The organism is Pseudomonas sp. P129 (assembly GCF_020312195.1).
GTDB lineage: Bacteria > Pseudomonadota > Gammaproteobacteria > Pseudomonadales > Pseudomonadaceae > Aquipseudomonas > Aquipseudomonas fragariae.
The window spans coordinates 1-53477 of sequence record NZ_JAGPYS010000013.1; the positions used below are offsets into that span (position 1 = coordinate 1).

The 53477-nt window shown below is 58.7% G+C and carries 64 protein-coding genes and 2 pseudogenes (1 of these 66 running past the window's edge); 28 read left to right on the top strand and 38 right to left on the bottom strand.

Annotated features, from left to right (window positions below; translation table 11 throughout):
* Window positions 1–69 precede the first annotated feature (69 nt).
* The 3 genes from KBY02_RS26645 (at window position 70) to xopG (ending at window position 2106) form a co-directional block, all read left to right on the top strand.
* Window positions 70–468, top strand: a complete 399-nt coding sequence (locus tag KBY02_RS26645) for a M91 family zinc metallopeptidase (RefSeq protein ID WP_225650780.1) — start codon at window positions 70–72, stop codon at window positions 466–468.
* Between the two features lie 172 nt (window positions 469–640).
* A complete protein-coding gene (locus KBY02_RS26190; RefSeq protein WP_129398593.1) occupies window positions 641–928 on the top strand; it encodes a recombinase family protein in 288 nt (95 codons plus the stop codon).
* Window positions 929–1449: 521 nt separating this feature from the next.
* Window positions 1450–2106, top strand: a complete 657-nt coding sequence (gene xopG, locus KBY02_RS22460) for a XopG/HopH/AvrPtoH family type III secretion system effector (protein WP_225650768.1) — start codon at window positions 1450–1452, stop codon at window positions 2104–2106.
* Window positions 2107–2128: 22 nt separating this feature from the next.
* Here xopG and KBY02_RS26295 read toward each other — a convergent pair.
* The 5 genes and pseudogenes from KBY02_RS26295 to KBY02_RS22480 all read right to left on the bottom strand — a co-directional run.
* Window positions 2129–3042, bottom strand: a pseudogene (locus KBY02_RS26295) (tyrosine-type recombinase/integrase); the annotation flags it as partial.
* Window positions 3043–3476: 434 nt separating this feature from the next.
* On the bottom strand, window positions 3477–4964 hold the full coding sequence (locus KBY02_RS22470; RefSeq protein WP_096103741.1) for a M10 family metallopeptidase C-terminal domain-containing protein: 1488 nt from the start codon (window positions 4962–4964) through the stop codon (window positions 3477–3479).
* Between the two features lie 151 nt (window positions 4965–5115).
* Window positions 5116–5253: pseudogene (locus KBY02_RS26650) on the bottom strand (hypothetical protein); the annotation flags it as partial.
* 76 nt (window positions 5254–5329) lie between these two features.
* Window positions 5330–5488 carry a LexA family protein gene (locus tag KBY02_RS22475; RefSeq protein WP_225650781.1) on the bottom strand — a complete coding sequence of 53 codons (159 nt, stop codon included), beginning with the start codon at window positions 5486–5488 and terminating at the stop codon, window positions 5330–5332.
* A 598-nt stretch (window positions 5489–6086) separates the two neighbouring features.
* Entirely contained in the window at window positions 6087–6344 is a 258-nt protein-coding gene (locus tag KBY02_RS22480) for a DUF1652 domain-containing protein (RefSeq protein WP_011267297.1), read from the bottom strand.
* Between the two features lie 215 nt (window positions 6345–6559).
* Here KBY02_RS22480 and KBY02_RS22485 point away from each other — a divergent pair, with 215 nt between their 5' ends.
* From KBY02_RS22485 to KBY02_RS22495, 3 genes are all read left to right on the top strand, one after another.
* Window positions 6560–7063 (top strand): cupin domain-containing protein, encoded by a 504-nt coding sequence (locus KBY02_RS22485; RefSeq protein WP_225650770.1) that lies wholly within the window; start codon window positions 6560–6562, stop codon window positions 7061–7063.
* A gap of 261 nt (window positions 7064–7324) precedes the next feature.
* Window positions 7325–7855 carry a hypothetical protein gene (locus KBY02_RS22490; protein ID WP_096103742.1) on the top strand — a complete coding sequence of 177 codons (531 nt, stop codon included), beginning with the start codon at window positions 7325–7327 and terminating at the stop codon, window positions 7853–7855.
* Between the two features lie 66 nt (window positions 7856–7921).
* Window positions 7922–8290: a c-type cytochrome gene (locus KBY02_RS22495; protein WP_003405739.1), complete on the top strand. Its 369-nt coding sequence runs from the start codon at window positions 7922–7924 to the stop codon at window positions 8288–8290.
* Between the two features lie 65 nt (window positions 8291–8355).
* Here the strand turns inward: KBY02_RS22495 and KBY02_RS22500 are convergent, their stop codons facing one another.
* A complete protein-coding gene (locus KBY02_RS22500) occupies window positions 8356–8526 on the bottom strand; it encodes a DUF6021 family protein (RefSeq protein WP_003405741.1) in 171 nt (56 codons plus the stop codon).
* A gap of 150 nt (window positions 8527–8676) precedes the next feature.
* On the opposite strand from KBY02_RS22500, the gene KBY02_RS22505 reads away from it, so the two are divergent.
* The gene (locus KBY02_RS22505) at window positions 8677–9096 is read left to right on the top strand and encodes a hypothetical protein (RefSeq protein ID WP_003405745.1); all 420 of its coding nucleotides are present in this window, start codon (window positions 8677–8679) and stop codon (window positions 9094–9096) included.
* A 1-nt stretch (window position 9097) separates the two neighbouring features.
* Here the strand turns inward: KBY02_RS22505 and KBY02_RS22510 are convergent, their stop codons facing one another.
* The gene (locus tag KBY02_RS22510) at window positions 9098–9427 is read right to left on the bottom strand and encodes an EthD family reductase (RefSeq protein WP_024651624.1); all 330 of its coding nucleotides are present in this window, start codon (window positions 9425–9427) and stop codon (window positions 9098–9100) included.
* Window positions 9428–9579: 152 nt separating this feature from the next.
* On the opposite strand from KBY02_RS22510, the gene KBY02_RS22515 reads away from it, so the two are divergent.
* From KBY02_RS22515 to KBY02_RS22525, 3 genes are all read left to right on the top strand, one after another.
* Entirely contained in the window at window positions 9580–9873 is a 294-nt protein-coding gene (locus tag KBY02_RS22515) for a DUF6388 family protein (RefSeq protein ID WP_003396701.1), read from the top strand.
* A 125-nt stretch (window positions 9874–9998) separates the two neighbouring features.
* Window positions 9999–10688: a crotonase/enoyl-CoA hydratase family protein gene (locus KBY02_RS22520; protein ID WP_010427065.1), complete on the top strand. Its 690-nt coding sequence runs from the start codon at window positions 9999–10001 to the stop codon at window positions 10686–10688.
* A gap of 123 nt (window positions 10689–10811) precedes the next feature.
* The gene (locus KBY02_RS22525) at window positions 10812–11783 is read left to right on the top strand and encodes a magnesium and cobalt transport protein CorA (RefSeq protein ID WP_003405754.1); all 972 of its coding nucleotides are present in this window, start codon (window positions 10812–10814) and stop codon (window positions 11781–11783) included.
* Between the two features lie 63 nt (window positions 11784–11846).
* On the opposite strand, the gene KBY02_RS22530 is transcribed toward KBY02_RS22525, so the two are convergent.
* Entirely contained in the window at window positions 11847–12575 is a 729-nt protein-coding gene (locus tag KBY02_RS22530; protein ID WP_011267292.1) for an amidotransferase, read from the bottom strand.
* 609 nt (window positions 12576–13184) lie between these two features.
* Here KBY02_RS22530 and KBY02_RS22535 point away from each other — a divergent pair.
* A complete protein-coding gene (locus KBY02_RS22535) occupies window positions 13185–13556 on the top strand; it encodes a rhodanese-like domain-containing protein (protein ID WP_011267291.1) in 372 nt (123 codons plus the stop codon).
* A 55-nt stretch (window positions 13557–13611) separates the two neighbouring features.
* Here KBY02_RS22535 and KBY02_RS22540 read toward each other — a convergent pair whose 3' ends face one another.
* From KBY02_RS22540 to KBY02_RS22580, 9 genes are all read right to left on the bottom strand, one after another.
* Window positions 13612–14442, bottom strand: coding sequence for a transglutaminase family protein (locus tag KBY02_RS22540; RefSeq protein WP_003371560.1), 831 nt, complete (start codon window positions 14440–14442; stop codon window positions 13612–13614).
* Entirely contained in the window at window positions 14439–15398 is a 960-nt protein-coding gene (locus KBY02_RS22545; protein ID WP_003405759.1) for an alpha-E domain-containing protein, read from the bottom strand. The genes KBY02_RS22540 and KBY02_RS22545 overlap by 4 nt, the downstream gene beginning before the upstream one ends.
* 12 nt (window positions 15399–15410) lie before the next feature.
* A complete protein-coding gene (locus tag KBY02_RS22550) occupies window positions 15411–16820 on the bottom strand; it encodes a circularly permuted type 2 ATP-grasp protein (protein WP_003371557.1) in 1410 nt (469 codons plus the stop codon).
* A 165-nt stretch (window positions 16821–16985) separates the two neighbouring features.
* Window positions 16986–17198 carry a hypothetical protein gene (locus KBY02_RS22555; RefSeq protein ID WP_162488885.1) on the bottom strand — a complete coding sequence of 71 codons (213 nt, stop codon included), beginning with the start codon at window positions 17196–17198 and terminating at the stop codon, window positions 16986–16988.
* 83 nt (window positions 17199–17281) lie between these two features.
* A complete protein-coding gene (locus KBY02_RS22560) occupies window positions 17282–17623 on the bottom strand; it encodes a ribonuclease E inhibitor RraB (protein ID WP_003371555.1) in 342 nt (113 codons plus the stop codon).
* Window positions 17624–17870: 247 nt separating this feature from the next.
* Window positions 17871–18107: a hypothetical protein gene (locus KBY02_RS22565; RefSeq protein WP_003405762.1), complete on the bottom strand. Its 237-nt coding sequence runs from the start codon at window positions 18105–18107 to the stop codon at window positions 17871–17873.
* Window positions 18108–18297: 190 nt separating this feature from the next.
* Entirely contained in the window at window positions 18298–20385 is a 2088-nt protein-coding gene (locus KBY02_RS22570) for an LTA synthase family protein (protein WP_032655254.1), read from the bottom strand.
* A 263-nt stretch (window positions 20386–20648) separates the two neighbouring features.
* Window positions 20649–21509: a polyamine aminopropyltransferase gene (gene speE, locus KBY02_RS22575; RefSeq protein ID WP_003371548.1), complete on the bottom strand. Its 861-nt coding sequence runs from the start codon at window positions 21507–21509 to the stop codon at window positions 20649–20651.
* Window positions 21510–21709: 200 nt separating this feature from the next.
* The gene (locus tag KBY02_RS22580; RefSeq protein WP_003315122.1) at window positions 21710–21901 is read right to left on the bottom strand and encodes a PLDc N-terminal domain-containing protein; all 192 of its coding nucleotides are present in this window, start codon (window positions 21899–21901) and stop codon (window positions 21710–21712) included.
* 154 nt (window positions 21902–22055) lie between these two features.
* On the opposite strand from KBY02_RS22580, the gene KBY02_RS22585 reads away from it, so the two are divergent.
* A complete protein-coding gene (locus KBY02_RS22585) occupies window positions 22056–22982 on the top strand; it encodes a ZIP family metal transporter (RefSeq protein ID WP_225650771.1) in 927 nt (308 codons plus the stop codon).
* Here KBY02_RS22585 and KBY02_RS22590 read toward each other — a convergent pair.
* Window positions 22979–23497 (bottom strand): hypothetical protein, encoded by a 519-nt coding sequence (locus tag KBY02_RS22590; protein WP_003405772.1) that lies wholly within the window; start codon window positions 23495–23497, stop codon window positions 22979–22981. The genes KBY02_RS22585 and KBY02_RS22590 overlap by 4 nt on opposite strands.
* A gap of 100 nt (window positions 23498–23597) precedes the next feature.
* Window positions 23598–24143, bottom strand: coding sequence for an ankyrin repeat domain-containing protein (locus KBY02_RS22595; RefSeq protein ID WP_225650772.1), 546 nt, complete (start codon window positions 24141–24143; stop codon window positions 23598–23600).
* Window positions 24144–24489: 346 nt separating this feature from the next.
* Here KBY02_RS22595 and KBY02_RS22600 point away from each other — a divergent pair, with 346 nt between their 5' ends.
* Window positions 24490–24768, top strand: coding sequence for a DUF3509 domain-containing protein (locus KBY02_RS22600; protein ID WP_003315128.1), 279 nt, complete (start codon window positions 24490–24492; stop codon window positions 24766–24768).
* 109 nt (window positions 24769–24877) lie between these two features.
* On the opposite strand, the gene KBY02_RS22605 is transcribed toward KBY02_RS22600, so the two are convergent.
* The 6 genes from KBY02_RS22605 to aroC all read right to left on the bottom strand — a co-directional run bounded on the left by KBY02_RS22605 (window position 24878) and on the right by aroC (window position 30077).
* A complete protein-coding gene (locus KBY02_RS22605) occupies window positions 24878–25600 on the bottom strand; it encodes a helix-turn-helix transcriptional regulator (RefSeq protein ID WP_054092445.1) in 723 nt (240 codons plus the stop codon).
* A 254-nt stretch (window positions 25601–25854) separates the two neighbouring features.
* Entirely contained in the window at window positions 25855–26538 is a 684-nt protein-coding gene (mtnC, locus tag KBY02_RS22610; protein WP_058399270.1) for an acireductone synthase, read from the bottom strand.
* Between the two features lie 16 nt (window positions 26539–26554).
* On the bottom strand, window positions 26555–27100 hold the full coding sequence (locus tag KBY02_RS22615) for a 1,2-dihydroxy-3-keto-5-methylthiopentene dioxygenase (protein ID WP_011267284.1): 546 nt from the start codon (window positions 27098–27100) through the stop codon (window positions 26555–26557).
* An 80-nt stretch (window positions 27101–27180) separates the two neighbouring features.
* On the bottom strand, window positions 27181–27795 hold the full coding sequence (locus tag KBY02_RS22620; RefSeq protein WP_003405783.1) for a methylthioribulose 1-phosphate dehydratase: 615 nt from the start codon (window positions 27793–27795) through the stop codon (window positions 27181–27183).
* Entirely contained in the window at window positions 27792–28955 is a 1164-nt protein-coding gene (locus KBY02_RS22625) for an MFS transporter (RefSeq protein WP_011267283.1), read from the bottom strand. Before KBY02_RS22625 ends, KBY02_RS22620 begins: the two co-directional genes overlap by 4 nt.
* 30 nt (window positions 28956–28985) lie before the next feature.
* Window positions 28986–30077, bottom strand: a complete 1092-nt coding sequence (aroC, locus tag KBY02_RS22630) for a chorismate synthase (protein WP_003405788.1) — start codon at window positions 30075–30077, stop codon at window positions 28986–28988.
* Window positions 30078–30218: 141 nt separating this feature from the next.
* Here aroC and KBY02_RS22635 point away from each other — a divergent pair, with 141 nt between their 5' ends.
* Window positions 30219–31250 (top strand): alpha/beta hydrolase, encoded by a 1032-nt coding sequence (locus KBY02_RS22635; protein WP_011267282.1) that lies wholly within the window; start codon window positions 30219–30221, stop codon window positions 31248–31250.
* 143 nt (window positions 31251–31393) lie between these two features.
* Window positions 31394–32197 carry a hypothetical protein gene (locus KBY02_RS22640; RefSeq protein WP_024642073.1) on the top strand — a complete coding sequence of 268 codons (804 nt, stop codon included), beginning with the start codon at window positions 31394–31396 and terminating at the stop codon, window positions 32195–32197.
* An 89-nt stretch (window positions 32198–32286) separates the two neighbouring features.
* On the opposite strand, the gene prmB is transcribed toward KBY02_RS22640, so the two are convergent.
* Window positions 32287–33195 (bottom strand): 50S ribosomal protein L3 N(5)-glutamine methyltransferase, encoded by a 909-nt coding sequence (gene prmB, locus KBY02_RS22645; RefSeq protein ID WP_003405794.1) that lies wholly within the window; start codon window positions 33193–33195, stop codon window positions 32287–32289.
* A 261-nt stretch (window positions 33196–33456) separates the two neighbouring features.
* Here prmB and KBY02_RS22650 point away from each other — a divergent pair, with 261 nt between their 5' ends.
* The 3 genes from KBY02_RS22650 (at window position 33457) to KBY02_RS22660 (ending at window position 35116) form a co-directional block, all read left to right on the top strand.
* On the top strand, window positions 33457–34047 hold the full coding sequence (locus KBY02_RS22650; RefSeq protein WP_003315142.1) for a cysteine hydrolase family protein: 591 nt from the start codon (window positions 33457–33459) through the stop codon (window positions 34045–34047).
* Between the two features lie 148 nt (window positions 34048–34195).
* Entirely contained in the window at window positions 34196–34513 is a 318-nt protein-coding gene (locus KBY02_RS22655; protein WP_011267280.1) for a hypothetical protein, read from the top strand.
* Window positions 34514–34558: 45 nt separating this feature from the next.
* Window positions 34559–35116, top strand: coding sequence for a Smr/MutS family protein (locus KBY02_RS22660; RefSeq protein WP_003405798.1), 558 nt, complete (start codon window positions 34559–34561; stop codon window positions 35114–35116).
* Window positions 35117–35839: 723 nt separating this feature from the next.
* On the opposite strand, the gene KBY02_RS22665 is transcribed toward KBY02_RS22660, so the two are convergent.
* Complete coding sequence (locus KBY02_RS22665) at window positions 35840–36049, bottom strand: hypothetical protein (protein WP_003343114.1); 210 nt, start codon at window positions 36047–36049, stop codon at window positions 35840–35842.
* Between the two features lie 488 nt (window positions 36050–36537).
* On the opposite strand from KBY02_RS22665, the gene folE reads away from it, so the two are divergent.
* On the top strand, window positions 36538–37083 hold the full coding sequence (folE, locus tag KBY02_RS22670; RefSeq protein WP_003343112.1) for a GTP cyclohydrolase I FolE: 546 nt from the start codon (window positions 36538–36540) through the stop codon (window positions 37081–37083).
* Between the two features lie 73 nt (window positions 37084–37156).
* A complete protein-coding gene (locus tag KBY02_RS22675; RefSeq protein ID WP_003405811.1) occupies window positions 37157–37534 on the top strand; it encodes a glutaredoxin family protein in 378 nt (125 codons plus the stop codon).
* Between the two features lie 21 nt (window positions 37535–37555).
* Here KBY02_RS22675 and KBY02_RS22680 read toward each other — a convergent pair whose 3' ends face one another.
* The 3 genes from KBY02_RS22680 to KBY02_RS22690 are packed head-to-tail and all read right to left on the bottom strand — an operon-like array spanning window position 37556 to window position 39781.
* On the bottom strand, window positions 37556–37942 hold the full coding sequence (locus KBY02_RS22680) for a lysozyme inhibitor LprI family protein (RefSeq protein WP_011267277.1): 387 nt from the start codon (window positions 37940–37942) through the stop codon (window positions 37556–37558).
* A 30-nt stretch (window positions 37943–37972) separates the two neighbouring features.
* Window positions 37973–38575 carry a glutathione S-transferase family protein gene (locus tag KBY02_RS22685; protein ID WP_003343108.1) on the bottom strand — a complete coding sequence of 201 codons (603 nt, stop codon included), beginning with the start codon at window positions 38573–38575 and terminating at the stop codon, window positions 37973–37975.
* Between the two features lie 39 nt (window positions 38576–38614).
* A complete protein-coding gene (locus tag KBY02_RS22690) occupies window positions 38615–39781 on the bottom strand; it encodes a PLP-dependent aminotransferase family protein (RefSeq protein ID WP_096136052.1) in 1167 nt (388 codons plus the stop codon).
* 82 nt (window positions 39782–39863) lie between these two features.
* Here KBY02_RS22690 and KBY02_RS22695 point away from each other — a divergent pair, with 82 nt between their 5' ends.
* Together KBY02_RS22695 and KBY02_RS22700 are read left to right on the top strand one after the other, a co-directional pair.
* Window positions 39864–40334 carry a MarR family transcriptional regulator gene (locus tag KBY02_RS22695; protein WP_003405819.1) on the top strand — a complete coding sequence of 157 codons (471 nt, stop codon included), beginning with the start codon at window positions 39864–39866 and terminating at the stop codon, window positions 40332–40334.
* Between the two features lie 116 nt (window positions 40335–40450).
* On the top strand, window positions 40451–41644 hold the full coding sequence (locus KBY02_RS22700; RefSeq protein ID WP_225650773.1) for a benzoate/H(+) symporter BenE family transporter: 1194 nt from the start codon (window positions 40451–40453) through the stop codon (window positions 41642–41644).
* Between the two features lie 28 nt (window positions 41645–41672).
* Here KBY02_RS22700 and KBY02_RS22705 read toward each other — a convergent pair whose 3' ends face one another.
* Window positions 41673–42608, bottom strand: coding sequence for a S66 peptidase family protein (locus tag KBY02_RS22705; RefSeq protein ID WP_225650774.1), 936 nt, complete (start codon window positions 42606–42608; stop codon window positions 41673–41675).
* A gap of 231 nt (window positions 42609–42839) precedes the next feature.
* On the opposite strand from KBY02_RS22705, the gene KBY02_RS22710 reads away from it, so the two are divergent.
* Window positions 42840–43847: an NADP-dependent oxidoreductase gene (locus KBY02_RS22710; protein WP_011267273.1), complete on the top strand. Its 1008-nt coding sequence runs from the start codon at window positions 42840–42842 to the stop codon at window positions 43845–43847.
* 75 nt (window positions 43848–43922) lie between these two features.
* Here the strand turns inward: KBY02_RS22710 and pyrF are convergent, their stop codons facing one another.
* On the bottom strand, window positions 43923–44621 hold the full coding sequence (gene pyrF, locus KBY02_RS22715) for an orotidine-5'-phosphate decarboxylase (RefSeq protein ID WP_003415842.1): 699 nt from the start codon (window positions 44619–44621) through the stop codon (window positions 43923–43925).
* A gap of 291 nt (window positions 44622–44912) precedes the next feature.
* On the opposite strand from pyrF, the gene eat reads away from it, so the two are divergent.
* Both eat and KBY02_RS22725 read left to right on the top strand, forming a co-directional pair.
* Window positions 44913–46277 carry an ethanolamine permease gene (eat, locus tag KBY02_RS22720; RefSeq protein ID WP_024643168.1) on the top strand — a complete coding sequence of 455 codons (1365 nt, stop codon included), beginning with the start codon at window positions 44913–44915 and terminating at the stop codon, window positions 46275–46277.
* Window positions 46278–46395: 118 nt separating this feature from the next.
* On the top strand, window positions 46396–46563 hold the full coding sequence (locus KBY02_RS22725; RefSeq protein WP_003405831.1) for a DUF2897 family protein: 168 nt from the start codon (window positions 46396–46398) through the stop codon (window positions 46561–46563).
* Window positions 46564–46600: 37 nt separating this feature from the next.
* Here the strand turns inward: KBY02_RS22725 and KBY02_RS22730 are convergent, their stop codons facing one another.
* Entirely contained in the window at window positions 46601–47440 is an 840-nt protein-coding gene (locus KBY02_RS22730; protein ID WP_082333900.1) for a substrate-binding periplasmic protein, read from the bottom strand.
* Between the two features lie 252 nt (window positions 47441–47692).
* On the opposite strand from KBY02_RS22730, the gene KBY02_RS22735 reads away from it, so the two are divergent.
* Both KBY02_RS22735 and KBY02_RS22740 read left to right on the top strand, forming a co-directional pair.
* Window positions 47693–48235 (top strand): exonuclease domain-containing protein, encoded by a 543-nt coding sequence (locus KBY02_RS22735; protein ID WP_003405835.1) that lies wholly within the window; start codon window positions 47693–47695, stop codon window positions 48233–48235.
* A gap of 112 nt (window positions 48236–48347) precedes the next feature.
* Window positions 48348–48629 carry a pyrimidine/purine nucleoside phosphorylase gene (locus KBY02_RS22740; RefSeq protein ID WP_032655276.1) on the top strand — a complete coding sequence of 94 codons (282 nt, stop codon included), beginning with the start codon at window positions 48348–48350 and terminating at the stop codon, window positions 48627–48629.
* Window positions 48630–48688: 59 nt separating this feature from the next.
* On the opposite strand, the gene KBY02_RS22745 is transcribed toward KBY02_RS22740, so the two are convergent.
* Window positions 48689–50458 (bottom strand): ABC transporter transmembrane domain-containing protein, encoded by a 1770-nt coding sequence (locus KBY02_RS22745; protein ID WP_032655278.1) that lies wholly within the window; start codon window positions 50456–50458, stop codon window positions 48689–48691.
* Window positions 50459–50745: 287 nt separating this feature from the next.
* Between KBY02_RS22745 and KBY02_RS22750 the strand changes: the two genes are divergently transcribed.
* Entirely contained in the window at window positions 50746–50916 is a 171-nt protein-coding gene (locus KBY02_RS22750) for a PA1571 family protein (protein WP_003315168.1), read from the top strand.
* A 74-nt stretch (window positions 50917–50990) separates the two neighbouring features.
* On the opposite strand, the gene pdxB is transcribed toward KBY02_RS22750, so the two are convergent.
* The 4 genes from pdxB to dnaX all read right to left on the bottom strand — a co-directional run.
* Complete coding sequence (gene pdxB / locus KBY02_RS22755) at window positions 50991–52133, bottom strand: 4-phosphoerythronate dehydrogenase PdxB (RefSeq protein ID WP_032655280.1); 1143 nt, start codon at window positions 52131–52133, stop codon at window positions 50991–50993.
* A gap of 89 nt (window positions 52134–52222) precedes the next feature.
* Window positions 52223–52477, bottom strand: coding sequence for a sulfurtransferase TusA (tusA, locus tag KBY02_RS22760; RefSeq protein WP_032655282.1), 255 nt, complete (start codon window positions 52475–52477; stop codon window positions 52223–52225).
* Window positions 52478–52614: 137 nt separating this feature from the next.
* On the bottom strand, window positions 52615–52941 hold the full coding sequence (locus tag KBY02_RS22765) for a YbaB/EbfC family nucleoid-associated protein (protein ID WP_002552818.1): 327 nt from the start codon (window positions 52939–52941) through the stop codon (window positions 52615–52617).
* 61 nt (window positions 52942–53002) lie between these two features.
* Window positions 53003–53477, bottom strand: partial view of a DNA polymerase III subunit gamma/tau gene (gene dnaX / locus KBY02_RS22770; RefSeq protein WP_225650775.1) — the final stretch only. It continues 1736 nt past the right edge of the window; the window shows 475 of its 2211 coding nt (coding positions 1737–2211); its start codon lies beyond the right edge, outside the window; the stop codon is at window positions 53003–53005.

Consider the following 53477-nt stretch of genomic DNA (forward strand, 5'->3'; position numbering starts at 1 on the left):
AAGAAAATTGAGCAAATTTCGACATGCATCGTTTTTTGAAAAGTGCTGAGGACTCGGTAGCCGGAAAACATCCGGCTACTTCAGACCTTCCCTAGGTTTGGTAGACGGTTCGATGACCAGTCTGTCAATGGGCAACCTGACCCAAGCCTTGCTTACGTCTTTCTTGGTCATGAACTTATTCATGCATCCAGAACGTTACAAGGTACTCAATACCGAGTGAGTCGAGGCCGACCGGATGTCGACGAAGATAGCGGAGCGGCGGAGGAAGAACTCCGAACGGTTGGCATCGGGCAGTACGAAGACGAATATCCGTCAGAAAACGCAATACGTCGCGAGCATGGATTGGCGCCTCGCACAAGTTACTCAGGGAATACAGGAACAAATCTTCGTGAGCCGCCTGAACGGAACTCGCAATATACGGAGGCACGGCTCAGATCGCTCAACGCCAGACGCTGGTCAGATATGTAATCCAGCTGATGGAGTACCGGGCGGCTTTGTAGCTGGCGTTGATGGGTATGGGGAGCCATGGAACATCGTGCGCATAGGTGCCGTAGGCTTAGCGCACGATGTTCCCGAATTCTGTGGGCGCTCCCCTCTTCTCTTTGCTACGTGGCGGTTCTGGCTGTCGCCAGGCAGCTTCATGGTCGGCAGCAATTGCCCGCGCACCATCCACGGATCAGCACAAGCAGCATCAGCCCTTGCGCCGTATTCTTACCTCTCGTCCCCGCATGGTCGGATGCTGGCGACGTTTCTCTCCGGCATTGCGGAGTTCGAACGTTATCTGATCTGCGAGCGAATCAAATCGGGTCTCGCGGCTGCTCGTGCTCGAGGACGTAAACTAGGGAGCCAAGCGGGAGTACGTCCAAAATCCGACAAGCTTGACCCAAAAGTCATGGACGCAATTGAAGCATGCCGCAGCTACAGGTGAATCGCCTGAGATCCTGATATCAACAAAAGCACCTTCACTGAAATTGCGCGCAGGCATCGCGAAGCGGCTTAGGGTGTCATTTCGCTCCCAGCCGCACCCCCCCCCCCTATTTTGTCCGTTTTATCTCTCACCCCCAAGTATCTGAGGACCTGAGGGGGGGAAGTGCGCCTGACATTAACGAAACACGTCGTAAAGTCGCATAGGACCCGTTTTTAGAGGCCGATGAGGCGTGAAAAAAGCGTTTCCCCAACATCAATGCCACCTTAGCATCACGCAGAGGATGCCTTTTTCGACTGATTGCACACTACGTTACCTTTGTATGGAACCGAACCCATCTCAAGGGCCACTCAAGCAGCGCAACATATCTACGACATAGATGTATGCACACGGGAGTGTAATTTTCAGGTAATCCTGGATGGTCCATTGGACTCCCTGCCAAACCATGTCAGCAACAATTGGGGTAGCGCCAATAGTTGCAATTTCAAGCGATCATATAGCTCAATTAACTTCTTAGGATAGTCATGATCACTCCGTCTCGATACCCAGGCATCTATATCGCCCCCCTCAGTAGCGAACCGACAGCAGCTCACACATTCAAAGAACAGGCAGAGGAAGCGCTTGACCGTATCAGCGCCGGCCCCTCTGGCGATAAGCTATTGCGAAAAATATCCACTCTTGCCAGTCAAAAAGATAGAAAAGTCACACTAAAAGAGATTGAAATAAATAACCAGTGTTATACCGAAGCTGTTCTGAGCGGGAGGCAACTGGAAAAGCACGAACCAGAAAACTTTAACGAGAATCGACACATTGCATCACAGCTATCACGAAAGGGGACCTTTACCAAAGGTGAAGGAAGCAATGCGATTATTGGCTGGTCACCAGACAAAGCAAGCATACGCTTAAATCAGAATGGCTCACCGTTACACCTTGGAATGGATAACGACGACAAAATCACGACCTTGGCTCATGAGCTCGTTCATGCTCGACACGTGTTAAGTGGGAGTTCCTTAGCGGATGGCGGAGATCGCTATAATCCACGTACGGGATCTGGCAAAGAGGAACTTAGGGCCGTTGGATTAGACAAGTACCGCTATTCACTTACAAAAAAACCGTCAGAGAACTCCATCCGTGCTGAACACGGTCTGCCTCTGCGCATGAAGTACAGGCCACATCAATAGGACAACCTACTGTAAGTAAATTCAAAGTGGTCTTCGGATCCCGGTGACCTGCATAGGCTGTCAATTCATGCAGTTTCCACCCCGCACGGGCCAAATGGGGTGAGTCGCAGATGACGAAAAGTGTGTGTGCTAAGGCAGGACAGATTTGAGTCTGTGGCCCATCTTTCTACCGTTTTACTCCACGTCCACCGCGTGAGTGCCAAACCACGATTGCGATCAGACTCGGATCGAAACAGGGCTCCTTTTGACCAACCGGCCAGACGAAGCGCATGAAGATGCGTTCCAAGCATCGGCGCAATGTCCGGGCTGTAGCACACGACGCGGCTGCGTCGGCCTTTGGTCGTCTCTGCGCGCACTGAAATGAGTCGATGGGCGAGATCCAGGTCTTCGATTCTCAGGGCCACCAGTTCGGCACGACGGAGCGCACCGCAGTACGCCAACGAGAGCATAAGCCGATCACGAATAGACGACCTGGCCGCGATACTCAGAAAGTATCGCCACTGCTCATCCGTGGGGATGTCGGGCAGCTTTATCAAGCGAGATACCAGCCCTCTCACAAAGCCTGAATGTCCAGGGACCTGACACAAGCGGCCGTGCTGGCCGCGAGGTACCGGATTCTGTGCGCAACGCCCCTGAAAGACCAGGTAGTCGTACCACAGGCGGATCGCGGTGAGGCGCTGGTGCAAGGTCGAATTCGCCACCGCGTTTTCTTGCCCGGGCAGTAGCCGACGGATGTAGAGCGTTACTTGCTCAAATGTGACGGATTCAGCCTCCAGACCGGAGGCTTCGCAGTGGAGCAAGTAAATGCGCCAATCCCCTGCCGTACGCATCCAAAGTAGCCGGCGCTCTTCCCAGGTTATCGAGCAGTGTCAGCCATTCCTGAACGCTTGGGTAGCGGTGAAGCACGTGCTCATAAGAGGCAGTTGTAGAGGCCATGGCGATCCCCCAGAACGTCGACAGAATCAGGGTAGCTCAGAAGCATTCCACCTGACTTACTAGAGGGCATAGTTACTGCTGAACGCCAGGATGCCCTTGCGCTTCAACAAATCCTTGACCTGATAATAAAGCGCGCCCATCTTGACGTGATCTTTCGCATCATAGCTGCGGGCGATCACACAGCCGTCGTTATATATGAATGATACTAACTGCTAGCAGCTCACAACCTACTGATATTCAAGTTAAATTATTCATTAATAGATATTCCGGTTAGATCATGCAGGTCTGATCCAGACAGCCCGGTGGTCCATGAAGGCTACCGGGCTCTTTGTAATTGGCCGAGAAGCCACGTATCAGTGCCTGTCCAAGAGACACTGGCTGAGCTCGCCGCGATTCAATAACATCTCGACGATCAGCCAGTGTGGATTATTGCACTATCCCACCAGATGGTTATCTGCTGGCGCAACGCCTACCAATTCAACGGTAGCGTGCTCGGCTGTTGAAACGGTGCCTGCAACGATCAGGTTGTCTGCTGTGAAGGTCTTAGTGAAGGTACCGACCAAACCGATCTCAAAGCGTTGACCGTCGGCGTTCAAGTCGTAATCCTTGAGGTAGGTGTGGTGGAGTTCCTTGTCGTAGACCAGCTTCAAGGTGCCGTTGGTGCCGTCACCGAGGCCCGTGTAGCCGAGGGCGGCCACGTCAATCTTGTCGTGGGCTACATCGAAGTTTTTGATCAGGTCGGCAGCGCCATGGACGCTGTCGCTGCTGTCCAGATAGCGGAAGGTATCTACTCCTGAACCGCCTGTCAGCGCATCGCCCGCGCCGCCACCAATCAGAACACCGCCCGCGTCTGGCGTGTGCAGCGAATCCCAACCCGGCTTCCCGGTCAGGGTCTGGTCTGCATCGTCATGGCTGTTGTCACCGGCGAAGATAAAACCATCGGCATCTTGGTAAGCAATGCTACCGTGGCGGTTGGACTGGTCGATATACACTTCGAAGCGGTTGCCCTGGGCATCGGCTTCAAAAGACTGCACCACGATATGCCCAAGGGTCTTGTCATAGGTGTAATTCAGCGTGCCGTCATAGCCATCGCCCAGGCCAGTGAAACCTAGCGCGGAAACGTCCAATACATCCCCACGGAACAGGTTGAAATCGCTGATAAGGTCAACGCTGGCCACACCCGAGGCGTCATTGACGAAACTGTCGCTGATCTGGTGATAGAGGAAGGTTTCGGCGTTGGTATTGCCGATCAGGTGATCAGCACCGGCGCCACCGTCCAGTACACTGCCGGTTTTCCCGGCATACAGCGTATCGTCGCCGTCCAGGCCATTGAGCACGTATTGCTTGGTGCTGAGGCTATGGAGCGTGTCGTTGCCGGCCGTGCCGTCATTACGCAGTACAAAGTTGGACGTGCTTAGCTTGCCTTGATAATCACCCGCCAGGCGTACCTCGAAGAAATTACCGCTGGCGTCTTTGTCCAGCGAGCGCAGGTAGGTCATATCCGAGGCCGCGTCATAGCTTACGGCCAGGTCGCCATTATGGCCGTTACCGATCCGCTCCAGGTGCAGGGCGGTCAGGTCCAATACGTCGTATTCGCTGAAGCTGGTAATCAGGTCCGAGTGGGAGCCTTGGGCGTTGGCGTAACTATCGGTAAGCGACGTGAACACGAATTTCACCCCGTATCCGTAGGCTTCTCCGCCGGTGAGGGTATCTACCCCAGCGCCGCCTATCAATGTGTCGCTGCCACTATGCCCATCCAGGGTGTCATCCCCGGCACCGCCGAGCAGGTGATCGTCCCAATACGTACCGGCAAGTGCGTCGTCGCCTGACGTACCCGTGTAGGTATTGAAAGAAGGCCGTTTATGAAACGTAATTTGTTCATCTAGTTCTGATGACAGAGCAGATTGTAAGACGGTAGACATGATAGTTCGCCTGAACAGGACGGAAATTTCCCATGGATGGACTGCTCGGCCCTGCCTGAATGCAAGGGCTCACATCGATGAGCGCACTCATTACAGCATCATACAGACCGTGATTGTGGCTCAAGATTTCCTAACAATCGGTATCGCTCAGATTGTTGTTCCTCAGCACTACGATCGGGACCTTTGCCAGATCAGGGCGAAATACGCGCTCGCAACTGGCGTAAAAGCTGTTGCAATCAATCAGAGCGAAGACCTGGTCAGGAGGTGAGGTCGAAGGTACGCACGCCATGCTTGCCGCCCCAAAAAAATTACCAATTCCTCCCCTTCCAGAATGTAGCGCGGCACATAGCCAGGATTCTCCGAGATCAAACGACGCTCTGCCCTTGTATGGTCAACCGTTTACACAACGGTTCGCCGTTCACAGAGGCGATGACAATGCTGCCATGCACTGCAGTCAAGGAGCGGTCGACGACAATCAAGTCACCATCAAATATCCCTCCACCTGCGGAGCCGTGAGGCGTCATAGAACGTGTGGCCAGTTGCAAGCCCTACGTACAGGCAGTGCCATTTGTACTTTCCTTTCGATACTCGCAAATTCGAACACATTTCGTCGTTGAGAGCGATGGTGCATTCGTCTCTGGGATCTATACGCAGCCTAATGGCCGAGTCGCCCCGAAGCTTGGCTTTCAACGTGATGAGCGCTTTGCTAGACATCTCGTCCAGTTCGGAAAGGTATTCGGCGTGCTATGGGACATCTGGGTTTAGGTGATGATGTAGCCATGACAAAGTTTTGTGTCGTGTCTAGGGCTGGAGCTTTACGACCTTAGCAAACTCGGTGATCACATTTTCGCCCAAGAACTGAACGATTCGCTTAATGGTAGCGGCTCGACCAGCACGCCATTGACGACTACTTGAGACCCCCTCCTTCACCGCCATATCGATACAACATCGATACAACGCAAAGCCCCTGAATTCTGAAAGAAATTCAGGGGCTTTGCGGTTTCTGACGCTTCAAAAATCGGCTGTACGACGCTGCATGGGCGAATGCCCGCTATTAGCCAGGAAACGATAGGCCTTCGTGAATGCAATCAAATAACCGCAATCAAATTACGACCCCAGTCCTTACGCCATCCGCCTCAGGGACAAATTCATCTGCCCCATCAGGTCTCTCTGTTCTCTCAGGGAGAGCACCAGCCGTGCGATGGATCGGCTGCTGTCTACCTCGGACAAGGACAGCCCCGTTACGTAGAGCTGGATATCACCTGACTCGGGGTGGAGAAGCTTCACCGAGAAGGTTTCATTTGGCGCTACGACGCACTCGCACTTTGAAGGCAGAAAAGCTGTTTCAAGAACTCGCTGAATATCGGGTTTTGAAAACATGGTGCGTCCTCTGGAAGGGGCCAAATCGTGATGTGAAGTGTAGACGAGTTTCAGGCGAATAGGTTTCCGACCCGCGCAACGGACGCACGCGGCGCGGGGGGCTTTTTGTGGCGGCTGCCTGGGGCTGTTTTTGCCTGATCGAGGTAACTGCCTGCAACACCTCACGCTCTCTGGTCTAAAGTACCCTCTCCTGAACTCCCCGAGCCTCGACCGATATGAATGAACGCGCACGTGAGCTGGCGTCTCGTCTGATTCGCAATTTCAACGAAGCTCCCCTCGAACATGAAGTTCGTGAACCGCTCTATGAAAGCTCTGCAGCTCGCCTGGGCACAGGCACGGCAGCGCAAAAGCTGGGGGCGTCGATTGACGTGGTGGCGCCGGGCAAACGCTCCTGCCCTTATCACTTTCATCATGTGCAGGAAGAGATGTTCGTGATCATCGAGGGCGAAGGCAGTTTGCGTGTTGCGGGTGAGATGCTGCCGATCAAGGCGGGGGACGTCTTGTTTATCCCCGCGGGTGCCGATTACCCGCACCAGATAATCAATACCTCGCAGGCGCCGCTGAAATACCTGTCGATCAGCACCCGGGAAACACCGGAAGTGTGTGAGTACCCGGACTCGGGCAAGTACCAGGCCATGGTGTCCGTTCAAGGGACCCGAGTGTTCACCGCCAACCAGCGGACCACGAAAAACCTCGATTACTGGGACGGCGAGCCCTGATTTGAATTGTTTGTAAATTGTATCCGGCAGTTCACGCTTTTTTCACGTTCGCGGGTTTATTGTTAACTCAATTCCCAGCAAGACCTTAAGCCCGCTACCCCCCATCGCGGGCTTTTCTTTGTCTGCGATTTGAGCATGCAACGTCTGGCATGGGTCAAGAGACATAAGGGACACGACTGCTCAAGCAAGCGTCGGGCAGACAGGGAACATCATGCAGAAAACGATTTCCAAGCCCTACCTCCCGGATGAAACCCGTCAATCATGAAAAACACCCTGAAAAAACTGCTTCTCGCTGTTGCGTGTCTGGCGACGGCTCCTGCGTTCGCTGCGTGTCAGATGACGCCGGTGGAGTACGACATGCCTTCGCAACGTCTGGACGAGGCCTTGCAGCAGTTGGCCCATCGATCCGGCTGCCCGGTGACGGTCGACCTGGGCGCGGACAGCAGCAGAAAGGTCAAGAAATTCAAGGGTAGGTTCACCCCTGATCAGGCGTTGTGGCTGGTTTTGAAAAAAACCGGGCTGGAAGGCTATGTCGAAAATGACGGGCTCACGGTTGACCGTCGCGGCCAGGATTTTGTAAACCAGCGGGCAACAGAGCTACGCACGGCTATCGATGCGGCAGGTACACGGATGGAGGCCAGAAAGAAGAAGCGCTTCCTTCATCAACTGGACACTATCGAGTCCGGAGCTAAGAAAGTGGTCCTTGAACAGAGCTTTGTCAGCGCAGCCGAGATGGCGAGTTACAAGCGCGACTTCGACGAACTGTCGAGCCAGATACCGGCCAGCAAGTGATCCGCCGATAATTGCGCTAAAATCTGCCACTTTTGAGCGCAAGGCAGAACGCGCTGTGGATTATCGATGAAAAAAACCACGTTACTCCTATTGGCACTGACCCTGCCTGCGCTTGCCAAGGGCGCGGGCGATGCGGAGGCCGGGAAAGCTGTGTTCACCCGCCTCTGCTCGGGTTGCCACAAGATCGGCCCCTCTGCACGCAGCGCATTTGGCCCGCCCCTCAACGGCATCATTGGTCGTCAGGCGGGGCAACAGGAAGGCTACGTTTACACCGACGCGATGAAGAATTCGGGGCTGGTCTGGACGCGTGAAGCGTTGCGCACCTATATCAAGGACCCGAGCGCCGTTGTACCTGGCACCCGCATGAAGCTGTGGTGGATGGGTAACGATGAGCGAATGGAGGATCTTCTGGAATACCTTGACGCCAACAAGTAGTACGCGGGGTAAAGCGAGGTTCGGATATGAATCGCCCCCGGTACTCACCGAGGGCAATCTGTCAGTTACTTGTCCGGCGTGTAAGGCGGGTAATCGTCCTTGCTGCCTTTATCGGTGGCAGGAGTCTTCGCAGGCTCGGTAGGGTCGATCTGCGGGTCTTCGGTATTCGGTGACTTCTCGTCAAAACCCGGATCATTCTTGTTTCCGTTGCTGCTGCCTGGCTGGGTGCCGGTCATATGCGCCTCCGTTTGTTGAATTCAGGACCTGATATTCAGAGAGCCCCTCAACACAGCCGTGCGATGTGTCTGACGAACGGAACATTGCAAAGAGGCATCTGGCGGCAGTCAAGGGCAAATGGTAGCCTTGCGCCATGTAAGGAGAGAATCATGAAAAGGCTTTCAATTACACTGGCAATGACCGCTTTGCTGGGCAGCGGCGCAGCGTACGGCGAGATCTTCAAATGCACATCACCGCAAGGCAAGGTGAGTTATGCATCGATCCCGTGCGATGAAAACGCGCAAAGCGCATTGCAACGCCAGGGGCCGTCATACATGCGATGGGAAGACGAGCCGCTGGACTACGTTCACAAGACCAACCTCAAGGCTACCGAATACCTGAAGGTCGGCGGTCGCACTCGAGTGCAGGTGATCGAGACCGAGCGCTACAAGGCCTTCCAGAGAAACCGCCCGCCTCCGCCGAACATTCCTTCGCAGTGCCAAAGCCCGCATTACGACAGTCAGTGTTTCGATCCATCGGGTGGAATGTCCTCAAAAAAACAGGCGGCCTCTCGGGATACCGCTCGATAACTTACAGAGCGGTTTTCACATCGGCGCGCACTTCGCTGATCTGAATTTCAGGGATCAGGTCGGTGTAGTTGATGATATCGGCATTGATCTGCTTTGAATGCGGGCCCATGCCGGCTTCAAAGTCTTCAATGGAATCACAGTAAATGTGGCACATGCCTATATACACGGGGGCCGAGCCTGGCGTTGCTCCGCCTATACCCCGGTCCACGCTGTAACCCTTGCAGTACTTGCCCATCAGTTCCTGTACCAGCGGCATGTGTTTATCACGATAGTAATCGTGGTCGAAACGGGCACCCTCTTCATACGCATACAGCACGCTGACTTTGATCATAACGACAGGCTCCTGTTCAAGTGGTCAATAAATTCGTGTGGACAGCGGCTTGCAAGTGCTGACACCAAAGGCCTCCTCCCTCACAATCACGCCGTCTTGCCAGACTATTTCAACAGACAGCCTGGCTATCGAAACGTTTGAGGAAAAACCGCATGAATACACTTGAGTGGAACGAGGCCGCGCTGGCGAAATATCTCGCGACCCATCCGACCCTGAAGGATGAAATCAGCGCCTTGAGCCCCAAGGAGCAACAGCAGCAAGTGCAGTGGGCGTTCGAAGACGAAGCCGAGAGCCAGGGTATCGAGACCTGGGAGCTGGCGCTGGAACTGATTGCCGAGTCGCCCGAACAGTTGCAGAGCATGCGCCTTGAAGCCCATCGCCAGGTCGCCGAAGCGCTGGGGATGGACTGGGAAGAGTATTGCGGATTCAACGATATCCAGCCATGACGCGGAGCGCAGTCGGCGCTGAATCAGCCATTGATCGGCACACTGTTCAGTGACCCGGCAGTCAGCGCTTTACCTGTTCCTTATGGATGAGTAACGTCTGCTCACTTCAATAAAGGAATCACGCCATGAGTGATCTGGTCTCGTACCATCTGGACGACGGTGTCGCCACGCTGACCCTGAACAACGGCAAGGTCAATGCCATTTCCCCGGACGTGATCGTTGCGTTCAACGCCGCACTGGATCAGGCCGAAAAGGATCGGGCCATCGTTATTCTCACCGGCCAGCCGGGCATTCTGTCGGGCGGCTACGACCTCAAGGTCATGACCTCCAGCGCCGAGGCCGCGATCGAGCTGGTCGCACAGGGCTCGACGCTGGCACGGCGCATGCTGTCGCACCCCTTCCCGATCATCGTCGCCTGCCCCGGCCACGCGGTTGCCAAGGGCGCCTTTCTGCTGCTGTCCGCCGATTATCGAATCGGTGTCGCCGGGCCGTTCAGTATCGGCCTGAACGAAGTGCAGATCGGCATGACCATGCACCACGCCGGTATCGAACTGGCGCGCGACCGCCTGCGCAAGTCGGCTTTCAATCGCTCGGTAATCAACGCCGAGATGTTCGACCCTGAAGCAGCGATGGCCGCCGGTTTCCTCGACCGGGTGGTCAGCATCGAAGAGCTGCAAAGCACCGCGCTGGCCGTCGCCGGGCAGTTGAAGAAGATCAATATGAGCGCGCACAAGAAGACCAAACTCAAGGTCAGAAAGGCTTTGCTCGACACGCTGGAGGCCGCGATCGAACAGGATCGACAGCACATGCTGTGATCCCCAACCGAAGCCCGTGCAAACGGGCTTTCGTTTATCGGCGAACTCATACGCATTTGATCAATCTGATCAGCGACCGCGCATGTTTTTGCGCCACTGACAAATTGAAGAAGCGATAGCGCCATGGGCCGAGTTGTTGCAGCAGCGGTGTACAGCAAGGGCAAAAAAGTCCGTGATATCACCCTTGATGAGGGCGCCGCCTGGGCGGCCAAGCCCGATCATTTCGTCTGGATAGGACTGGAGCAGCCCACCAACGCGGAGCTGACCAGCCTCAAGGATCAGTTCAATCTGCATGAGCTGGCCCTTGAAGACGCGCTGGAGGTGCATAGCCGTCCGAAGCTGGAAACCTTCGGTGATGCGCTGTTCATCGTGACTTACGCCCCCGTACGCGACAACGGCAAGCTGCTGTTCATCGAAACCCATATCTTCGCCGGCAAGGGCTATATCATCACCTCGCGCAACGGCCACTCCAAGTCCTACGGACTGGTGCGTCAGCGCTGCGAGGCCAGACCACTGCTGCTGGAGCACGGCGAAGACTTCGTGCTCTACGCGCTTCTGGACTTCGTGACCGAGAACTATCAGCCGGTGACCGAAGCCATCCACGCCGAGCTCGAGCAACTGGAGCAGAGCGTCATTGGTGGTTCGTTGCGCGAGTCCGACATCCAGCACATTCATGCCCTGCGCCGCGACCTGTTACGCATGCGCCGCTACGTGGCACCCATGGTGGAAGTGGGCGAAGAATTGCAGAGACTCAGTTTTCCGTTCATCGACAAGAACATGCGCCCCTACTTTCGCGATGTCGAAATTCACGTCAAGCGGCAGATGGAAGACCTCGGCAACCTGTGTGACATCGCCAGCCAGACGATCGAAATCGGCCTGCTGCTGGAGTCTTCGCGACAAAGCATCGTGCAGCGCAAGTTTGCCGGCTGGGCGGCGATTCTGGCGTTCCCGACGGCCATTGCCGGCATCTACGGCATGAATTTCGAGAACATGCCTGAACTCAAGTGGGAACACGGCTACTTCATCGTGCTGGGTGTCATTCTGGGCGGGTGTACGGCGCTGTTCGCCAGCTTCAAGCGCTCCGGCTGGCTATAACCCCGCCACCGCATTCCCATCCAGACAGTCCGGCCAGCGCATGACGATGCGCCATGCGCCGGGTCAGACGGACTGTTTTTCCGGTTTATGCGCCACGAAGCGCATCATCCACTCCGCCACTGTCGCGCCATGATGGTCGTGATCCAGGCTGGCGACACCCTGCTTGTAAATCTGCTCGCCCAGCGCTTCCTGACGAAGGTCAAGCAAGGTGCGGGAAAAGTCATGGATGAACTCGGGATGCCCCTGGAAACACAGCACCTGATCATTGATATGGTAGGCCGCAAACGGGCAGAACTCGCTGGACGCAAGCACCGTCGCGTTTTCGGGCAGCGCAGTCACCTGATCCTGATGGCTGATCAGCAGCGTGAGCTTGTCCATCGCCGGCGTCATCCACGGCCTGGCGGGGGCCAGTTGATAATGGTGAATGCCGACGCCCCACCCTTGCACCGCACGCTCGGTCCTGCCGCCCAGCAGCAACGCCAGCAACTGATGACCGAAACAGATACCCAGCAGTTTTTCGCCGCGCTGATACAGTTCCAGCAGATAGACCTTCAAGGTTTGAATCCAGGGGTCGGTACCAAATGAGTCGGCCTTGCTGCCGGTCACCAGGTAAGCATCGAACTGCTCGTCTGCAGGTGGATAGTCCCCTTGCACCACGTTGTAAACCGTCAGCTCTGCGGCGATGGGCTGGCGAGCGAAGAGTAATTCGAACATCCGCCCATACCCATGATACTGCTCGACCAGTTCAGGTCGCAGATTGTCGGTTTCCAGAATACAGATGCGTAAAGACATAAGAGAGACCCTGAAGCAGTAATGAGGCAGTAGCGCACCGGCAGAGCCTGCCTTGAAGACCTCGGCAAATCAAGCAGCACCCCGGCCGGTTTCAGACGTTTATTCCATGTAGGAAAATTCTGTCCCGGACGAACGGTGCAAAACTGCAGGCCACCGACGAAGCGTCTAGAAAAGGCCTGAGCATTCAGCGCCCCACTCGGTAATAGCTTTCGATTCTAGATAAACACGTTTAGATTCCCAACAGTTCTAAACCATAAGGCACCTCGGCTCTATGGTTATATCTGTAACAGGAGGCGCGCAAAATCCTTTCAGCGCTCGGGCCAGCGGTCGAATGACCGGACCCACCTGTTCAATGCACAACCTTGCCAGCAGTCGATTATCTGTTTTGCAGATCGGGCCTGCTTTTGTCGCTCAGGAATAACAACAAAAGGCGGTCAGCCATGTTCAAGTTCAAACACTCCAAAGTACGTCAGGCGGGATTGATCCTCTTCACCACTGCGCTGTTATTGATCGTGCCTAACCTGAATCGATTGTTTGGTTGATCCACGCGCTTTCGATCAACGTTCATCTGTGCCACTCTTTCCCTTCGCACTGAGGGAGGTTGAATGTATGCGCCAATGGATTGCTGTTTGTGCACTTGTCAGCAGTTTCGCAGCACACGCGGGGATGGTCGATCAGGCTGCAGCCGTGGCGGCGCTGAAGGAAGGCAAACTGGCGATGGATGTGCGTAGCCAGACCGACTATGACGCAGGCACGGTACTGAACGCGGTACGCGTCGATGATCGACGGCTGGTCAATCAGATGAAACAGGTGCTCACCGACCGCAATGCGGTGTTCGTGATTTTCAGCAGCACGGACAGCAAGGCCGACAAGGCCCAGGAAAAGCTCCGGGCTGCCGGCTACTTCAGCGTCATCAATGGCGGCAACTATGAAGAGCTGCACAACGCGCTCTACGACATCACCGACGACCCCGCCGAATGAACAATGGCCAGGCAATTGAGCCCGGCCACTTCATGATGCGCAGACCCGCTGCGGATTACTGATGCTGCGTCTGGACCTGCACGCGGGTTTTCACTTTCGGCGTGCCGGTCATGGGCGACACCACGACCTTGGCGTGCATCTGCTCGGATCCGCCGCCGCGCCGCATGCCGCGTACCGGACAGGCGTCCAGATAGTCCAGCCCTACCGCCAGTTTCAAATGACGCTCGGGGATGGCCAACTGATTGGTGACATCAAAACTGTACCAGGCGTCGTCTATCCAGGCCTCGGCCCAGGCGTGGCTGGACAGATGCTCGCTGTCTTCGCTGCACAGATAGCCGGAGACATAACGAGCCGGTACCCCAAGGCTGCGGGCACAGGCAAGAAACGCGTGGGTATGGTCCTGACACACGCCCGAGCGTCCGGCGAAGGCCTGCGCGGCACTGGTGTCCACTTCGGTTGCGCCCTGGGTGTAGGTCATGTGCTGGTTGAGCGCCTGCATCAGGTCGATCAACCCCGTGCGGTCAGCGCGCTTGCGGCACTCCATGGCCGCAAAACTGCGAATCGCCTCGTCAGGCTCGGTCAGTCGGGTCACGCGCAAGAACGGCAATGCCGACTGGCTTTCGTGCTCGGCCTCGCGGGTCTCGTCGATTTCAACCTGCCCGCGCGCGCCAATGATGATCGCTTCGTGCGGCTCTTCCAGGCTCAGAACATGCAGGATATTGCCAAAGGGGTCGATCTGCGCGCGCACCGGACGTGGCAACGTCAACTGCCAGCTGAGCACTTGCTGACGTTCACTGTCGTGAGGCGTCAGACGCAGATACTGGATACTCGAGCGCACTTGGTCATCATAGTGATAGGTGGTCTCATGGCTTATCGAAAGTCTCATGCAGCCTCCAGGTACGAAGTGTGAATGGCATCACCCAGTTGAGCCAGCAGCGGAATGAATTCGTTCAACCACTCGTGCAGGCCTTCAGCCAGAATCTCGTCGATGCTGGTGTAGCGCAATCTCGCGTCCATCTCGGCCGCCATGCGCTGCGCAGGTCGACCGTTGACGCCGGGCAGGCTGGCCAGAATGACGTCCATCTCCTCCAGACACGCGCGTAGCGAACGCGGAATGTCGGCACGCAGCAGCAACAGTTCGGCAACCTGACGCGCGCCTGGCGCGTCCCGATAGACTTCAGTGTAAGCCTCGAACGAAGACAGTGCGCGCAACAAGGCACTCCACTGGTAATAACCGGCCGCCGAGTTGTCTGCTGCAGCATTGGCCTGTGGCCCGCGCAATTCAAGCATTTCATAGCGGGCATCGAGCATGCGCATGGTGTTGTCGGCGCGCTCGATGAACGTACCCAGACGGATGAAGCGGAACGCATCGTTACGCATGATGGTGCCGTAGGTCGCGCCACGGAACAGGTGCGAACGCTCCTTGACCCATTCGCAGAAACGGCTCATGCCGTAGCGGGTCAGCCCCTGCTGGGCGATGCCGCGAATCTCCAGCCAGGTGGAGTTGATGTTCTCCCACATGTCTGCGGTGATGCGGCCGCGCACGGCATGCGCACTGACCCTTGCTGCGCCCAGGCAGCTGTAGATGCTGGCCGGGTTGGTGGCGTCCAGAGCAAAGAAATGCAGCATGCGCTCGGCATGCAGCTCGCCATGACGCTCGATATAGGTTTCCAGCGTTCCGGTGATCAGCAACGGCATGGCTATTTCATCCAGCCCGTCGCCCCGCCCGTCCTGTGGCATCAGCGACAGCGAATAGCTCACGTCCAGCATGCGGGCGAGGTTCTCCGCTCGCTCCAGGTAACGCGACATCCAGAAAAGATCAGAGGCAGTTCTACTTAACATTGGCAGGCATCCTTAATCCTCGACCACCCAGGTGTCTTTGGTTCCGCCACCCTGTGACGAATTGACCACCAGTGAGCCTTCACGCAAGGCCACTCGGGTAAGCCCGCCAGGCACAACGCGGGTTTCACGACCGGACAGAACAAACGGGCGCAAATCGATATGTCGCGGGGCGATGCCGTTCTCGACAAAGGTCGGACAGGTCGACAGGCACAAGGTGGGTTGGGCGATGTACGCATGCGGCTTGGCCTTGAGGCGCGCCCGGAAGGCTTCGATCTCGGCGGCGGTCGCTGCGGGGCCGACCAGCATGCCGTAGCCGCCGGAGCCCTGGGTTTCCTTGACGACCAGGTCGCCCAGGTTGGCCAGCACATGCGACAGCTCTTCGGGCTTGCGGCACTGCCAGGTCGGCACGTTCTTGAGAATCGGCTCTTCGTCCAGATAGAAGCGAATCATATCGGTGACGTAGGGATAAACCGACTTGTCATCCGCAACGCCGGTACCAATCGCATTGGCCAGCACCACGTTGCCGGATCGATAGGCAGACAGCAGCCCCGGGACGCCCAGCATCGAGTCAGGGTTGAAGGCCAGCGGATCGAGGAATGCGTCATCGAGACGACGATAGATCACGTCAACGGCTTTCGGGCCATCAGTGGTGCGCATGAACACGCGGTCATCGCGGACAAACAGATCAGCACCTTCCACCAGTTCGACGCCCATCTCGCGAGCCAGAAATGCATGCTCGAAAAAGGCGCTGTTGAAGCGGCCAGGCGTCAGCACCACGACACTCGGGTTGTCCAGATGGCTGGAACTCTTGAGCGTGTCGAGCAACAGATTCGGGTAGTGGTCGATCGGCGCAATGCGCTGCGCGGAAAACAGCTCCGGGAACAGGCGCATCATCATCTTGCGGTCTTCGAGCATGTAGCTCACGCCGCTCGGGGTGCGCAGGTTGTCTTCCAGCACGTAATAGGTGCCGTCACCGTCGCGCACCAGATCGACGCCGGAAATATGCGAGTACAGATCGCGGTGCAGGTTCAGGCCCTGCATTGCCAGCTGATACTGCTCGTTGGCCAGCACCTGTTCGGCGGGAATTATCCCGGCCTTGATAATCCGCTGGTCGTGATACAGATCCGCCAGAAACATGTTCAGCGCCTTGACGCGCTGAATGCAGCCACGCTCGACAACCCGCCATTCGCTGGCCGGGATGCTGCGCGGGATGGTATCGAAAGGGATAAGCCGCTCGGTGCCCTGCTCATCACCATAGAGTGTGAACGTGATCCCGGCACGGTGAAACAGCAGATCAGCTTCGCGCCTGCGTTGAGCCAAAAGCTCGGGAGGTGTATCACCCAGCCAGCGGGCGAACTCCCGATAGTGCGGACGGACTACGCCGCCCGCATCGTACATCTCGTCATAAAAGGTGCGGATCATGCCGTACTCCTTGTCACCATGGACACCAAGACCATCGCAAAGCCCGTGCCACCGGCATAAACGCTTTGATTTCAAAAGGTTATGTAACCACTCGACGTTCCACGCACCATTCCTGTGCACTAAACACCCAAGCCAATTCTTTCGCGCTTCATTCGGAGGCGTCATTCAACCGTGAAATCTATGATCAGCATAGTCAGAGTTGATTTCCGCCAACGACATTAGTTCGCCACACTCCATAGCAACCGAGCAAACAGGGCGCCAAACGCCGCTTTTGCCGCAACCGATATTTTGTCCAGCAGGCGAGAAATGCCTGCGGATTTTAAACAGACTTCCCTTTGCGCCACTCGTTTGAGTGGCTTTTTTTTGACCACTGTTCATGAACAAGGACCAGAAACAGAACCGGCCAATCCGGAACGTGTCCCGAATCAGCCGGTGGTGTATTGCCTGACAATCCGCAGCCATCAAGCGTGCAGTCTTCTGATCTCCTGAGTAACGCCCCATCCCTCGACTTCGCCGTCCATAGGTGAGATGACCGTCTGGAAGTCCTGCTCGAAGTCACCAATGCCGTGATAAGTCGCGTACATGACCTTGCTCAATTGCAGGTGCCAATGGCCGTCATCACGTACGTTTACCTGAGTGTTGAGGGATTCGCCGCGAAATTGCTCTGCGGCCTGCCGTGCCCGCTCCTCGTCCGGGAAGATGGCGTAGAACTCGATGGGATAGATTCGTGCGAAGTCAAAACCGCCTTCTTTCATGCGGCGCAGTACATTACTGCTGATGTCCTCTTGATAGGCTGTGCTCATGAAACGTCCTCCTATGCAACGATAGATAGAGTTTCAACTCTTCCAGAGCGACCGCCGAGTCTTCGGAGGTCGCCTCACGACAGATAATCCGGCGCGGGGAATCAAGCATGTAGCTGACCGGACCAGGCTTGGCGCCGGTCGGGTATCGAGATGTCAGAGGCTGCCTGAACAGCCTCATCTGCAGAGTAGCCCTATCGTGGGCCGGATGCCAAGTGGTTGCCACGAAAAGGTTTTTGATCAGCGCAGATCAGGCGACTTCTGTAATGGAAACGATCTGCACACTGTTATGGTCCTTGAGCGTCTTCACGGTAGGTTCCTCAGTGCGCCCATCAAGATCATTCAGATCCAGCTCGTCGGTGACCGGGTAAAGGTCCTTGCGCAGGAAACGCGCGGCCTCCTCCTCACTGGGACGCTGATCAAAACCAGCCTCGCGGCGTTGCTGCACACCATCCTTGTCCAGATACACAATGGCCCACTGTTTCATCAATGCCTCCCGTACGAAGCCAGGCACTCTGGCTTATGTGATCTGGACCTTTTGGCCCGCGTATTCGTTCAACCGATTACGCCGCGGGGCCAGCCATGCCGGGCAAAAAAAAGACCCTCGCAGTCAATGCCGAGGGCCTTCGTCGCTTGACTGATCCGACTCGCCGGTCAGCCGGACGAGTCAGTTGTCATCAGTTGCGGTTCTTGCTGGCTTCTACACCTGCCGTGTTGTCCAGAAGGCTCTTGGTGGCCGTCTGCAGGAAACTTTCCAGCTTGCGCTTGAGCTCCTGCGTGTCGGGCGCATCAGGCACTTCTTCGGCATGCGGCTTGGCGCCAAGGGTGTAGGTCAACAGCTTGGCAGGCATCTCGGTCGGTTCGATCAGGATACGGTTGCCGCTGATGATAGCAACCACCTGCTCACTGCCCGACGGCTTGATCACGCCGAAGCCCTTGTCACCCTCAGGCAGGTTCAGCAGATCGCGGCCCCAGCACTGGTTGCGGTTCAGACCACCCAGACGCCCCATGATGGTCGGCACGACGTCGACCTGCGTACCCACGGTGCTGCTGCGCTGGCCGAACTTCTCCTGCACACCAGGACCAATCAGCAGCAGAGGCACGTTGAAACGGCCCAGGTCCATTTCGGTCAGTTGCTTGTCGTTACCGAAACCATGGTCACCCAGCACCACGAACAACGTGTTCTTGTAGTAAGGCTCTTTTTTGGCCTTCTCGAAGAACTGGCCCAGCGCCCAGTCGGCATAACGCATGGCGGTCAAATGCTCGTCCAGCGAGCCGTGTCCGGTGACGCGCTCGACCGGCAGAGGATCCGGCAGCGCATACGGCGTGTGGTTGGACAGGGTCTGCAGCAACGCATAGAACGGCTTGCCGTCCTGACGCGCCTTGAGCTCCTGCGCGCCACGGTCGAACATGTCCTGGTCGGAAACACCCCAGGTCGGATCGGAGAACACCGGGTTGACGAAGTCTTCACGGCCGACGAAGTTGGTCATACCCTGGTTGCTGAAGAAACCCGACTGGTTGTCCCAGGCAAAGTTGCCGTTATAGACGTAGACGTCATCGTAGTTGCGGCCCGTGCTCAGCAATTGCGGCAGACCCGAGAGCTTGTGGCTGCCTTCCGGCGTCTGCATCAGGTACTCGAAGCCCGGCAGGTTCGGGAAGCACGCCATGGTGGCGAACATGCCCTGGTGGGTGTGGGTACCGTTGGAGAAGAAGTGATCGAACAACAGGCCTTCCTTGGACAACTTGTCGAAGTACGGCGTGATGTTGGCATCGTTGCCCAGCGCGCCCACCGAGTGACCGGCGAAGCTTTCCATCAGGATCACGACCACATTGCGGATCGGCAAGGTGTTCTCTGCCGGTGGCGTGAAGTCACGACGCACAGCCGCAATATCCGGCTCGACCAGCTTGTCGTTCGGGGTCAGCAGCATGTCGCGCACGGTCTGCTGGGCCTCGTTCTGTGGCAGCGTGGCTTTCCAGATGTTGTCGCGATCTTCGGACATACGGCTCTTGGCCGCAGTGATCAGCGTCAGTGTGCCGTTGAGGCCCAACTGGTTGGCGAAATTGGAATCAGTGGTGTAAGCGTCGCCCCAGCGCAGCGGCGGGCCCTGGCGCAAAGTGCCACGGATGCAGACCACCATGACCAGCAACACCAGTACGAATACACCGGCGCGCACATACCACGGCGCAACGGAGCGAGTGGCTTGCGGACTGGTTTTTGCAGCGACACGTGGACGGGTTGCACGGTCAATGCCCTTGAACACCAGACTCAGCAGCCAGGTCACCACGGCCCATGCCAGCAGGTAGCGGACCACCGGGAAACCGTACCAGAGCATACTCAGAACAGTCTTCGGGTCTTCCTTGACGTATTGAAACACCAGGCCGTTCAGGCGCTGGTGAAACTCACGGTAGAAGTCCATTTCCATCAAGCCGAAGAACAGCGTGATGCTGCCGACCAGGGTCAGCCAGAAACGGAAAAACCCGCGGGCCGCCATGGCGCGGGCGCTGAACAGCGACAGCACCAGCGGAATGAGCAGGTACATGGTCAGGCGCAGGTCGAAGCGCGTGCCGTTGAACAGTGCTTCAAGGAACGTCGAGGCTGGCGTGTCGCCAATCATCTCGCGGTTGTAGACCAGCAGACCGATACGCAACAGCGTGTACATCACCATCAGGGCGAAGCCGCTGAGCAGGATGTACGCCAGATGCGATTTGACAGTGGGATTTTGCAGGCGGGCTTGCCGATGAATCTGGGCGTCCGTTTTGGCCATGGTTGTCAGGATCCGGTGGATTCAGGGGTAGGTTCAGAGTGCAGCGCCGCCCTCCTCTTGAGGGAGACGGCGCGCGACAGGGCGCAGATATTACTTGATTGCGGGTCGCCAGGGGCCAGGTCGGCCGATGAAGACGCTTGCCTGTTCAGCTTCGCGCGCAATTTTGTGACAGATCGTGTGAAATTTCTGTCGCGAATTAAGCGCTTATAAAGCCTCACAGGCCACGCTCGAGAAAATCCGGCTCGAGGAGCCGGACCGACTCATCAGTCGTTGCTTGCCTTGCCTACGGCCTGCAGAACGTACTGTGGCAAGGCGAATGCGCCGATGTGGACTTCCGGATTGTAATAACGCGTAACAATACCGCTGCCCGAGAAACGCTGACGCAGGGTTTCCAGCGGCAGTTTGCGATAGCTCTTGTCGGTCGAACCCCAGGCGAAAGTCATTGCGCCGCCAATGTAGGTCGGGATCGCTGCGTGATAGAAATGCCAGTCGGCAAACAGACCGTTCATGCGCCCGGCCGTGGTCTGCACACCGCTCAACTGCATGAAAGGCGTGCCGTTCTGGGTGACCAGAATGCCGCCTTCATTGAGGCAGCGATGGCAGGCCTGATAAAAGTTTTCCGAGAACAGGACTTCCCCCGGGCCGATCGGATCGGTGGAGTCGGAGATGATCACGTCGAACTTCTCTTCGGTGGTCGCGACGAAGCGCATGCCGTCGTCGATCACCAGGTTCAGACGCGAATCGTCGAAGGCACCGCTGGAATGATTGGGCAGATATTCCTTGCACATCTCGACCACGGTCGCATCGATCTCGACCATGGTGATGTGTTCGACGCTCATGTGCTTGGCGACTTCACGCAACATACCGCCGTCGCCACCGCCGATGATCAGTACGCGCTTGGCTGCACCGTGCGCCAGAATCGGCACATGGGTGAGCATTTCGTGGTAGATGAATTCGTCCGCTTCGGTGGTCTGAATGACGCCGTCCAGCGCCATGACACGGCCCATGCGCGGGTTCTGGAAGATCACCAGGTGCTGGTGATCGGTACGTACTTCGTGAAGCATTTTTTCCATACGAAAGCGTTGGCCGTAGCCTTCGTATAACGTTTCCTGATAATCGCTCATGGGTAAGCTCCCGCTGGGTACTGATGACAGGACGGCCGACCGCCCACAACAAAGGCGCGCATTCTACGTCGAGGAACATGACAGGTCGAACCTCTATGCAGCCTGGCGTGGCATTGCCGCTGCAAATGCCCGACGCATGAAACGAAAAACGCCTGATTACCCAGGGTAATCAAGCGTTATTTGCCCAGCGTCTGGACGTATCACATGCGTACATTGCCACGCGGCCCGAGGATAGCCCAGATGATCAGGCCCACCACGGGAAGCAGTACGATCAGCAATACCCAAAGGATTTTCTTGCCCGTCTCGGCACCGCTTTTCAAGACGTTGATGATGGCCCAGATATCGAGCGCCAGAATGATCAAGCCGACCAGGCCGTTGAAGCTAGAACCCATGGTGTTGCCCCTAAATTAAATGCTTACCCTCCTAGGATAGTCGCGCCGTTCGGGGGTTCCGTTGAACCAACCTTATATTCTCGGGCTCCCAGACGGGGTCGACTTTATATTTCAGTCACCATTGCTTCTCCCCTTTACAAAGGTAGCCCTATCAATGCCTACGCCCGCATCATCCCGAACGCCCTGGGCGGCCTGGTTAAACCAGCTTCAGGGCAGCCCGCTGGTAAGCCTGGGCTTCGCCCTCGCCCTGCTGATCGTCGTCGCCCTCGGTGGCATCAGCCTTTACAACGCCTTCTATGGCACCAGTCAGGTCAACTTCAATCACGCCCTGCTGGGCGGTATCGCGGGTTTTCTGGCGACGGCGCTAGGCGCAGTGATGGCGGTTGCCCTGCGCAACGTCTCGCAACGCGCTCAGGACATCATGCTCGGGTTCGCTGCGGGGATGATGCTGGCGGCCAGTTCGTTCTCGCTGATTCTTCCAGGCCTGGAAGCCGCCCGGGACATTACCGACAGCGGGCCGTGGGCAGCTGCGACGGTTGTCGCCGGCCTGGGGCTGGGGGTGCTTCTGATGCTGGGGCTGGACAGGTTCACCCCGCACGAACATGAAAGCGTAGGCCGCCAGGGGCCTCACTCGGATCGAATCAGTCGGGTCTGGCTGTTCGTGCTGGCGATCACCCTGCATAACCTGCCTGAGGGCATGGCGATTGGCGTCAGTTTCGCCAGCGGCGACATGAACGTCGGCCTGCCATTGACCACGGCCATCGCCATTCAGGACATTCCCGAAGGTCTGGCCATTGCGCTGGCCCTGCGCGCGACCGGCCTGTCGGCCTTCAAGGCGATGCTGGTGGCCATCGGTTCCGGCCTCATGGAGCCGCTGGGCTCACTGGTGGGCCTGGGCATCTCCAGCGGCTTTACCATCGCCTACCCGTTGAGCATGGGGCTGGCGGCAGGCGCGATGATCTTCGTGGTCTCTCATGAAGTCATCCCGGAAACCCACCGCAATGGCCATCAGACCTCGGCAACCCTGGGCCTGATGGGCGGCTTTGCGGTGATGATGTTTCTCGATACGGCGCTGGGTTAACCGCGCAAGGCTTGCAATGCAGGTGCGGCATGGATGCCGGCCGTTGCTGCCAGCTCGACTACGCGTGCTTCGTCACGGCCATACACCAGCACCGCTTGCAACTCGTCATCCAGTGGCTGGCTGAAGTTCATCAGCACATAGCCGCCCATCTCCTTGTTCATGCTGCTCAACTGAATCTGAATGCGATTGAGCGCGACCAGCGGCTCTACCTTGGCCAGTTGCCTGGGCTTGATGTTGAAGGTCACGTCCTTGCCAAACGACTGCACGATCTGCTCGAACAGGTCCATGTAGCTGTCGGCCTGGAACAGTACGGTTTCCGGCAGGCTGCCCACCACGACCCACTCGCCCAACGGGATCGGGAATGTATCGTCGTAGTTGATATCAGGGTTGGCCGCCAGAAATGCCTGCGGATCGGCATACGCCTGCGCGGCTTCATCGGCGATATGCACGATCTCATCGTCGCCCATGCAGCCGGAGCTGACTTTGCTGATTAATTCGACCAGTGAGTCTTTCATGGGGGCGATCCTGATAGCGGGCAAAAAAAGAGGCGCGAAGGATAACGGTAAATCCATCGCGCCTCTATGTGTTCATGCCTTGCGGTCAATGCACTCGCCGTCAGGACCGGGCTGGCTGCACGCCCATTTTGGTCAACTGCTCGATGGTGACGGTCGCGCCCATTGCCTGAGCGGCGCCCAGTGCAGTGATGCCCTTGGCATCGGTGGCATGCGGGTCCGCGCCCTGACTGATCAGGTAATCGACTATCTTGTTGCGGTTGAACATCGCCGCCATCATCAATGCGGTACGGCCATCAGCAGAGGCACCGTCTATATCGGCACCCGCCTCGACCAGCAACCTGACCACTGCCAGATCGCCCTTGAACGCTGCGCCGGCGATGGGGCTTTGGCCATTATCGTTGCGGATTTCAGGATCAGCCTTGTGGTTCAGCAGCACACGGACCGCATCCGCATGGCAGTGATAGCTGGCCAGCATCAGCAGCGTATCGCCCTTGTGGTTGCGCAGATCTGCCGGCAGGCCCTTTTCAAGCAGACGCTCGAGCATGACGGCATTCCCCTGGCGAGCCACATCGAATACCTGCTCGGCGAACTCGGCAGCTTCGTCTTCAGTCATGGTTTTCGAAGCGCTGATATCTGTATCGGTCATTAACTACTCCTTGGCGCACGGTACTCCGGGTATGCGTTGACCCGGCATCGATAAACACACTGACCTCAACTCTCGCCAGCTGTTCGATCAGCATCGATCCGCATGCGCAATGCCTGCTCATGATCGCCGCAATGCATGCAATCGCCCTTCTGCCCGATGCCCATCGTGCAAGAAACGGCAAAATGCAGGGCGCACGACGGGTGTTCATGCAAAATGCACGAAGCCTGAAAACAGGATATATTTCAACTTATTGATTTTAAAGGATTAAATTTCAGGGAAAGTCTGGCACAGACACTGCAATAGTACTTGCAAGCTTGTTATCCCATGAGCAATGGAGCCGCCTCACATGACTTTTATTCAAGAAAAATTCGCTTCCGTATTCTCCGACTACACCGTCACCACTCAGCCGCGTCCCGATGGTGGTGTTCTGTTGTCACTGCGTACCCAGGATGGTAAGCAGATCCGTCGCTCAGTCTCTTATGCTCAGTTGCACACTCCGGTTCAACTGGAGTGGGTAATCAGCGCCATCCGCCGTGACCTGGCTGCACAAGCCAGCGAGTTGCCAGCCATCTCGATGCTGCAAAGCCAGCACCGTTTTGATCTGCCGACTTATCACACACGTTGATTTGCCCGCCACCCTCTTGGGTGGCACCCGCTGTACGCTCTCTCATCCCTTGTTTGCCGCGATTACACTTTGTTCTCGCGGCTTTTTTTGCCTGCGTTTTGTCCGCCGACTATCTGATAAGGCCACGACACAGTGCTTCGCCCACCGCTTGTGCCCTGTTGGCAACGCCGAGCTTGGAGTAGATGGTCTTGAGGTGATACTTAACCGTCGACTCCGACACGTCGCGGATCATCGAGATCTCCCAGGCCGTCTTCCCGTCTCTGGCCCACTGCAAGACTTCCAGCTCACGATGGGTCAGACCGCGCGAACAGAACTTCAGACCCCGCGCGACACTGTGCAGCACTGGCATGAGACTGCTCATGAGGTACTTTTGTTCAGCGCTGATGGGCCGCTCCACTTCGCCCAGGGTACACACCGATGTCACGCTGTCAGCACCACGGCAATGATTGGTGTAGCCATAGGAGATGGCCGGAAGCAGTTCACAGGCATCGACCAGCTCGTCATAAAAGGCGGATACCGGGTATTGCCTGAACGCATCCTGCCAGTTCAGGAAGCCCAGTTGATTGCGATAACAACGGATCAACGGGTCTTGCGTGATCAAATCGTGCTGGCGGTAGGCATCGCCCCACGCTTCGTCGACGTTGGAGGTGATGAACGTCAGCAACAGCGGCCCCTTGAACTGAAAGAACATCGCGCGCTCGCTGTTGCATTCGCGCCGTAACCATTCGAGTGCATTTTCGATGGCGGTCTGCCCATCGAGCTCGCTAATCGTGCTCACCATCTGCTGTATCAATAAGTCCCTGGTTGCGCTTTCTGTCATGGCACTGCACATCGCTGCCGCTCCTTGTTCGCCCGTGAATCGGTACAGGTGTTGTCCGTGACCCCGTTGGCGATGGCGCAGAACTTACACGAATAATCACGTTGAAAAACGGCGAACAGAACAAACAGATTCAACGCACTTTCAACCCGGCAACAGCTCACCAGAAAGCAGGAAAAGTCCTACAGACGTAGTGCGTGAGCCTTGCGGCAGGCAGTTTTCAATGCAGCGGCATCAGGACGATGCCGCGCACAGCAGGCGGGAGTCTTCTAGAAAGCGGCTGGGTCGATAAGCGCAAAACTGGTCACATACCGGTGCCCGGCAAGTGCCCCGCCATCACGCGCAAGACCGCAGGTAGCCATGCCGGCGGCCTGTGCGGCATCGAGTTCTTCGACGATATCCGACAGGAACAGAATGTCCCCGGCAGGACAGTCCATCGCCTGGGCAATCGTCCGGTAGGACTGCGCTTCGCGCTTGGGGCCGGAGGTCGTATCGAAGTATCCGCTGAACAGGCCGGACAGATCGCCCGCCTCGGAACAGCCGAAAATCAATTGCTGAGCCTGAATCGAGCCCGAGGAATAAACGTAAAGCCGGTAGTCCTGTTGATGCCAGTGTTTCAAGGCATCGACAGCATCCGGATAAACATGCCCCTTTAGCTGTCCGGCGTTGTAACCCTGCTCCCAGACCATCCCCTGCAGGGCCTTGAGCGGTGTGGCCTTGCGGTCCTCGGCGATCCATTCCAGCAGGAGTGCAATGACGCGCTCGACATCGGCGTCCGGCTCACCGGCCAGGTCGCGCACCGCCTGCAACTGCTGCGCCACGGCCGGTTGCTCGGCATGTTCGCGAACGAATGCGGGCAGGTGCTTTCTGGCGAACGGAAACAGCACGTCGAAAACGAAACTCACTGCACTGGTGGTGCCTTCGATATCCGTGAGGATAGCTTTGATGGGCATCAGAATGGGGCTCCTGTCAGTCTTCCAGCCGTGGAAAACGGCCGGCAATGTCTTCACCGGTAAAGTTTGCTACCCAGCCTTCCGGATTATTGAACAGGCGGATGGCAACGAAGTGCGGGTTCTCGCCCATATCGAACCAGTGCCGCGTGCCGGCCGGTACGGAAATCAGGTCGTTCTTTTCGCACAGCACGGCATACACATAGTCGTCGATGTGCAAGGTGAACAAGCCCCGCCCGGCGACGAAAAAGCGTACCTCGTCTTCGCCGTGGCGGTGCTCTTCAAGAAACCTGGCGCGCAATTCGGCTTTTTGCGGGTGATCGCTGTTGAGACTGATGACGTCCACGGTGACATAACCGCGTTCGGTCATCAGCGTGTCGATCTGCGTGCGATAGGCGCTGATCACCTCTTCCTGACTGGCACCGGGAGTGATCGGCGTCGCGGCTTCCCAACGGTCGAACGCCACGCCGTGCTCGGCCAGTGTCGACGCGATGTCTTCCAGATGGGTCAGCACCTTGTTGGGCATATCAGGGCTTGAAACGTGATAAACGGACAGGCTGCTCATGCGTGAATCCTCGGTTTGGTGCAACGCCTTCCGGCTTTTACAGGCCGGTCAGGCTTACAGACTGGTTTGGCAAGACGTTGTCAGCGGTTCATTACCGCGCGCATTTTCAGTTCGCATTCGAACAGGAACTCGAACGCTTCGATCTGGCGCAAGGCGTCGCTCATTTTAGCCCCCCAGGTGTAGAGGCCATGACCGCGGATCAGGTAGCCGGCGCACTCGGGATGGGTGTCCAGCCAAGGCTGCACCTTTGCCGCGAGACGGGCAATGTCCTGATCGTTGTCGAAAATCGGTACCACGACCTGCGACTCGTGAGTGACCACGCCGCTAAAGGCCTTCTGCAGTTCGTAATCCTCGAACACCAGATGATCGGCCGTGGTCAGCCTCGACAACACGGTCGCGTTCACCGAATGGGTGTGCAGCACCGCGCCGACTTGCGGCCTGCAGCTGTACAACTGGGTATGCAGCAAGGTTTCGGCAGACGGCTTTTTACCGGGCTCCAGGCTGTTGCCAGCCAGATCGGTGGCCAGCACATCGTCAGGGCCCAACTGGCCCTTGTGCTTGCCGGATACGGTCAACAACGCCTCACTGGCAGAAAGGCGCGCAGAATAATTGCTGCTGGTGGCAGGCGACCAGCCACGGCCGTACAGAAAACGCCCGGCCTCAATGATTTCCAGGCTCAATTGTTCGCGGCTCATACACCTTCCTCTTTCTTGGGTGTGACAATCATGACGGCAGCGGCAAAGGCTGCAAGGCTGGCGATGGCAAAGGTCCAGGTCGGCCCCAGCGCGTTCCAGCTGTAACCGGAATACAGAGCGCCCAACGCCCCGCCGACCCCGGACAAGGCAGCATAAAGCGCTTGCCCCTGACCTTGCTGACGCGGACCGAAGCTACTTTGCACGAAATGAATGGCAGCGGCGTGAAAGCTGCCGAACGTGGCGGCGTGCATCACCTGGGCAATCAGCAGCGCGGTGAGGTGATCGGCAAACAGCCCCAGCAGCAGCCAGCGCAGTGCGGCCAGCAGAAAACTGGCGAACAGTACCTGGCGCACGGTGAAGCGCTGCAGAATCCGGCTCATGACCATGAACATCAGCACTTCAGCCACCACGCCGACCGCCCATAGCAGGCCGATCAGGCCGCGGCTGTAACCGAGCGCTTCGAGGTGCAGGGTCAAAAAGGTGTAATACGGCCCATGGCTGAGCACCATCAGCGCAACACTGAGGTAGAACGCCCATACACCGGGGCGCGCCAGTTGCCTGAGAAAGCCGCCCGACCCGGTTTCGCGGCTCGACGGTGAGGGTTGCGCATTCGGCACCCACCAGCTGCTGATAACGATACCGGACATGATCGTCAGCGCGATGTAGGGGAACAGGTCCAGGCTGAACCATTCAAACACCCGCCCCAGCACCACGACGGCCAGAATGAAACCGATCGAACCCCACAGCCGAACCTGGCTGTAACGCGAGGCCTGGCCTTGCAGGTGCGCGAGGGTGATGACTTCGAACTGCGGCAGGATGGCGTGCCAGAAGAACGCATAGAGCGCCATGACCATCGCCAGCCAGGCATAGCTTTTTTCGACCAGAATCAGCGAAAACGCCAGCAACGTGCAGATGGCGCCAGACCGCACAATGGTCAGACGCCAACCGGTGTGATCACCCAGCCACCCCCAGAGATTGGGCGCGACGCAGCGCATCAGCATGGGAATGGCGACCAGCTCGCCGATCCGTGCGCTGGAAAAACCCAGATGATGCAGGTAAAGGGCCATGAACGGCGCCGACAGGCCCAGCAAGGCGAAATAGCATACGTAGAACCCGGACAGCCGCCAGTAAGGCAGCTGTCCGCCGCCAGGTTGCGCCACGCTAGCAATCCGCAACCGTGACGGCGTGCATTACACCTGCCCCAGCACAGGTGTGTTGACGCTGACGTCGGCGTTCTGACCGCGATGGCGCAGCAGGTGATCGAGCAGAACGATGGCCATCATTGCCTCGGCAATCGGTGTGGCACGGATGCCGACACACGGGTCATGCCGACCTTTGGTGATGACATCGGCGGCGTTGCCATCGACATCGATCGAACGCCCTGGCGTGGTGATGCTGGAGGTCGGCTTGAGCGCCAGATGCGCGATGATCGGCTGGCCGGAGGAAATGCCGCCGAGAATGCCGCCCGCGTGATTGGACAGGAAACCCTGTGGCGTCATCTCGTCGCGGTGCTCGGTGCCGCGCTGGGCAACACAGTCGAAACCGGCACCGATTTCCACACCCTTGACCGCGTTGATGCTCATCAGCGCGTGCGCGAGCTCAGCGTCCAGACGATCGAAGATCGGCTCGCCGAGACCCGGCATTACCCCGTCTGCGACCACGGTGATTTTCGCACCGACCGAGTCCTGATCACGTCGCAGCTGGTCCATGTAGGCTTCCAGTTCCGGCACCTTGTCAGGGTCGGGGCAGAAAAACGCGTTGTCTTCTACCGAATCCCAGGTCTTGAACGGGATCTGGATCGGGCCCAGCTGGCTCATGTAGCCGCGAATGACGATGCCCTGGCTTGCCAGATACTTCTTGGCGATGGCCCCCGCAGCCACACGCATGGCGGTTTCCCTTGCCGAACTGCGTCCGCCACCGCGGTAGTCGCGGATGCCGTACTTGTGGTGATAGGTGTAATCGGCGTGGGCCGGGCGGAACAGGTCCTTGATCGCCGAATAGTCCTTGGATTTCTGATCGGTGTTGCGGATCAGCAGGCCTATGGACGCGCCGGTGGTCTTGCCCTCGAAGACACCCGAGAGTATCTCGACCTCATCGGCTTCCTGACGCTGCGTGGTATGGCGGCTGGTGCCCGGCTTGCGCCGGTCCAGGTCGCGCTGCAGGTCTTGCAGGTCCAGCTCCAGCCCCGGCGGGCAGCCGTCGACGATAGCGACCAGCGCCGGGCCGTGGCTTTCGCCGGCGGTGGTGACAGTGAACAGCTTGCCGAAAGTGTTGCCGGACATGCGGGCGCTCCGAAAAATCAGCCAAAAAACCAGATCGTTAAACCAAGCGCGCCAGTATACGCAGGCTCGCGGTTCAGTTCATCCTCGAACCTTCTGTCACCGCGTGCGTCCAAGCGTGACTCCCCCAATGATGGCCTTGCGATGTTATCCGGTATTTCCCTGCTTCGAGTTCCCAACGCGCTGCGTCTGCTGGCCCTGCCGATAACCCTGATCCTGAGCCTGGCCGCCGCAACCGCCAGCGCTGCGGCGCCCGGTACGGTGCAGCGGCCGATAAGCGTGGATACCGAGAACGGCAAGCTGTACGGCACGCTGCTCATGCCGCGTTCCGACAAACCGGTGCCGGTGGTGCTGATCGTCGCCGGTTCCGGCCCCACCGACCGCGACGGCAACAACCCGGAGGGTGGACGCAACGACAGCATGAAACGCCTGGCGGTGATCCTGGCCAGCAACAATATCGCCAGCGTGCGCTACGACAAACGCGGCGTCGCGGCCAGCAAGGCGGTCACGCCGGATGAACGCAACCTGAGCGTCGAGCGCTACGTGGCCGATGTGCAGCTCTGGGCCAGAGCGCTGAAAGCCAACCCGCGCCTGGGCCAGTTGATTCTGTTGGGCCACAGCGAAGGTGCGCTGGTGGCGACGCTGGCGGCTGAAAAGGTAGGTGCAGCGGCGCTGATTTCCGTGGCCGGCACCGGGCGACCGGTGGATCAGGTGCTGCGCGAACAGTTTCAGGAGCGCCTGCCACCGGACCTGCTGCAGCGCAGCGATCAGTTGCTCGACGAACTCAAGGCCGGCAAGACCGATGACAACGTGCCCGCCGAGCTGGAAGTGGTGTTCCGCCCCAGTGTCCAGCCGTACCTGATCTCGCTGTTCCGCCAGGACCCGGCGGCGGCTTTCGGTGCCTTGCACATTCCGGCGCTGATCGTTCAGGGTCGCAACGACATTCAGGTCGGTGTGGGTGATGCGCTGCTGTTGCAGAAGGCCAAGCCGGATGCACAGCTGGCCCTGATCGACGGCATGAATCATGTGCTGCGCATCGTCCCGGACGATTTGCAGCAACAACTGCTCTCCTACCGCAATCCGACCCAGCCGCTGGCCAGTGAAGTGACCGAGCGGATCCTGAGCTTCATCAAGGCGCTGCCTCACCCGGATGCCACACCCGGGAAAAAGATCTGACGCGCGTTAGTCAAAAGCCCTTCAGTCCTGGCGAATCTGGCCGATAGCGATTTGCTGGCCCTGTGTTCCGGCACCTTAGTGTTTCGGCACCTTTATGCCCCGGCGAACGTGCTCCGGGGCAAGGCCCAGGAAAGGACACCCTTATGACAGACGCAACTACCATGACTGAAACCCCCGCAGAACCGGCCAGCGCAGAAGTCGCAGTGCCGGTGCCCCCGCAGCCGTGGGAAGACGTTCTGCCCGAAAGCTTTCAGATGCTGCGTCTGTCGCCACTGCCCACCGACCGAGCCACAGGCGGCCGCCCCCTGCGCTTCGTACAGTTTGGCCGTGCCGAGCGGCACAGCAAGGCGTTGAGCCTGCTGCGCATCACGGTGCAATTGCCAGGTCAGCGGGTGCGCAAGGAACAGAACCATCTGGATATCTGGGCCGACCACGAAAAACGCATGGTGCGCTTCGGTCCCGAGTCAGGCTTGCAGATCGAGCCATGGAACCGCGGTATCGGACGCTTCATGATTGCTCATGCGGTGCATTGGGCGCAGAAAAGATGGTCTTCCTACAAGATTGAAGGCGTGGCGCTGGCCAGCAAGGACGGTCTGAACGAAGACACACGTCTGCGTCGCGATCACTTTCTGCGCACGCTGGGCTTTGAAGTGACGTATGCCGATGCCCAGCACATGAAAGGCGCGATCAAGGATGTACACGTTGGCAACCTGCACAGCACCTGGAACAACGACAAGGTGCAGATCATCGAGATTCTCGAAGCCTCGCAGATGCTGGAAAAGGCCGAGAAAAATCTGATCGAGCAGGAAGTGACGATTCGCCAGCATGAAGACCGGGTCAGCAAATACAAGCGTGAAGACAGCGGCCTGCGCTTCACGATTGCCTGCCTGGTGACCTTCGCGGTATTCCAGGCCGGGCTGCTGATCTGGATCGCAACGCACCGATAAGAGACGCGCCGATAAAGCCGATAAAAAAGGGAGGCTGATATCAGCCTCCCTTTTGTCTCAGCCTCAGCCGCTTATCGCGGCTGTTGAGCTCAAACCTTCGACTGGAACAGTGCCTGATGGTCGCGGCACTGTTCTGCCGTGAGCATGAACACACCATGCCCGCCGCGCTGGAAGTCCAGCCAGGCGAAATCGACCTCCGGGTACAGCGCCTGCACGTGCACCTGGCTATTGCCGACCTCGACGATCAACAGGCCCTTCTCGTTCAGATGATCGGCGGCCTGGGCGAGCATGCGGCGGACCAGGTTCAGACCGTCGCTGCCACAGGCCAGCGCCAGCTCCGGCTCATGCTGATACTCGTCGGGCATATCGGCAAAGTCTTCGGCGTCCACATAGGGCGGGTTGGACACGATCAGGTCGAAGCGCTGACCCGGCAGGCCGTCGAATCCGTCGCCCTGAACGGTGTAGACGCGATCCTCCATGCCGTGACGTTCGATGTTCTGATTGGCCACTTCCAGTGCGTCGTAGGACAGGTCGGCCAGGGCCACCTCGGCTTCGGGAAACACCTCGGCGCAGGCGATACCGATGCAACCGGAGCCTGTGCACAGGTCGAGAATCCGCGCCGGCTCGTCGGCCAGCCAGGGGGCGAAACGCTCTTCGATCAGCTCGGCGATGGGCGAACGCGGGATCAAGACGCGGTCATCGACAATGAACGACATGCCACAGAACCAGGCCTCGCCCAGCAGATAAGGAGTTGGCACACGCTCATCGATGCGACGCTTGATCAAGCGTTGCAGTTCGGATATTTCATCGACTTCCAGACGGCAATCCAGGTAGCTGTCGGCAATTTCCCAAGGCAGGTGCAGTGCGCCCAGCACCAGTTGCCGTGCTTCATCCCAGGCATTGTCGGTGCCATGACCGAAAAATACGTCTTCCTCGTGAAAGCGGCTGACGGCCCAGCGTATATGGTCGCGCACGGTACGCAGACGGGAAGTGATCATGGACAAACTCCTTGAAAGGCAACGAACTGCTGTAAGACGAGCCTCGGTGAACAGTCTGGTTACGAACAACGTGCATTCTTCGTACCCGATAGGCGGGGAAGTTTCCATGATTCGTCTACCGCCATCAAGGCAAACCGCCAGCCACCCCCTCCTGCAACTGCCCTGCAGGCCATAAAAACCGTGGCCTGCGATGGTTGCCATTCCCAGAACGCTTCAGCCAGAGGACAATGTCGCAAAAGCCCCACACCAAGGAGCCCGTGAATGTCCGATTTAAAGACCATGTTTCAACTCAGTGGCAGGGTGCATGCGCCCGCCCATCTGAGTAACGCGACGCTGATCATCATCGACGCGCAAAAAGAATACCTCCGCGGCCCGCTGGCCCTGACCGGCGTCAGAGAAGCCATGGCCAACATCGGCCGGCTGGTCGAGAAGGCACGTGCGGTCAAGTGCCCGATCGTTCACATCCGCCATCTGGGCACTGTGGGCGGCCCGTTCGACCCCCATGGCGAGCGCGGAGAACTGGTGCCGGAGCTGCTGCCGCAGGGCGATGAACATCTGGTCGAGAAGCGCCTGCCCAATGCCTTCAATGGCACCGGGCTGCATGAACTGCTGCAGAGTCTGGGGCACCTGGACCTGATCGTTTGTGGCTTCATGAGTCATTCGAGTATCAGCACCACGGTTCGCGCCACCAAGGACTACGGTTATCGCTGTACCCTGGTCGACGATGCCTGCGCAACCCGCGACCTGCCGAGCCCGCACGGCGTGGTCAGCGCAGAGGTCGTGCACCGAACCGAGATGGCAATCATGGCCGACAACTTCGCCACCCTGGCACTGACCAAAGATCTTGTCTGACGCGACACAGGCGAGGAAGCGTGTGACAGCGTTCACATAACCGCCCATCCTGTGCCGTCATGGATCGTCCCGGAGGCGGGAACCACCCCTCCTTCCCCGGGTCAGAGCGCCGATACTCCATTGAGCTGATACCTGTTGAGGAAAAGGCATGAAAACGTCAGATGGTTTCGATGCACGTCGCCTGCGCCCCAGGGGTCAGGGCAACTGGGGCAAACGCATCGGCACGCTGATCGCACTGCTCCTTGTGGTCGCGGGCCTGTTGCTGACGATTGCCGGTGTATCCAGCCTCACGGTTCATCCGCAGATGCTCGGTGAACTCAACGCCAGTCCCGGCGGCGCGGCGTTTGTCGCCATCGGCGGATTGCTGGTGCTGTACATGGGTGTCTGGCTATGGCGCCGCTGCCGTCGTCAGCGCAGTGCTGGCGGCTTGAGTATCTCTTCGCATCTGATGAAAAAACACAACTGACCCTCTCGCCGGACCGGTTAGAATGGCCTCCTTCGCGGAGGCCCCATGCAAGACGACGATTTTTCCCTGTTCAGAAGCGAGACACGTGGCGTCAAGCCGCTCAAGCATGAACACGCCGATGTCGGCAAACCCAAGACCGATCGAAAAATGCTGGCCCGCCTGCGCCAGTCGGCGACCTTGCGCACCGACTCGGTGACCGTCGACGGCTTGTCGGATCAATTCGTGATCGACGTCGGTCCTGAAGATGTTCTGAGCTGGTCGCGTGACGGTGTGCAGGAAGGTCAGATGCGCAAGCTCAAACTCGGGCAGATCAGCTTCGAGGGCAGCCTGGACCTGCATGGCATGAGCGTGGAAGTGGCGCGCGAGACGCTGTGGGAATTTCTGGCTGAAGCAACCCGTCTGGAAATACGCTGCGTACGCGTCACCCATGGCAAGGCGGTACGCCTGGACGGCAAGCGGCCGATGATCAAGAGCCACGTCAACACCTGGCTGCGTCAGCATTCGCAGGTACTGGGCTTTTGCTCCTGCCTGGCCAAACATGGCGGTGCAGGTGCGGTGTACGTGATCCTCAGGCGCACCATGATGGAAGGGCGCGACGAGTAGAACCCGCCGCGCCCTTCCAGTCAGTCAGACTCGTCGCCGGGCGGCATGTTGCCGCCCCGCTGGTGACTCAGCGACCCGGGCCAGGACCGCCAGGACCAGGACCACCGCCCTCATGATGCCCGCCACCGCCGCCGCCGCCATGTCCGCCCGGACCAGGCCAGAACGGCCAGCAACCGGAAACCGACGACAGTACAATCGCGAACAACGCTATTTTTGCTACTCGACTCAACATCCGGGTTTACTCTCTAGACAGGCAATGGATTGATGACCTGCCTACTCAGACCGCAATGGACACCGGAAGTGGGTAGCGATCTGGTCGCCAACGTGTAAGCGAGAGGATACAAAAGCTGTAAAAGCGGATTTTTCAGGGCAAACAAAACAACAGCCAGCCAGACACAAAAAAGCCATACGACTTTGGACCTGACTCAGGCGACTAACTGCCCTGACATAGCTATCGCAGGCCTTCAGAACCAGACCTTGAATGCAAGCCATGAAAAAACCAGAGCAAATACTGCACCGGATGCAGCAGACACCAGAACGTTTCGTGGTTCATGGGCAGGCATGTTGCGGACCTCGTTGCCCAACTGCTCGAGGTCTTCGCGCATCCGCTTTATGACTTGATCGTGACTCATACTCATCTTCTCTCGAAATGCCGATTCATGCGTTTCGTACACACTTTCGCTTGGTCCAGCCTGAATCTCAAGCGCTGCAAGTCGCTGTCCGCTACTGGATACTGGCTGCCTGGAGCTTGTGAATGAAAGCGGCAGCAGTAACTATTACGGTGATCAACCCACCAGCCGCCACGAATGGATAAAAGCTCGTTTCGCGCTGGAGCTTATTGGTCTCTGCGATCATTTTTCGTGCCTCAGCCACAAACTTGTGAACCTCAGCCTGGAGTTTCTCAAGTTCCAGCTCGTCCTTTTGACTCGGCATCCAACCTCCTATCAGACTCTGGCCTTAATCTCACAAGCCGCCTTCATGAAGCAAGGATACGCTTCAGATCTGCTTTGCAAACGCTTGAAAAAGCTACGGCATATGTCATTCCAGCACTCCAATCAAGGCAACAGAAACGCATGTCGGAGAGCCCAAGCCAAAACACATGCTCCCTGCATTCGCTTTTCTGCGACTCTGGAAAGCATCGGGCTATAGCGCAATGCCGGGCAAAGTCTAAAAACCGGTGCTGATTGCGAAAGCATTACGAGGCCACGGCAGTACAACTGCGAGCACACCTACGCTAACATGTGCCCAATCGCCGGGATAAACCCCGCTTTCATCGCCAATCGACGAGATCCGCAGGTTACGTATGCGCAATCGCCCAACTCCACTGGAGCGGGATCGGCAAACGGGACACCAGCTCGATTGGTAAAAAATCGGTACAGACCCAAACGTACCGCTCTGAAACCTATACGGAATCACCCTCTGTGACACTGGAACAGAATTACACCGCCATCCTCGGGCAACTGGGCGAGGACGTCTCGCGCGAAGGTCTGCTGGACACCCCCAAGCGCGCCGCCAAGGCCATGCAGTATCTGTGTCGCGGTTACACGCAGACCCTGGAAGAAGTGACCAACGGCGCGCTGTTCAGCTCCGATGCCAGTGAAATGGTGATGGTCAAGGACATCGAGCTGTACTCGCTGTGCGAGCACCATCTGCTGCCGTTCATTGGCAAGGCTCATGTGGCCTACATCCCGCAGGGCAAGGTGCTTGGCTTGTCGAAAGTGGCGCGTATCGTCGACATGTATGCCCGCCGTCTGCAGATCCAGGAAAACCTCAGCCGCCAGATCGCCGAGGCCATCCAGCAGGTCACCGGCGCGCTGGGCGTTGCGGTGGTGATCGAAGCCAAGCACATGTGCATGATGATGCGTGGCGTCGAGAAGCAGAACTCGGCCATGATCACCTCGGTGATGCTGGGCGAATTCCGTGAAAACGCGGCCACCCGCAGTGAGTTTCTCAGCCTGATCAAGTGATCGTTCAGCCTGCGTTCACCTGCCGTGAGGCACGCTGAACGCACGGCTGGGCACGCCACCGCCCGCAAGAGGTATGACCTTGTTCATGAAAGCGTTAAGAGTCGGCCTCGGCCAACTCGTCATCGGCATCGATTTCCTGACTCGCCCGAGCAGGAAGAAACGTGATCCGCAGGCCCAGGCGGCTGTCGCTGAAGCGGCTCAGAACCTGACGCTGTATCAGTTCCATGCCTGCCCGTTCTGTGTAAAGACGCGTCGCGCCCTGCGCCGCCTTAATGTTCCGGTCGCGTTGCGCGATGCGAAAAACAACGAGCTTGATCGCCAGACCCTGCTCAACGAGGGCGGCAGGATCAAGGTGCCTTGCCTGCGCATCGAGGAAGGTGACAAAACCGTATGGATGTATGAATCCAAGGTGATCATCGACTACCTGAACCAGCGCTTCGGCGCGATCTGACCGCCGTTTGCCCGGCGCCTCTCAGCGCGGGCAACCTTCCGCGCGACAGGCCACATAGGCTTGCAGCTGCTTCAGTCGTACGCGGGTCTGCTCGGCCAGGCATTGCGACTGCAGCAAGGGCCAGATAGAGCCTGAATCCTCGGGCTTGCCCGTCTGATACAGGCAATCGGCGTCACGCAGGGCTATCCACTTTCGTTGCGCATCCTTGAGTGCCTGCTTTTTCGCCGGGGTCTTCAACCACGCCATCTGCGCGTTGTACTGCTTGTTGAGATCGGCATCGAGCGCTGCCTGCTCATTGGCAGCGCAGCGGTTCATGCTGGCCTGATTGGCGTCGCAGTCCTCGGCCTGGGCCGAGCAGCCGATACCCAGCGCAATGAAAGCACCCAGCAGTACGATTGGAACGCGCATACATTTCCCTTTGTTCAAATGACGGATGTGTCAGTCCAGCATACCGATATAACCCGGCTGTGCCTTGACCCGATCCAGCCAACGGCGGATCCCGGTGTAGGGTGCCAGATCGAAACCGCCCTGATGCGCGACGTGGGTGTAGGCATACAAGGCAATGTCGGCGATGGAAAAATTCTCGCCGACCAGAAACGGCGTACGGTCGAGCTGCTGCTCCATCACCGCCAGTGCGCGATAGCCGGCCTTCTGCATGGCGCGATACTCGGTCATGCGTTCGGCCGGCAAGCCCAGATAGAACTGGATGAAACGGGCCACCGCAACCGACGGCTCATGGCTGTATTGTTCGAAGAACTGCCACTGCAGCACCTGGGTACGCAGCCTGGGTTCGCTCGGCAGGTACGAAGAGCCGTCAGCCAGAAAGTTGAGAATCGCATTGGACTCCCACAGGCAAGTGCCATCTTCCAGCTCCAGCACCGGAATCTTGCCGTTGGGGTTCTTTTCCAGAAACGCCGGGGTCTGGGTTTCGCCGTTGAGAATATCCACCGGCACCCACTCGTACTCGCTGCCCAGCAGGTTAAGCATCAGCTTGACCTTGTAGCAGTTGCCCGAGTTGTAATCGCCATAAACCTTGTACATCAGACTGCTCCCTTGCTGCGTCTATGTTGACGTCTTGAATCAGGCGGCTTGCAGAAGGTGTGCTGCGCGGACCACCGACGCCAGTCGTTTTATACCCTCATCGAGCCGTGCAGGGTCGATATGGCTGAAATTGAGCCGCAAGTGACCGTGATTGGCGTCCGGATCGGCAAAGAAAGGTTCGCCCGGCATGAACGCCACATCGTGCGCCAGCGCTGTATCCAGCAAGGTGCGCGTGTCCAGCGGCTGCTTCAGCGTCAACCAGAAGAACAGTCCGCCTTGCGGGCTGTTCCAGGTGGCCAGGTCGGAAAAATGCGTTTGCAAGGCACTTTCGAACGCATCACGACGGCCCCGGTAAAACTCGCACAGCGTCACCAGATGCTCACGATAGTGCTCAGTACCAATCCACTGCAAGGCCTGCCACTGGCCGAGGCGATTGGTATGCAGATCGGCCGACTGTTTCAGACGCAGCAAGTGCGGAAACAGATCGGGGCTGGCGATCAGATAGCCGACCCGCAGGCCTGGCAGCAGCGTCTTGGAAACCGTACCGGTGTAAATCCAGCTGGCCGTCTTCAAACCGCTGACGATCGGCCTGGCACTGTCGCCGTCAAAGCTCAGTTCACGATACGGCTCGTCCTCGATCAAGGTGACACCGAACTCGTCGAGCAAGGCCGCAACGGCATCGCGACTGGCCTGGCTGTAGCGCACCGCCGAGGGGTTCTGGAACGTCGGGATGAGGTAGGCGAAGGCGGGCTTGTGCTGTTCCAGACGCTGACGCATGGCGAGCAGATCCGGGCCTTCGGCCTGCAGCGGCACGGTGATGCAGTCGGCGCCAAACAGCTGGAATATCTGCAGCGCCGCCAGATAGGTGGGCGCCTCGAGGAGAATTTCGGTGCCTTTGTCGATGTACAGCTTGGCCGCCAGGTCCAGTGTCTGCTGAGAACCGCTGACCACCATGACCTGACGGGCATCGCAGTCGATACCCAGGGCGCGAGCATCGGCGGCCAGCGCTTCGCGCAGCGCAGGTTCGCCCTCGCTCATGCCGTACTGGCCCAGCGCAACAGGCATGTCGGCCCACTCCACTTTGGGCAGCATCGACTCGGCGGGCAGACCACCGGCGAACGACATCACTTCCGGACGCTGAGCGGCGGCGAGGATCTCGCGAATCAGAGAGCTTTTCAGACGGGAAACGCGTTCGGAGAAAGCCATGGCAGTTACCTGTAGCCGAGACAATTGGAAATACGTCAAACTGATTGACTCAAATTACGACGATCAACCCGGATACGTCAACATGCTTGACCTTAAAAAACCTGCCAATCAACAAATGGCCATGGAAGCCTTCTTCTTCGGCTATCAGGCATTCACTGCCAAGGCTGATGAAATGCTGGCCAGACGCGGCTTCAGTCGCGTGCACCAGCGCATCGTCTTTTTCATCGCCCGTTACCCCGGCCTGAGCGTCAAGGAGCTGCTCACCGTATTGGGCGTCAGCAAACAGGCCCTCAATGCTCCGCTGCGCCAGCTGATCGCCATGAACCTGGTGCACAGCGCGGCCCCCGAAAATGACAAGCGCAAACGACTGCTGGGCCTTACCGATGAAGGTGCCCTTTTTGAACAGGGCTTGCGTCGCGAACAGGTCAAACTGCTGCAGCGGGTGTTCGCCGAAGCGGGTCAGGATGCCGTGGACGGCTGGCTGATGGTCAATCGGGCGCTGGGGCAGACCCTGCAGTCCGGCGCTTGCCCGGCCGGGGCTGACGCCGAGTAAACGCCACGGCTGCAACTGTGCTGGCGTTTACTCGTGTCGCTGTATTGCAAGGCCGGGCAGCCATGCGTTTAGGCTTGGCGCCCTTTGCTACCTGCCCGCTTCAAGGAACGCCCAGCATGAACCAATCCCTCAAGGTGCCATTGCGCCCGCTGACAGACTCATCGCCGTCGGCGGTGGTTGCCGGTTTCATCGCCATGATGACCGGCTGCACCAGTTCGCTGGTGCTGATGTTCCAGGCGGGCCAGGCGGCAGGGCTGAGCAGCGTGCAGATTTCATCCTGGCTGTGGGCGCTGTTCATGGGCATGGCGGTGTGCAGCATCGGCCTCTCGCTGCGCTACCGCATGCCGATTACCGTGGCGTGGTCGACACCCGGCGCCGCCCTGCTGATCACCAGCCTGGGCGGTGTCAGCTACCCACAGGCCATTGGCGCATTCATGACCAGTGCGCTGTTGGTGATTCTGTGCGGAGTGACCGGGAGTTTCGAGCGCATCGTGCGGCGCCTCCCAGCCTCGCTGGCCGCGGCCTTGCTGGCAGGGATTCTGTTCCGGATCGGCAGCGAGATCTTTATTGCCGCACAGCACCACACCAGCCTGGTGCTGGGCATGTTTTTCACGTACCTGCTGGTCAAGCGCCTGTCGCCACGCTATTCGGTGCTGCTCGCGCTACTGGTCGGCATCGGCATCTCCGGCCTGCTGGGCTTGCTGAACTTTGATGGCCTGGCGCTGGAAGTCGCCATGCCGGTCTGGACCACGCCCGAGTTTTCATGGGCGGCGACGGTCAGCATCGGCATTCCGCTGTTCGTGGTGGCCATGACCTCGCAGAACATGCCCGGTGTGGCCGTGTTACGGGCCGACGGCTACTTCCCGCCGACCTCGCCGCTGATATCGGTGACAGGCCTTGCCTCATTGCTCACAGCGCCATTTGGCTGCCACGGGATCAATCTGGCGGCGATCAGTGCCGCCATCTGTACCAGCCCTCATGCCCATGAGGACAAATCAAAACGCTATACAGCGGCGATCTGGTGCGGGATTTTCTATGCAATAGCCGGCATTTTCGGTGCAACCCTGGCGGGTCTGTTCAGTGCGTTCCCCAAGGAACTGATGCTCTCGATTGCCGCACTGGCGCTGCTCGGATCGATCATCAGTGGCCTGACTGTTGCGATGGCCGAACCGAGGGAGCGCGAACCCGCCTTGATCACCTTCATGGTGACCGCTTCGGGACTGACGCTGTTCTCCATAGGCTCGGCATTCTGGGGCATCGTCGCGGGCTTGCTGACCTTGCTGATCCTCAACGCACGCAAGACCGACTAGTCCAGCCGCCAGCAGCACGACAGAGACATCAGCTACGCGCGGCGGGGGCTACCAGCAGAGTTCCGGCGTCGGCATCGAGTATCGCCTGAGTGCCCAGTGGCACGGCCTGATTGAGATCTCCATGCCCTACCGGCAGACCGCCGAGTACCGGGATGCCGAGACTGCCCAGCCGCTCCAGCAACACATCGGCAGGGCTGATGGTGCGGCCAGTGTTCGCGGCAGGGGTAAATTCGCCGACGGCAATGCCGGCCAGAGACGCAAGAATCCCGCAGTTGCCCAGGTGGGTGAGCATGCGGTCGACCCGGTAGGCAGGTTCGTTGACCTCTTCGATGAGCAGGATCGCACCGCTCAGGTCGGGCATGAACGGCGTACCCACGGAGGTATCGAGGATGCACAGGTTGCCGCCCAACAGCAGGCCCTGCGCGCTGCCAGCGGTTCTGACCCTGGCGGTTGGCGAGGCCGGATCAGCCTTTAGCAGGACCGGCTCGGTGCTCATCAGCACATGGCGCATACCGCTGACGAACAGGCCGCCACGTTCCAGCTGCGAAGCGACCGGTCCATGGATGGTCGCCAGGCGCGCGTGGTTCCACAGCGCACCGTGCAACGCGGTGATATCGGAAAAGCCGGTCACCAGCTTGGGGTCACGACGCACCGCGTCCATATCCACCTGCTGGACAATCCTTTGCACGCCATAACCACCGCGAGTGCAGATGACCGCACGGATTTCCGGATCGGCCAGCGCGGCGTTGAGGTCGGCGAGCCGCTGTTCATCGGTCCCAGAATAGAACGAGTAGCTGCCCAGCGCATGCGGATAGACCCGAGGACGCAACCCCCACCCCTCAAGCACCGCCACCGCCGCCTGGATCTTGCCGGGGTCCACAGGCCCTGCCGGAGATACCAGCGCAACGGCGTCGCCAGGTCGCAGAGCCCGGGGGTGGAGAGTGTTCGAAGAGGTAGCAGGCATGATGTCTTCCAAGTGTTGATCGAACAAGGAATCTAGAGCACTGAGGGTGGGCGACTCAAGCCATATCCGTCGTCAGAATGTTTCATTCGCAGATCCGTCTGAACGCCAGTGGCGCAACGTACTCCTATCAACCACATGGATCAAACGGCATTCGCTGGGTGATCGCTTCTTGCCCGAATGGCGCGATGAGCGTTTGAATCCATTCTTGAACCCTTTTCAGGAGACCCTGCCATGACCGATCTTTCCAACCGCCAGTTCCTGCTCGCCAAACGCCCTTCGGGCGATGCGCGCCGTGAAGACTTCACCTATCAGGAAGTCCCGGTCAGCGCACTTGCCGACGGGCAGATTCTGGTCAGGAGCAAATACCTGTCACTGGACCCGGCAATGCGTGGCTGGATGAATGAGGGCAAATCCTACATTCCAGCCGTAGAGCTGGGCGAAGTGATGCGTGCCATCGGCGTGGGTGAAGTAATAGAATCGAAAAACCCCAAGTTCGCTGTAGGTGACCATGTTCAGGGACGCCTGGGCGTGCAGGACTACTTTGCCGGTGAACCGAAGGGCTTCTACAAGGTGGACACCAACCTTGCGCCCCTGCCCCTTTATCTATCGGCACTGGGCATGACCGGCATGACCGCCTACCTGGCGCTGCTGGACGTCGGCCAACCGAAAAGCGGTGACACCGTGGTGATTTCCGGTGCGGCTGGCGCTGTCGGCAGCATCGCCGGGCAGATTGCCAAGCTCAAGGGCTGCCGGGTCGTCGGCATCGCGGGAGGCACGAAAAAATGCCGTCTGCTGACCGAGGAGCTGGGCTTTGACGCAGCCATCGACTACAAATCCGAAGACGTCATGGACGGTCTGAAACGCCACTGCCCGGATGGCGTGAACGTGTACTTCGACAACGTCGGTGGCGACATCCTCGATGCGGCGCTCAGCCAGCTGGCGGTCGGCGCGCGCGTAGTGATCTGTGGTGCCATCAGCCAGTACAACAGCACCAAGGCGATCAAAGGCCCGGCCAACTACATGTCGCTGCTGGTCAACCGCGCTCGCATGGAAGGCTTCATCGTACTGGACCATCCGGAACGCTATGCAGAAGCGGGTCAGGTCATGGCCGGCTGGATCAAGGAAGGCAAGCTCAAGAGCAAGGAGCACATCGTAGAAGGCCTCGAGACGTTCCCGGAGACCTTCCAGATGCTGTTCAGCGGTGAGAATCAGGGCAAGCTGATCCTGAAAGTGGAATAAACCCGCGGGCTTTTCGCAGCGTCACAGCTCTTCGCCACTCTGTGGGTAGAGCCGTGATGTTACGCATCCATCTACTCAAGCCAGCTCGGCAACCACCGCCGCCAGGGCCTTCGCCGGATCTGCCGCCTGACTGATCGGGCGACCGATGACAAGGTAGTCAGAGCCTGCATCCAGTGCCTGACGAGGGGTCAGGATACGGCGCTGATCGTCCTGCGCACTGCCCGCCGGACGGATGCCGGGCGTCACCAGTTGCAACGACGGGTGAGCGGCTTTCAGGGCCTGCGCTTCCAGTGCCGAGCAGACCAGACCATCCATTCCGGCCTTCTCGGCCAGAGCCGCAAGGCGCAGCACCTGTACCTGCGGGTCGATGTCCAGGCCGATACCGGCCAGGTCTTCACGTTCCATGCTGGTCAGAACGGTCACGCCGATCAGCAACGGCTGTGGACCGGTGCGCTGCTCAAGCACTTCCCGACAGGCCGCCATCATGCGCAAACCGCCCGAGCAGTGCACATTGACCATCCACACGCCCATCTCGGCCGCCGCCTTGACCGCCATCGCCGTGGTGTTGGGGATGTCGTGGAATTTGAGATCCAGAAACACTTCGAAGCCCCTGTGGCGCAGGGTCTCGACGATGTCGGCCGCGCAACTGGTGAACAGTTCCTTGCCGACCTTGACCCTGCACAGTTTGGGGTCGAGCTGATCAGCCAGGCGCAAGGCGGCTTCGCGGGTCGGAAAATCCAGGGCGACGATGACAGGAGTCTGGCAGGCGGACATGAGCGTGGTCTCAGGTAAGTCGAAATCGGCGCGCATTGTAGCCGAACCGGCGCACCGGCGGGACCCATCGATCGGCATTTGCCCGAACAGCGTCCTGAGCCTTCTGAATTCCATGCACCCCTGGCGGTCATCGCCGCACCAAACCGGATCAAACCTGTACAACGAGTTGAATCGATTCACCCTGACGTTCTGTAAACGACCCGTTTTGAAGCATCACGACAGTGATCCGTGCACTGGCACGGCCTCTGCAACAGGATGTTTCAACGTTTATCGAATCCCAGGGAGAGAACAATGAGCACACAACTCAAGCCGACGCTCGGCACGATTCATTTATGGGGGATCGCGGTAGGGCTGGTGATTTCCGGCGAATACTTCGGCTGGAGCTACGGCTGGGGCGTTGCGGGTACGCTGGGCTTTTTGGTAACAGCCCTGATGGTTGCCACCATGTACACCTGTTTCATTTTCAGTTTTACCGAGCTCACCACCGCCATCCCGCACGCCGGCGGTCCGTTCGCCTACAGCCGTCGTGCCTTTGGCGAAAAAGGCGGACTGATCGCAGGCATGGCCACCCTGATCGAATTCGTCTTTGCGCCACCGGCCATTGCCATGGCGATCGGTGCGTACCTTAATGTGCAATACCCGGGGCTGGACCCCAAGCATGCGGCAGTCGGCGCCTACATCGTCTTCATGGCGCTCAACATCGTGGGCGTGAAGCTCGCCGCAACCTTCGAGCTGGTGGTGTGCATTCTGGCCGTCGCCGAGTTGCTGGTGTTCATGGGCGTCGTCGCGCCTGCCTTCAGTTTCAGCAACTTCGCCCTCAACGGCTGGGCCGGCTCGCAGACCTTCGGACCCGAAGCCATTGCCGGCATGTTCGCTGCCATCCCCTTCGCCATCTGGTTCTTCCTGGCCATCGAAGGCGCTGCAATGGCCGCCGAAGAAGCCAAGGACCCGAAACGCACCATCCCGAAGGCCTACATCAGTGGCATTCTGACCTTGGTGATACTGGCGATCGGCGTCATGCTGTTTGCCGGTGGCGTGGGCGACTGGCGCACCCTGGCCAACATCAACGATCCGCTGCCGCAGGCCATGAAAGCCGTGGTCGGTGACAGTTCCGGCTGGCTGCACATGCTGGTGTGGATCGGCCTGTTCGGTCTGGTCGCCAGCTTCCACGGGATCATCATGGGTTACTCGCGCCAGTTCTTCGCCCTCGCCCGCGCCGGTTACCTGCCCGCCTCGCTGGCCAGGCTTTCGCGCTTCCAGACGCCGCACCGGGCAATCATCGCCGGCGGTCTGATCGGCATCGCCGCGATCTACAGCGACGGCCTGATCAACCTGAGTGGCATGACGCTGACCGCTGCGATGATCACCATGGCCGTGTTCGGCGCCATCGTCATGTACATCATGAGCATGCTCAGCCTGTTCAAACTGCGCAAGACCGAGCCTGGCCTGGAGCGCACGTTCCGCGCCCCCGGTTATCCGGTAGTGCCCGGCATCGCCCTGGCGCTGGCCGTCGTGTGTCTGGTGGCAATGGCCTGGTTCAACGCATTGATCGGCCTGATTTTCCTCGGCCTGATGGCCATCGGCTTCATCTACTTCAGCCTGACCGCCAAATTGCGTGCCGACGCGCCGACCGACGCGATGCTGACCGGGGAGTAACTGCCAGGTTCCAAGGGGTTGCGGGCGAATGCTTTCGCACGCAACCCTTCAGGGCGCATACTCTTGAACCATTAGGCAGCCGTGCTGCTCAAAGCGGTATCACAATAAGGAGAGCGCTATGCCCTGGTATGCTTGGTTAATTCTGCTCGTAGCCATTGGCTCGATCGTCGGCGGTCTGATGATGCTGCGCGACACAGCCAAGAAACTGCCCCTCACCGAAGAACAGCTCAAGCGCGTCCACGAGCGCAACGCAGAAATGGATGCCAAGGACGCCAACGACCGCTGAGTGCCTCCGGGTGGCAGGCGCAAAACCTGCCCCTCTGCTAGTTGCCGGGCATCCCGGCATTCACCGGAAGCACCTTGATGTGCAGCGGCTCGAAAATCTTCGCCAGTTGCCCATCTGCACGCAGCCTTTCCAGTAGCTGCTTGAAGTGCGGCACATCAATATTGCCATTCGGACGCAACAACGCGTATTGACGGTAGACCTGATCGACACGCTCGGACACCATCAGTTGCGCCGCTTCTTCCTTGTTACGCGCCATGAAATCAATCAGATACGAACGGGTAACGGGCGCAACATCGGCGCGGCCACGCACCACCATCAGCAAATTGCTGTCGTGGGAGTACGTGGAGGTAATGGTGAAGTGCTCGCTCAGGTACTTCTGATCGGTATTGAAGTTGGCAAATCCATAATGATAGCCACTGAACAGTGCCAGACGTTTGTCAGCCAGGGTGTCGAAGTAATCCTGCCCACGTCCTTCCACTCGGCGCGCCACATAGACCTCGGCATCCTCGAGCCCCATATCGATCTGTTCATGGGGAATGTCCTTCCAGCCCCAGCCGGGGTTTTCGAAGACTGCAACATCGAAACGCCCTTCCGTGAAGTCACGAAAACGCCGAGGCACTGAAGTGGGGACCATCACGAATTCATAGTCGTCCTGCTCGCCATTCAGGGCATTGATCAGTTGGGGTAAAAGACCGGTGTCTTCACCTTTTTCAGGACGCACCATATAAGGGGGGAAATGCACTGCAGCCACCCGCACGATCTGCGCGGCGAAGACCTGCGGCGTTGCCATCAACGGAATGAAGAGCATGACACCGGTAACGATCGTGCGCGCCATACCGTCAATTAACACTGCAAGTCTTTTCATAAAACACGACATCAATCAAAGCCGTTCAAACTATGCGGTTTCCAGGATTTAAACAACTGTCAAATCGACAGCGTCAGCGCTCTGCGGTGCGCTTGCAGTATTCGAACAGGCAAGTGAAAGCCGCCTGCTAGGCACCAATGCAATCACCTGTGGTCACTGTAGGGGCAGTTGTAACAACAAGAATGCCGATGCAAAGCCCTGAGTGTGCGCAACGGGTTAATCTGGCTACGCTGAAGCCATTGACTATCGTAAGGAAGCTGGATGATGCCGCACTGGCTGGTGATTGATCTTGAGGCCACGACCGAAGAAGGTGGATGGCCGGTCGCAGAAATGGAAGTCATCGAGATAGGCGCGACGCTGGTCAATCAGGACGGACGCGAGCTGGACCATTTCGAACGCTTCGTGCGCCCGGCACGCAGGCCGTTGCTGACCCATTTCTGCCGCGAGCTGACCCATATCAACCAGAGCAGCATCGACAGCGCCGCGCCGCTGACGACGGTGTGGCCGCAGTTCGAGCGCTGGTTGAGCCATCATCGGGCACGCATCGTGGGCTGGGCCAGCTGGGGGGACTACGATCGTCAGCAACTGGAAGAGGAATGGCGCCACCACCACCTCGACAGTGCGCTGTCCAGCATGCCGCACGTCAATCTCAAACAGCGTTTCGCCCAGGCCCGCCACTTGCAGAAACCGATAGGGCTGAACAGTGCCTTGCAACTGGCAGGCATGCAGTTCAGCGGGCAACAACACCGCGCCCTGGTCGATGCGCGCAATACTGCCAGGCTGCTGCCGTTGATCCTGCCCAATTGAATGCTACTGCAGGTCGACGTTTCGTCAGCGTCGACGTGCAAGGAACGTGACGAGTTTTACCGTGTTGGGCATACTGGCGAGCCATTTTCAGCCCTTTCAAAAGGAATCGCCCATGTTCAAGGTCAACGAGTACTTCGACGGCACCGTCAAATCCATCGCCTTCACCCAGGCCGATGGTGAGGCAACCATCGGTGTCATGGCAGCGGGCGAATATGAGTTCGGTACGGCGCTACGGGAAATCATGCACGTGATCTCCGGCGAGTTGAGCGTGAAACTTCCGGACAGCACTGACTGGGAAACCTTCGCCACCGGCAGCCAGTTCAACGTACCGGCCAACAGCAAGTTCCAGATCAAGGTCAAAGTCGATACCGCCTACCTGTGCGAATATCGCTGAGGCTCACCGAGTGGGAGGCTTGACCTCCCACGTTCCCCACAAGCCCTTCTCGCCCTCTCCTACTCAACCCCGGCATTGAACTGCAACGCCGCCAGTCGCGCATAAAGCGGGTTGCTGGCGATCAACTGCTGATGGGTGCCCACCGCGACCAACCGCCCCTGATCCATGACGGCAATCCGGTCGGCATTCTGCACCGTGGCCAGCCGGTGGGCGATGACCAGCGTGGTACGCCCCTGCATCAAGCTCGGCAGAGCCTGTTGAATCAAGTGCTCACTCTGCGCGTCCAGCGCACTGGTCGCCTCGTCCAGCAACAGAATCGGCGCATCGACCAGCAAGGCTCGGGCAATCGCCAGACGCTGCCGCTGTCCGCCGGACAAGCCCACCCCGCCCTCACCCAGATGCGTACGGTAGCCGTCGGCCATGTCGAGAATGAATTCATGCGCATGGGCAATGCGCGCCGCCGCCTGCACCTGCTCGAGGCTCGCAGTGGCGTTACCGTAACGAATGTTGTCCTCGACAGTGCCGAAAAACAGCGCGGGCGATTGTGAAACCAGCGCGAAGCAGCGGCGCAGGTCATGGGGATCGAGCTGCGCGATCGGCACGCCCTCGATCAGGATGCGCCCTTGAATCGGGTCGTAAAAACGCAACAGCAGATCGAGGATGGTCGACTTGCCTGCTCCGGAGGGCCCGACCAGCGCCAGGGTTTCACCAGGCTCGACGCTCAGGGTCAAATTATCCAGGGCATTGCGCTCGGGACGCGACGGGTAAGCGAAGGTGACATTCTCCAGCGCCAGACGCCCGCTGATGCGCGGTGGCAGGCTCTGCAGGTCGGTGGTGGGCACGCTGATCTCGCTGCGCGCCTGAAGCAGCTCGCCGATCCGCTCTGCGGCACCGGCGGCGCGCTGCAGATCGCCAATCACCTCACTCAACGTGCCGAACGCCATGCCGACCATCAGCGCGTAGAACACGAACGCTGCCAGCTCACCGCTGGAAATGCGGCCGCTGATCACGTCCATGCCGCCCACCCACAACATCACCGCCACCGCCCCCAGCACCAGGACGATCACCAGCGTGATCAGCCAGGAACGCTGCAGGATGCGCGTGCGAGCGGTCTCGAACGCCTGCTCCACCGTATACGAGAAACGCTGCTTGTCCTGCTGCTGGTGATTGTAGGCCTGCACCGTCTTGATCTGCCCCAGGGCCTCGGCCACGTAGCTGCCCACATTGGCGACCCGGTCCTGACTCTCGCGCGACAGGTTTCGTACCCGCCGCCCGAACATGAGAATAGGCGCGATGATCAGCGGCAACGCCACCACCACGATGCTGGTGAGTTTGGGATTGGTGATGAACAACAGCACGATGCCGCCGATGACCATCAGCGCATTGCGCAGGAACATCGACAGTGACGAGCCGATCACCGACTGCAACAGCGTGGTGTCGGCGGTCAGTCGCGACTGGATTTCCGAACTGCGATTGTTCTCGTAGAAGCCCGGATGCAGCTCGATCAGGTGATCGAATACTTTCTTGCGCAAGTCGGCAACCACACGCTCGCCGATCCACGACACCAGATAGAAACGGGCGAAGGTTCCGACGGCGAGGCCGACCGTCAGCAGCATGAAAAACCCGATCGAGCGCTCGAGCAACTGCGGTGAACGGGTCATGAAACCCTGATCGACCATCAGTTTGATGCCCTGCCCGATCGACAGGGTGATGCCCGCGGTAATGACCAGTGCCAGCAATGCGCCGAGCGCCTGCCAGCGATACGGCGCGATGAAACTCGCAGCCAGACGCAAGGCCTGGCGATGACGTCGGGTAATCCGTGAAATCATGAACGATGAACCTGCCTGTCTGCCCGATCTGTCTGAATTGCAAAGCCTACACCTGTGTTGCCGGGCGCGCCGAACATCATTTCGAATGAACTTGCGGCCGGTTTCCAGAGTCAGGTTATGACTGCTTTACAGAGGCCGCTATAAGACATCGATCTAAGCGCCTGCTGGCAGATTTGCATCATATCTGTTGCACTTGGAGCGCGTTTGAGCGGCTGACAGTACGTGTCACGGACCGGTCATCAAGCGCGGTTAACTTAACGCCGTTACCTGATGAAAGGAGAAACACCATGAACCCGCAAGAGCGCAGCAACGAAGTTCAAGTCGTTCGAGCCACGCCCAATCTGCCGGTTGGCGGTGCAGTTCTCGACCAGCACGGGGAAGAAGTCCTGATCACCGAAGAAATGGTTCAGGCTGCCTGCCAGGAATGCGATAAGAACTGGGTAACCCCGGAAAAATAAAACCGAGCCGTACCAGACAGTTGAAACCCGACCACTTGGTCGGGTTTTTTATTGTCCGCCAGCCCGGCTGGCGATCAGACCAGCACCGCACCCAGCGCCCGCACCAGTTGCGCCAACGCCTCGGATTCGCCCTCCAGGCGCACCTTCAGCCCTTCTATTTCCCGGCGTGGCGGGTACTGCTTGCGCAATGCATCGAAGGCCAGACGCTGGCTGGCCGTGTCACCGGTCAGGCTGCGGCGGAAGTCCGCATCGTCACGTCGCGGGTCATACACGCCGCGGCACAGCATGTTAAGTGCCCAGACCGGGTCGCAGGCCGCGTCGAGACTGACCTGGGCCAGCCAGGGTTTTGGCAGCAGATCGTCCAGCTCGATCGTCGCAGGCTGATCAAGAAAGCCGCACAGCGCCTGATAGATCTGTGCCGTGCCGCGCTGCCTGCCATCCAGGCTGTAGCCGGCGATATGCGGTGTCCCCAGAACGCACAGATCAGCGAGTGCGACGTTGACCTGCGGCTCGCCTTCCCACACATCCAGCACGGCCTGCAGGTCTTCCCGTTCAAGCAGGACGTCATGCAGCGCCGCGTTATCCACTATGGCGCCACGGCTGACATTGATCAGCCAGGCGCCTTGCCGAAGCTGACGCAGGCGCGCGTCGTCAAGCAGATGCCAGGTCGGTGACGCCCCGGTTTTGCTCAGCGGCGTGTGCAGGCTGATGACGTCACAGCGCTGCAGGATCTCGTCGAGGCTGACGAAGTCACCGCCTTCGGCAGCCTGGCGTGGCGGATCGCAGACCAGCACGTTCCAGCCCAGGGCCTTCAATACGCTGATCAGCCGAGCACCCACTTGCCCTGCACCGACCACTCCGTAGGTGCGCTGCGCAAGGTCGACACCTTCGATTTCAGCCAGGGTCAGCAGGCTGCCGAGCACGTAGTCCACCACGCCACGCGCATTGCAGCCCGGAGCACTGGCCCACTGGATACCGGCTTGCTGAAACCAGTCCAGATCCAGGTGATCGGTGCCGATGGTGCAGGTCCCGACAAAACGTACCGGGCTGCCTTCAAGCAGTTCGCGGGTCACTGCGGTGACCGAGCGAACCAGCAGGATGTCGGCATCCGCCACCGCGGCGCGGTCCATGGCGCGGCCCGGCAAGCGATGGATTTCACCAAAATGAGCAAAAAAGGCGTCGAGCAGGGGAATATTTTCGTCGGCAACAATGCGCATGGAAGACTCTCTGGGTCTGGCGAACAAGGACCTGCTCGAATCGGGAACAGGCGTGTCGTGAACAGGCGCGGGTTGCAGCGATATGGCGATCAGTCGGACTTCTTGCGGATCCAGTAGAGGAACGTGCCCTCTTCGGCTTGCTCGGCAACCAGTTCGTGACCGAGGAATACACAGAATTTCGGAATATCGCGACGCGTGGACGGATCGGTTGCAATGACCTTGAGCACACCACCCGCAGGCAGATCACGCACCTTCTGGTGCAACATCATCACCGGTTCCGGACAAAACAGCCCTACGGCGTCCAGCTCGGCGTCGACAGTGAGGTTTTCAATGGGCTCAGACATGGGGCACTCCAGAGACGGGGGAGGATTGTCGCTCAATTCAGTCAATCAGGCCAAATGCTGATGGCGGTGCGCGGCCAGACAGCAGACAGAAAAATGCCAGGCACGGGGCCTGGCATTGATCATGAGCCGGGCGACCGTCAGAACGGCAGCTTCATACCGGGCGGCAACTGCATGCCAGCGGTCATGGAAGCCGTCTTGTCCTGGCTGGCCTGCTCGATCTTGCGCACGGCGTCGTTGACGGCGGCGGCGATCAGGTCTTCCAGCACTTCCTTGTCTTCCTGCATCAGGCTGTCATCCAGGTTGATACGCTTGACGTCATGACGACCGGTCATCACCACACTGACCAGGCCTGCGCCCGATTGACCGGTGACTTCCGCGTTGGCCAGTTCTTCCTGCATCTTGGCCATTTTTTCCTGCATTTGCTGCGCCTGCTTCATCAGGCCAGCCATGCCACCTTTCATCATGGGATATCTCCTCGAAAATGGATGGTTCGTTTGCGTGGCGCCAGCGGCACCCTGTATTCAGTTATTGAGCCTGCACCGCAGGCGCGTCAACGGGTTTGATCGTGTCTTCCCGGATCACAGCGCCGAACTGTTGCAGCATCTGCTGGATGTACGGGTCGGCCTGGATCGAGGCTTCGGCCTGGCGCTGGCGCTCGGCACGCAGCCGTGAAGCGGCCTGCGCAGGGGTTTCCTGCTCGGGCTTGATCAGCTCGATACTCAGATTGATCGTGCGCCCATGGTACTGGTTCAACGCATCGTTCAGACGCCGCTGCTGAGTCGAGTTGAACAGCGCGCTGTGCGCCGGGTCCAGGTGCAGCAGCCAGTTATCGCCATCGACCGAGATCAATGTGCAGTTGGCCGCGATGCTGCCGGTCATGCCGGAGATCGGCAGCTTGGGGAACACGTCCAGCCACTCGGCCGCAAGACCGGTGGCCGGTTTGGCGGCCGGAGCAGGCTCCGGCTCGACCGCTTCAAGCTCGACGACACTTTCGTGGGCC

What these genes read in the sequence shown, in the direction of transcription:
- KBY02_RS26190 (WP_129398593.1), top strand. Translation starts at nt 641, where the DNA reads ATGGTCGGCAGCAATTGCCCGCGCACCATCCACGGATCAGCACAAGCA.
- xopG (WP_225650768.1), top strand. Translation starts at nt 1,450, where the DNA reads ATGATCACTCCGTCTCGATACCCAGGCATCTATATCGCCCCCCTCAGT.
- KBY02_RS22470 (WP_096103741.1), bottom strand. Translation starts at nt 4,964, where the DNA reads ATGTCTACCGTCTTACAATCTGCTCTGTCATCAGAACTAGATGAACAA.
- KBY02_RS22475 (WP_225650781.1), bottom strand. Translation starts at nt 5,488, where the DNA reads ATGACGCCTCACGGCTCCGCAGGTGGAGGGATATTTGATGGTGACTTG.
- KBY02_RS22480 (WP_011267297.1), bottom strand. Translation starts at nt 6,344, where the DNA reads ATGTTTTCAAAACCCGATATTCAGCGAGTTCTTGAAACAGCTTTTCTG.
- KBY02_RS22485 (WP_225650770.1), top strand. Translation starts at nt 6,560, where the DNA reads ATGAATGAACGCGCACGTGAGCTGGCGTCTCGTCTGATTCGCAATTTC.
- KBY02_RS22490 (WP_096103742.1), top strand. Translation starts at nt 7,325, where the DNA reads ATGAAAAACACCCTGAAAAAACTGCTTCTCGCTGTTGCGTGTCTGGCG.
- KBY02_RS22495 (WP_003405739.1), top strand. Translation starts at nt 7,922, where the DNA reads ATGAAAAAAACCACGTTACTCCTATTGGCACTGACCCTGCCTGCGCTT.
- KBY02_RS22500 (WP_003405741.1), bottom strand. Translation starts at nt 8,526, where the DNA reads ATGACCGGCACCCAGCCAGGCAGCAGCAACGGAAACAAGAATGATCCG.
- KBY02_RS22505 (WP_003405745.1), top strand. Translation starts at nt 8,677, where the DNA reads ATGAAAAGGCTTTCAATTACACTGGCAATGACCGCTTTGCTGGGCAGC.
- KBY02_RS22510 (WP_024651624.1), bottom strand. Translation starts at nt 9,427, where the DNA reads ATGATCAAAGTCAGCGTGCTGTATGCGTATGAAGAGGGTGCCCGTTTC.
- KBY02_RS22515 (WP_003396701.1), top strand. Translation starts at nt 9,580, where the DNA reads ATGAATACACTTGAGTGGAACGAGGCCGCGCTGGCGAAATATCTCGCG.
- KBY02_RS22520 (WP_010427065.1), top strand. Translation starts at nt 9,999, where the DNA reads ATGAGTGATCTGGTCTCGTACCATCTGGACGACGGTGTCGCCACGCTG.
- KBY02_RS22525 (WP_003405754.1), top strand. Translation starts at nt 10,812, where the DNA reads ATGGGCCGAGTTGTTGCAGCAGCGGTGTACAGCAAGGGCAAAAAAGTC.
- KBY02_RS22530 (WP_011267292.1), bottom strand. Translation starts at nt 12,575, where the DNA reads ATGTCTTTACGCATCTGTATTCTGGAAACCGACAATCTGCGACCTGAA.
- KBY02_RS22535 (WP_011267291.1), top strand. Translation starts at nt 13,185, where the DNA reads ATGCGCCAATGGATTGCTGTTTGTGCACTTGTCAGCAGTTTCGCAGCA.
- KBY02_RS22540 (WP_003371560.1), bottom strand. Translation starts at nt 14,442, where the DNA reads ATGAGACTTTCGATAAGCCATGAGACCACCTATCACTATGATGACCAA.
- KBY02_RS22545 (WP_003405759.1), bottom strand. Translation starts at nt 15,398, where the DNA reads ATGTTAAGTAGAACTGCCTCTGATCTTTTCTGGATGTCGCGTTACCTG.
- KBY02_RS22550 (WP_003371557.1), bottom strand. Translation starts at nt 16,820, where the DNA reads ATGATCCGCACCTTTTATGACGAGATGTACGATGCGGGCGGCGTAGTC.
- KBY02_RS22555 (WP_162488885.1), bottom strand. Translation starts at nt 17,198, where the DNA reads ATGAACAGTGGTCAAAAAAAAGCCACTCAAACGAGTGGCGCAAAGGGA.
- KBY02_RS22560 (WP_003371555.1), bottom strand. Translation starts at nt 17,623, where the DNA reads ATGAGCACAGCCTATCAAGAGGACATCAGCAGTAATGTACTGCGCCGC.
- KBY02_RS22565 (WP_003405762.1), bottom strand. Translation starts at nt 18,107, where the DNA reads ATGAAACAGTGGGCCATTGTGTATCTGGACAAGGATGGTGTGCAGCAA.
- KBY02_RS22570 (WP_032655254.1), bottom strand. Translation starts at nt 20,385, where the DNA reads ATGGCCAAAACGGACGCCCAGATTCATCGGCAAGCCCGCCTGCAAAAT.
- speE (WP_003371548.1), bottom strand. Translation starts at nt 21,509, where the DNA reads ATGAGCGATTATCAGGAAACGTTATACGAAGGCTACGGCCAACGCTTT.
- KBY02_RS22580 (WP_003315122.1), bottom strand. Translation starts at nt 21,901, where the DNA reads ATGGGTTCTAGCTTCAACGGCCTGGTCGGCTTGATCATTCTGGCGCTC.
- KBY02_RS22585 (WP_225650771.1), top strand. Translation starts at nt 22,056, where the DNA reads ATGCCTACGCCCGCATCATCCCGAACGCCCTGGGCGGCCTGGTTAAAC.
- KBY02_RS22590 (WP_003405772.1), bottom strand. Translation starts at nt 23,497, where the DNA reads ATGAAAGACTCACTGGTCGAATTAATCAGCAAAGTCAGCTCCGGCTGC.
- KBY02_RS22595 (WP_225650772.1), bottom strand. Translation starts at nt 24,143, where the DNA reads ATGACCGATACAGATATCAGCGCTTCGAAAACCATGACTGAAGACGAA.
- KBY02_RS22600 (WP_003315128.1), top strand. Translation starts at nt 24,490, where the DNA reads ATGACTTTTATTCAAGAAAAATTCGCTTCCGTATTCTCCGACTACACC.
- KBY02_RS22605 (WP_054092445.1), bottom strand. Translation starts at nt 25,600, where the DNA reads ATGTGCAGTGCCATGACAGAAAGCGCAACCAGGGACTTATTGATACAG.
- mtnC (WP_058399270.1), bottom strand. Translation starts at nt 26,538, where the DNA reads ATGCCCATCAAAGCTATCCTCACGGATATCGAAGGCACCACCAGTGCA.
- KBY02_RS22615 (WP_011267284.1), bottom strand. Translation starts at nt 27,100, where the DNA reads ATGAGCAGCCTGTCCGTTTATCACGTTTCAAGCCCTGATATGCCCAAC.
- KBY02_RS22620 (WP_003405783.1), bottom strand. Translation starts at nt 27,795, where the DNA reads ATGAGCCGCGAACAATTGAGCCTGGAAATCATTGAGGCCGGGCGTTTT.
- aroC (WP_003405788.1), bottom strand. Translation starts at nt 30,077, where the DNA reads ATGTCCGGCAACACTTTCGGCAAGCTGTTCACTGTCACCACCGCCGGC.
- KBY02_RS22635 (WP_011267282.1), top strand. Translation starts at nt 30,219, where the DNA reads ATGTTATCCGGTATTTCCCTGCTTCGAGTTCCCAACGCGCTGCGTCTG.
- KBY02_RS22640 (WP_024642073.1), top strand. Translation starts at nt 31,394, where the DNA reads ATGACAGACGCAACTACCATGACTGAAACCCCCGCAGAACCGGCCAGC.
- prmB (WP_003405794.1), bottom strand. Translation starts at nt 33,195, where the DNA reads ATGATCACTTCCCGTCTGCGTACCGTGCGCGACCATATACGCTGGGCC.
- KBY02_RS22650 (WP_003315142.1), top strand. Translation starts at nt 33,457, where the DNA reads ATGTCCGATTTAAAGACCATGTTTCAACTCAGTGGCAGGGTGCATGCG.
- KBY02_RS22655 (WP_011267280.1), top strand. Translation starts at nt 34,196, where the DNA reads ATGAAAACGTCAGATGGTTTCGATGCACGTCGCCTGCGCCCCAGGGGT.
- KBY02_RS22660 (WP_003405798.1), top strand. Translation starts at nt 34,559, where the DNA reads ATGCAAGACGACGATTTTTCCCTGTTCAGAAGCGAGACACGTGGCGTC.
- KBY02_RS22665 (WP_003343114.1), bottom strand. Translation starts at nt 36,049, where the DNA reads ATGCCGAGTCAAAAGGACGAGCTGGAACTTGAGAAACTCCAGGCTGAG.
- KBY02_RS22675 (WP_003405811.1), top strand. Translation starts at nt 37,157, where the DNA reads ATGACCTTGTTCATGAAAGCGTTAAGAGTCGGCCTCGGCCAACTCGTC.
- KBY02_RS22680 (WP_011267277.1), bottom strand. Translation starts at nt 37,942, where the DNA reads ATGCGCGTTCCAATCGTACTGCTGGGTGCTTTCATTGCGCTGGGTATC.
- KBY02_RS22685 (WP_003343108.1), bottom strand. Translation starts at nt 38,575, where the DNA reads ATGTACAAGGTTTATGGCGATTACAACTCGGGCAACTGCTACAAGGTC.
- KBY02_RS22690 (WP_096136052.1), bottom strand. Translation starts at nt 39,781, where the DNA reads ATGGCTTTCTCCGAACGCGTTTCCCGTCTGAAAAGCTCTCTGATTCGC.
- KBY02_RS22695 (WP_003405819.1), top strand. Translation starts at nt 39,864, where the DNA reads ATGCTTGACCTTAAAAAACCTGCCAATCAACAAATGGCCATGGAAGCC.
- KBY02_RS22700 (WP_225650773.1), top strand. Translation starts at nt 40,451, where the DNA reads ATGAACCAATCCCTCAAGGTGCCATTGCGCCCGCTGACAGACTCATCG.
- KBY02_RS22705 (WP_225650774.1), bottom strand. Translation starts at nt 42,608, where the DNA reads ATGCCTGCTACCTCTTCGAACACTCTCCACCCCCGGGCTCTGCGACCT.
- KBY02_RS22710 (WP_011267273.1), top strand. Translation starts at nt 42,840, where the DNA reads ATGACCGATCTTTCCAACCGCCAGTTCCTGCTCGCCAAACGCCCTTCG.
- pyrF (WP_003415842.1), bottom strand. Translation starts at nt 44,621, where the DNA reads ATGTCCGCCTGCCAGACTCCTGTCATCGTCGCCCTGGATTTTCCGACC.
- eat (WP_024643168.1), top strand. Translation starts at nt 44,913, where the DNA reads ATGAGCACACAACTCAAGCCGACGCTCGGCACGATTCATTTATGGGGG.
- KBY02_RS22725 (WP_003405831.1), top strand. Translation starts at nt 46,396, where the DNA reads ATGCCCTGGTATGCTTGGTTAATTCTGCTCGTAGCCATTGGCTCGATC.
- KBY02_RS22730 (WP_082333900.1), bottom strand. Translation starts at nt 47,440, where the DNA reads ATGTCGTGTTTTATGAAAAGACTTGCAGTGTTAATTGACGGTATGGCG.
- KBY02_RS22735 (WP_003405835.1), top strand. Translation starts at nt 47,693, where the DNA reads ATGCCGCACTGGCTGGTGATTGATCTTGAGGCCACGACCGAAGAAGGT.
- KBY02_RS22740 (WP_032655276.1), top strand. Translation starts at nt 48,348, where the DNA reads ATGTTCAAGGTCAACGAGTACTTCGACGGCACCGTCAAATCCATCGCC.
- KBY02_RS22745 (WP_032655278.1), bottom strand. Translation starts at nt 50,458, where the DNA reads ATGATTTCACGGATTACCCGACGTCATCGCCAGGCCTTGCGTCTGGCT.
- KBY02_RS22750 (WP_003315168.1), top strand. Translation starts at nt 50,746, where the DNA reads ATGAACCCGCAAGAGCGCAGCAACGAAGTTCAAGTCGTTCGAGCCACG.
- pdxB (WP_032655280.1), bottom strand. Translation starts at nt 52,133, where the DNA reads ATGCGCATTGTTGCCGACGAAAATATTCCCCTGCTCGACGCCTTTTTT.
- tusA (WP_032655282.1), bottom strand. Translation starts at nt 52,477, where the DNA reads ATGTCTGAGCCCATTGAAAACCTCACTGTCGACGCCGAGCTGGACGCC.
- KBY02_RS22765 (WP_002552818.1), bottom strand. Translation starts at nt 52,941, where the DNA reads ATGATGAAAGGTGGCATGGCTGGCCTGATGAAGCAGGCGCAGCAAATG.